The sequence below is a fragment of the Streptomyces sp. NRRL F-525 genome, from assembly GCF_000716605.1.
In the GTDB taxonomy this organism is placed as follows: domain Bacteria; phylum Actinomycetota; class Actinomycetes; order Streptomycetales; family Streptomycetaceae; genus Streptomyces.
The window spans coordinates 1-57,671 of the sequence record NZ_JNXE01000040.1 but is presented as its reverse complement, the minus strand read 5'-3'; the positions used below and the strand labels follow the sequence as shown (position 1 = coordinate 57,671).

Genomic DNA, 57,671 nt, shown 5'->3' with positions numbered 1-57,671 from the left:
GCTCAGCAGGACAGCACATCTGGGGAGTCGGGCGGCCTGCCCCGGCTCGGGGGCGCCACCCCCGGGCCGGATCCGTCCGACGAAACCACCACATGAGGTCCAGTCAGGGCCTCACCTCGCACACACAGGGAGCAACCGGAATGGGTTCGGTTCGCGTAGCCATCGTCGGCGTGGGCAACTGCGCCGCGTCACTGGTTCAGGGCGTCGAGTACTACAAGGACGCCGACCCGGCGGCCAAGGTGCCCGGCCTGATGCACGTCCAGTTCGGCGAGTACCACGTCGGTGACGTCGAGTTCGTCGCCGCGTTCGACGTCGACGCGAAGAAGGTCGGCCTCGACCTCTCCGACGCCATCGGTGCCAGTGAGAACAACACCATCAAGATCTGCGACGTCCCGAACAAGGGCGTCACGGTCCAGCGCGGTCACACCCTCGACGGCCTGGGCAAGTACTACCGCATGACGATCGAGGAGTCGGACGAGACCCCGGTCGACGTGGTCCAGATCCTCAAGGACAAGCAGGTCGACGTCCTGATCTGCTACCTGCCCGTCGGTTCCGAGGACGCGGCGAAGTTCTACGCCCAGTGCGCCATCGACGCCAAGGTCGCCTTCGTCAACGCCCTCCCGGTCTTCATCGCCGGCACCAAGGAGTGGGCCGACAAGTTCACCGAGGCTGGTGTCCCGATCGTCGGCGACGACATCAAGTCGCAGGTCGGCGCCACCATCACGCACCGTGTGATGGCGAAGCTGTTCGAGGACCGCGGTGTCCGTCTCGAGCGCACCATGCAGCTCAACGTCGGCGGCAACATGGACTTCAAGAACATGCTGGAGCGCGACCGCCTCGAGTCCAAGAAGATCTCGAAGACGCAGGCCGTCACCTCGCAGATCCCGGACCGCGACCTGGGCGAGAAGAACGTCCACATCGGCCCGTCGGACTACGTCCAGTGGCTCGACGACCGCAAGTGGGCCTACGTCCGCCTCGAGGGCCGCGCCTTCGGCGACGTCCCGCTGAACCTGGAGTACAAGCTCGAGGTCTGGGACTCCCCGAACTCCGCGGGTGTCATCATCGACGCCCTGCGCGCCGCGAAGATCGCCAAGGACCGCGGCATCGGCGGCCCGATCCTCTCCGCGTCGAGCTACTTCATGAAGTCCCCGCCGGTCCAGTACTTCGACGACGAGGCGTACGCCAACGTCGAGAAGTTCATCAAGGGCGAGGTCGAGCGCTAGGACCCGCCGGTTCGGTCGTCGAGGGTCCCCGGGCATTGCGCCCGGGGACCCTCCTCGTATGTGAGGCTGTGCCCATGGCCGTCGTCCGTGACCTGCGCATCCTCCTGCGCTTCCAGGGCTTCCGCCGCCTGCTCGCCGTACGCCTGCTCTCCCAGGGCGCGGACGGCGTCTACCAGGTCGCACTCGCCGCCTACGTCGTCTTCTCCCCGGAGAAACAGACCTCGGCCGCCGCGATCGCCTCCGCGATGGCCGTCCTGCTCCTCCCGTACTCCCTCATCGGCCCCTTCGCCGGCGTCCTCCTGGACCGCTGGCGCCGCCGCCAGGTCTTCCTCTACGGCAACCTGCTGCGCGCCCTGCTGGCCGCACTGACCGCCGTCCTGATGCTGAGTCACGTCCCGGACTGGCTCTTCTACGTCTCCGCCCTGTGCGTCACCGCCGTCAACCGCTTCGTCCTCGCTGGCCTGTCCGCCGCCCTTCCGCGCGTGGTCGACGACGAACGCCTGGTCGTCGCCAACTCCCTTTCCCCCACGGCCGGAACACTGGCGGCGACGCTGGGCGGCGGCCTCGCCTTCCTCGTCCGGCTGCTGGTCGCGGACACCGACGCCGCGGTGGTACTGCTGGGAGCGGCCCTCTACCTGTGCGCGGCCCTCACGTCCCTGCGCATGGCCCCCGAACTCCTCGGCCCCGACCGCGCGTTGACCCAGCCCCGACTGGCCACAGCACTCGCCGGCACCGCCCGGGACCTGACGGCGGCGGTACGCCATCTCGCCGCGCCTCAGCGCAGGGAAGCGGTCTGGGCTCTCGCCGCGATGACCCTGATGCGCTTCTGCTACGGCGCCCTGACCGTCCTGCTGCTGATGCTCTGCCGCTACGCCCTCTCCTCGACCCCGGACGACGGACTGCGCCTGCTGGGGCTGGCGTTGGGGGTGTCCGGCGCCGGCTTCTTCGTGGCGGCCGTGGTGACACCCTGGGCCGCCGGACGACTCGGACCCGGCCGCTGGATCGCCGTGTGCGCCGCGGGCGCCGCCCTCCTGGAACCGGCGCTCGGCCTCCCCTTCGCCACCGCCCCCATGCTGGCGGCGGCCTTCGTCCTGGGCCTGACCACACAAGGCGCGAAGATCGCCACGGACACGATCGTGCAGTTCTCGGTCGACGACGGCTTCCGCGGCCGCATCTTCTCCGTCTACGACGTCCTGTTCAACGTCGCCTTCGTCGGCGCCGCCGCGATGGCCGCCCTGATGCTTCCCCCTGACGGGCGCTCAGCGGTGCTGGTGCTCACCGTGGCCGTCGTCTACGGAGCAGTTGCTGTGACTATGGCCCACTTTGAGCGCCGGACAGTGTCACATCACTGATACGGAGCCGCTCCGGGCCGCGGCAGTGTCAGTGGGGGCAGGTAACTTACGGGCGTCTTATTTCGCATCATGCCGCACGCCAGACCAAGGGTCATGCCGTGCCATGCGTCCACGTTCCAGGGGGACCCCAGTGACTACTCCGCCGCCTCAGAGCCCGAACCCATACGCCCAGGGCCCGAATCCCTACGCCCAGGACCAGCAGCCCTACGGCCAGCCTCAGACTCCGGCACCGTACCCGCCGCAGGCCCAGGCGCAGGCGCCCTACCCGCCGCAGGCCCAGGCCCCGTACCCGCCTCAGGGCGGCTACCCGCAGCAGCCCGGCCAGCCCGGGTTCCCGCCCCAGGGCGGGGCCCCGTACGCTCCGGTCCCCCCGCAGCCGAAGCGTAAGTTCAGCCCCAAGATGATCCGCATCGGCGTCATCGTCCTGATCGCTGCCGGCGCGGCCATCTTCAGCTTCATATCGAGCCAGGACGACGCCGACACCGCCAAGGTCGGCGACTGCATGCACCGTGGCAGCACCAGCGACACCAACCCGGACCTGGAGGTCGTGAAGTGCAGCGACTCGAAGGCCCAGTACACGGTGCTTGCCAAGATCAGCGGCAAGTACTCCGAGTCGGAAGCCGACGCCAAGTGCGCCGCGGCCGCCAAGGACTTCCAGTACTCGTACACCGAGAGCGGTGACGGCAGTAACTTCCTGCTCTGCCTGAAGGACTACTCGAAGAAGTAGAGAAGACGCGACGAGGGGCGGCGTTTCACGTGAAACACCGCCCCCGATGCTGTCCGGGGTCATGTTTCACGTGAAACATGACCCCGTTCCACGGCCTCAGCCCTCCGCGGCCCACCACTCCTTGAGTGCGGCCACCGCCGCCTCATGCTCCATCGGCCCGTTCTCCAGCCTCAGTTCCAGCAGGAACTTGTACGCACGGCCGATGACCGGCCCGGGTGTGACGCCCAGGATCTCCATGATCTGGTTGCCGTCGAGGTCGGGACGGATCGAGTCCAGCTCCTCCTGCTCCTGCAGCTGGGCGATGCGTTCCTCCAGACCGTCGTACGCACGGGACAGCGCGGCGGCCCTGCGCTTGTTCCGTGTGGTGCAGTCCGAGCGGGTCAGCTTGTGGAGGCGGTCGAGAAGCGGGCCGGCGTCACGGACATAGCGGCGGACGGCCGAGTCGGTCCACTCGCCGGTGCCGTAGCCGTGGAAACGCAGGTGGAGTTCGACGAGTCGGGAGACGTCCTTCACCAGATCGTTGGAGTACTTGAGCGCCAGCATGCGCTTCTTGGTCATCTTCGCGCCGACCACCTCGTGGTGGTGGAACGAGACCCGACCGTCGTTCTCGAAGCGGCGGGTGCGCGGCTTGCCGATGTCGTGCAGCAGGGCGGCGAGGCGGAGGGTGAGGTCGGGACCGTTCTCCTCCAGTTCGATCGCCTGCTCCAGAACGATCAGCGTGTGTTCGTAGACGTCCTTGTGCCGGTGGTGCTCGTCGCTCTCCAGGCGGAGGGCGGGAAGCTCGGGCAGGACGTGGTCGGCGAGTCCGGTGTCGACCAGCAGGGCCAGCCCCTTGCGCGGGTGCGCGGAGAGGATCAGCTTGTTCAGCTCGTCCCGCACCCGCTCGGCCGAGACGATCTCGATCCGCCCGGACATCTCCGTCATCGCCGCGACGACCTCGGGAGCGACCTCGAAGTCGAGCTGCGCGGCGAAGCGAGCCGCCCGCATCATCCGCAGGGGGTCGTCGGAGAAGGACGCCTCGGGAGTGCCCGGGGTCCGCAGCACCCGGGCCGCGAGGTCGCCGAGACCGCCGTGTGGGTCGATGAACGCCTTCTCCGGGAGCGCGACAGCCATCGCGTTCACCGTGAAGTCACGGCGGACGAGGTCTTCCTCGATCGAGTCGCCGTACGACACCTCGGGCTTGCGCGAGGTGCGGTCGTACGCCTCGGACCGATACGTAGTGACCTCGATCTGGTAGCCGTCCTTCTGCGCCCCCACCGTGCCGAAGGCGATCCCGACCTCCCACACGGCGTCCGCCCACGGCCGGACGATCTTCAGTACGTCCTCGGGGCGAGCGTCCGTCGTGAAGTCCAGGTCGTTGCCGAGCCGCTCGAGCAGCGCGTCCCGGACCGAGCCGCCGACCAGGGCGAGAGAGAACCCGGCCTCCTGGAAACGGCGGGCGAGGTCGTCGGCGACGGGAGCCACCCGCAGCAGCTCGCTCACCGCGCGGTGCTGCACCTGGCTCAGGGCACTGGGGTTGTCTTCGTTGGCGTTCGGCACAACAGAAAAGGGTACGTGGCCCCGGCCGCCGCGAGCGCCTCCATTAAATGTGCACGGACACGTCCCCTGATACCCGTGCAAGCGCTGCTCTTGCGACGTACGAGAGCGCTCCCCTTTATATGGGCACATACAGGACGGTCCGCCGCTGTTCCCCGATCTTGTCGAGCAGTCCGCGGCACTTCCCCTCAGCGCGCATCGTTACCATGCGTGGACGCACATTGCGACGACCACTGACGATGACGAGGGACGGGCGAGCGCGTGGCCGAGGCGGCAGACTTCCAGGGGACGAGTCCCTCACCTGCCCGCCGGTGGCTGCGGCGCACCGGCGCACTGCTCGCCGGGGCGCCTCTGCTGGCCGGCCTCCTCCAGCTGTCCGCCGCCGCGCCCGCCGGTGCGGCCGAGCAGACGTCCGCGAAGGCCGCCTCCGGCTCGCAGACGGTCTCCATCTCCCTGGACACGCTCAGCCCCAGCATCCCCACGGACGGGGACACGCTGACCGTCTCCGGGACGGTGACCAACAACGGCAAACAGGCGGTCACCGACGCGCACGTCGGCCTGCGCCTGGGCCAGGCGCTGAGCACCCGTTCGGCGATCGACACCGTCGCCAAGCGCACCGACTTCATCCAGGGCGTCGACGGCTCGGAGGTCGGCGACAAGTACACCGAGCAGTTCTCCAAGCTCACTCCGGGCGTCGCCGAGCCCTTCACCCTCTCCGTGCCCGTCGACAAGCTGGACCTCGGTGACGACGGCGTCTACCCGCTCGGGGTCTCGCTCTCCGGCCAGACCTCGGCGCAGCCGTGGGAACAGGTGCTGGGCATCCAGCGGACGTTCCTGCCGTGGCAGCCCGACGAGGCGGACACGAAGACGAAGACGACGTATCTCTGGCCGCTCGTCTCCGGCATCCACATGACGGCGCAGACGGGTTCCAACGAGCAACAGACGCCGGTCTTCCGCAACGACGACCTCGCCAAGGAGATCGCCCCGGGCGGTCGCCTCGACCAGATGCTGTCGCTGGGCAAGGATCTCGACGTCACCTGGGTGATCGACCCGGACCTGCTGGCCTCTGTCGATGCGATGACCAGCAGTTACAAAATCCAGGGGGACGGCGACACCACGACGACGGGTACCCACCAGGCGGTCGCCAAGGCATGGCTCGCCGAGCTGCAGACGGCGGTCGCCGACAAGGAGGTCGTCGCCCTCCCCTTCGCCGACCCGGACCTGGCGTCCCTCGCCCACAACGGCACCAGCGTCACCGGCTCGCTGAGCCACCTCAAGGACGCCACGGACGTCGCCGCGAGCACCGTGGAGACGGTGCTGCACGTGACGCCGAACACGGACTTCGCGTGGCCGGTGAACGGCGCCGTGGACCCGTCGATCATCAAGGTCGCGACCTCGGCCGGCGCCGACAAGGTGATCGCCCGCAGCGACAGCCTCCAAGAGACCGGCGGCCTGTCGTACACGCCCTCCGCGGCCCGCCCCATCGGCGGCGGTACGACGGCGGTGGTCGCGGACGCACGGCTCTCGACTGCGTTCCAGGGCGACCTGACGAAGGCCGGGGACGCCACGCTCGCCGAGCAGCAGTTCCTCGCCCAGAGCCTGGCGCTGGACCTGCAGACGGACAAGCAGCGCAGCATCGTCGTCGCCCCGCAGCGGATGCCGACCGGGAGCCAGGCCCAGACGATGGCCGAGGCGCTGACGACCCTCCAGGGCAGCACCTGGACCGAGTCGCAGGATCTCGCCGCGGCGGCCAAGGCCAAGCCCGACCCGAGCGCCACGACGAAGATCCCGTCGTCCTCCTCGTACCCCTCCTCCCTGCGCAGGCAGGAGCTGCCGAAGGCGGCCTTCGAGCAGATCGCGGCGACCCAGGACAGGCTCGACAACTTCCGGGTGATCCTCACCGACGAGTCCCGGGTCGTGACCCCGTTCGGGCGGGCCATGAACCGTGAGATGTCCACGTCGTGGCGGGGACAGGCGGGCGAGGCCGCGAACTTCCGCCAGAGCGTGCTGAACTATCTCGACGACCTCACCAACCAGGTGAAGCTGATCGACAAGTCCGAGACCAAGCTCTCGGGCCGCAGCGCCACGATCCCCGTGACCGTGCAGAACAACCTGGTGCAGGGCGTCCAACACCTGGTGCTGCGCCTCACCTCGACGAGCCCCACGCGCCTGAAGATCGGCGGCAACGCCTACACGCAGCAGCGGGTCACGGTCAACGGCGGGCACAGCCAGTCCGTGAAGTTCACCACCTCGGCCAACGCCAACGGCAAGGTGACCGTGATCGCGCAGCTGTACACGGAGGACGGCCAGGAGTACGGCCAGGCCGTCAGCTTCGACGTGAAGGTCACCGAGGTCACGGCCACCGTCATGCTGGTCATCGGCGGCGGTGTCCTGCTGCTCGTCCTCGCCGGCTTCCGGATGTACACCCACCGCAAGCGCGCCGTCGCCCGCCAATCCGAAGAGGGTCCCGACGGACCCGACGACGGGGCGGCCGAAGAACCCGGCGGCCCGGAGAACCCCGAAGGCCCCCCGGACCGTCTCCAGGAGGAGTCCGGCGCTCCGTCCCGGGCAGACGACCCGGCGGAGCACCCGAGTGACCCGACACCGGACACCGCACCGGAAAGCGCCGACCCGTCCGGCACGGGTGAGAGAGTGGACCGTTGAGCGATGTCGTGGCCGGTGGGCCCGGGGACGATGAGGTGGGGTAACCATGAACGCGCCGTACGACGGTGACCGCGGTCAGGGCGCGGGCGGCTCGGGCTACCCCGAGAGCCCGCCGCCCGAACACGGCCAGGTGCCGCCGCAGCCCCCCGCGGACATGTACCTCCAGGACGCCTACGACCAGGACCCCTACCGGGCGCAGGACCTCTCCGCCCAGGACCCGGTCGCCGAGGCGCTCTACGACCGCGCCGCGCACCCCCCGCCACCTCCGGGCACGTACCAGCCGCAGCCCCCGCTCTACGCGCAGCCGCCCCAGTCCCCGTACGCCCCCGACCCCCGCGTCTGGGCCCAGACCCCGGCACCCGAGCCGGAGGGTCCGACCCAGTACCTGCCGTACGGCGACGACGCCCGCACGACCCAGTTCGTGGGCGTGGACGACCTCGTGACCGGGGCCGGCGAGGAGCACCACGAGCCGGACGCCTTCGCGCATCTCTTCCGCGACCAGGGTCAGGGCGGCGGACGTCCGCAGATGGATTCCCCGGCGGTACCCGGCCCGTCCCCGGCGCCGATGTCCGACGCCACGATGCAGCTCACTCCCACGGCACCGGCGCCCGCGGCCGCTCCCAAGAAGAGCGGGAAGGCCACCGGCCTGCTGAAGTCGAGCGCCGTGATGGCGGCGGGCACGATGGTCTCCCGCCTGACCGGCTTCGTCCGCTCGGCGCTGATCGTCTCGGCGCTGGGCGTCGGCATGCTCGGCGACACCTTCCAGGTCGCCTACCAGCTGCCCACGATGATCTACATCCTGACCGTGGGCGGCGGCCTGAACTCCGTCTTCGTGCCGCAGCTCGTGCGCGCCATGAAGGAGGACGAGGACGGCGGTGAGGCGTTCGCCAACCGGCTGCTGACCCTCGTCATGGTGGCCTTGGGCGCGCTCACCGCGGTGGCGGTCTTCGCGGCGCCCCTCCTGATCCGCCTGCTGTCCGACTCGGTGGCCAGCGACCCGGCGGCCAACGAGGTGGGTGTCACCTTCGTCCGCTACTTCCTGCCCTCGATCTTCTTCATGGGCGTCCACGTCGTGATGGGCCAGATCCTGAACGCGCGCGGCAAGTTCGGCGCGATGATGTGGACCCCGGTCCTCAACAACATCGTCATCATCGTGACGCTCGGCATGTTCATCTGGGTGTACGGCACCTCCGCGAACTCCGGCATGAAGGTCACGAACATCCCGCCGGAGGGCCAGCGGCTGCTCGGCATCGGTGTGCTGCTCGGCCTGGTCGTCCAGTCGCTCGCGATGATCCCGTATCTGCGGGAGACCGGGTTCCGTCTGCGGCTGCGCTTCGACTGGCGCGGCCACGGCCTCGGCAAGGCCGCGACACTCGCCAAGTGGACCGTCCTCTTCGTCCTCGCCAACCAGGCCGGCGCGATCGTCGTGTCCCAGCTGTCCACCGCTGCGGGCAAGGCCTCGCCCGTCGACGGCACCGGCTTCGCCGCCTACGCCAACGCACAGCTCATCTGGGGCCTGCCGCAGGCGATCATCACCGTCTCCCTGATGGCCGCCCTGCTGCCGCGCATCTCGCGCTCGGCGGCGGAGGACGACGGAGGCGCCGTCCGCGACGACATCTCCCAGGGGCTGCGCACGACCGCCGTGGCGATCGTGCCGATCGCCTTCGGCCTGCTCGCCCTCGGCATCCCGATGTGCACCCTGATCTTCGGCTCCTCGGGGACGAACTCGGCGACCAACATGGGCTTCATGCTGATGGCCTTCGCCCTCGGCCTGATCCCGTACTCGGTTCAGTACGTCGTCCTGCGTGCCTTCTACGCCTACGAGGACACCCGGACGCCCTTCTACAACACCGTCATCGTGGCCGCGGTCAACGCGGGCGCCTCGGCGGTCTGTTACTACGTCCTCCCGGCCCGCTGGGCCGTGGTGGGCATGGCGGCCTCGTACGGCCTCGCGTACGCGACCGGTGTCGGTGTCGCCTGGAACCGGCTGCGCAAGCGGCTGAACGGCGACCTGGACGGCGCTCGCGTCATGCGGACGTACGCTCGCCTCAGCATCGCCTCCGTGCCGGCCGCACTGCTCAGTGGTGCGGCTTGCTACGGGATCGGTCATACGCTCGGCCAGGGGGTCGTCGGCTCGTTCGCCGCCCTCGTGGTCGGCGGTGCCGTACTGCTCGGAATCTTCTACGTCGCGGCCCGCCGCATGCGCATCGAGGAGCTCAACTCCCTCGTGGGCATGGTGCGCGGGCGCTTGGGACGTTGAGGCGGGGGCACACGCACAACCATCGTCCGCCGCTGTGTGTCGTGCATAGCGGCAGACTGTGGGCACAATTGGTTTCGGCGTCGGACAGCGTGCAACGGATGGGGAGGCAGGAGCGACGGTGGCGGAACGGAGCACGGCTGCCGTCGACGTGGCAGACAACAGCGGCGACGAGCCGCTGACCGCCAAGGCGGACCAGGCCACGGCCGACGGGGTGGCCCAGAACCCGGAGCGGGACACGGAGAGCGACAAGGCACAGGGGAGCGGCGGGATCGAGGAAACCGAGAAGGCCTCGCCTCCCGAACTGCACAGCGGTCACAAGCTCGCCAGACGCTATCGCCTCGAAGAGTGCGTCACCCGTCTGGACGGCTTCAGCAGTTGGCGCGCGGTGGACGAGAAACTCCGCCGTGCCGTCGGCGTCCACATCCTGCCCGCGGACCATGCGCGGGCACGTTCCGTGCTGGCCGCGGCCCGTTCCTCGGCGCTGCTGGGCGATCCACGCTTCGTCCAGGTCCTGGACGCCGTGGAGGAGAACGACCTCGTCTACGTCGTCCACGAATGGCTGCCCGACGCCACGGAACTGACGGCGCTTCTGGCCCCCGGCCCGCTGGAGGTGCACGACGCCTACCAGATGGTCAGTCAGATCGCCTCGGCCATGGCCGCCGCGCACCGCGAGGGCCTCGCCCATCTGCGCCTGAACCCGAACGCGGTGCTGCGCACCTCGTCCGGCCAGTGGCGCATCCGCGGCCTTGCCGTCAACGCCGCGCTGCGCGGCATCAGTTCGGACACCCCGCAGCGCACGGACACGGAGGCGATCGGCGCCCTGCTGTACGCGGCGCTCACCCAGCGCTGGCCGTACGAGAGCGACGCCTACGGCCTGTCCGGGCTGCCCAAGGGCGTCGGTCTCATCGCCCCCGACCAGGTGCGCGCCGGTGTCCACCGCGGTCTGTCGGAGCTCGCCATGCGCGCGCTCGCCAACGACGGTGCTACGGCCTCCCGGCACGAGTCGGCGTGCACCACGCCGGAGGAACTGGTGAAGGCGATCGGCGAGATGCCCCGCATCCGCCCGCCGGAGCCCTCGTTCACCGCACCGCCCGAGTACCAGCGCACGACGTACCAGCAGGGCACGTACGGCCGTCCGTCGCCGCCCGGTGCCACCCAGGTTCTGCCGACCCCGCCGCCCCCGCTGCAGAGCCGCACCGGCAAGGCCCTCAAGTGGGCCGTGTCCGCGCTGCTGATCGCCGCACTGGGCCTGGGCAGCTGGCAGCTCGCGGACGCCCTCATGGACCAGGGCAACAAGTCCGAGGACACCAAGCAGACCCAGACGACGGACGGGAACGACAAGAGCGGCGACAAGACCAAGCCGGTCAAGACGTTCGCGATCCAGGGCGCCAAGGAGTTCGTGGCGAAGGGCGACGCCCAGCACCCGAACGACGTCGACAAGACCTACGACGGCGACAAGTCCACGTACTGGAGGACCTCCAGCTTCATAGGGGGCCCGGTGCTCGCGCCGTACAAGCCGGGCGTGGGCATCGTCTACGACCTCGGTTCGGTCCAGGACGTCTCCACGGCGACCATAGGGCTCTACTACGGCGGCGATCACACGACGGTGAAGCTCTACGCGACCAACTCGCTGTCGCCCTCCTCGCTTGACTCCATGACACAACTCGGCACCGTCACGACGACCGGTACCAGTGCCACGGTGAAGGTCACCAAACACGTGAGGAGCCGGTACGTTCTTGTCTGGCTCACCGCTCTGCCGCACGCGGACAGCGACCAGTACAGCGACGCCGGCTACAAGCAGGCCATCACCGACGTGAAGTTCACGGGCTGACGTCTCACCGGAGGGGGAGGGGGTCCGATGGCGGAAGGCGCCGGATACGACGGAACGAGCGATCAGGATCTGCTCGCCCGCCATGTCGAAGGCGACCCGGACGCCTTCGGTGAGCTCGTACGGCGGCACCGGGACCGGCTCTGGGCCGTGGCCCTGCGCACGCTGGGAGACCGCGAGGAGGCCGCTGACGCGGTCCAGGACGCCCTTGTCTCCGCCTACCGGGCCGCCCACACCTTCCGCGGCCAGTCGGCCGTCACGACCTGGCTGCACCGCATCACGGTGAACGCCTGTCTGGACCGCGCCCGCAAGGCGGCCTCCAGGAAGACGTCTCCGGTCGACGACACGGAGCGCCTGGAACAGCTCCTGGAACCGCACGAGTCGGCCTCGGCTCCCGCGGAGCGCAACGACCTGCACCGCCAACTGCTGGAAGCCCTGGGCACCCTCCCGCCCGACCAGCGCGCCGCCCTCGTCCTCGTGGACATGCAGGGCTACCCCGTCGCGGAGGCCGCCCGCATGCTCGATGTGCCGACCGGCACGGTGAAGAGCCGCTGCGCCCGCGGAAGAGCCAGACTGCTGCCGCTGCTCACCCATCTACGGCCGGAAAGAGCCGGTGACGGCAAGGAACCGGGCGCTGGACGGAACCGGGCGCAGGGGACATCCGTCCCACCGGCAGCGGGACCTCGCGACGGAGGTCCCAAGGATGCAGGGCCGAGCGATTCAGCTGCTGTGAAGGGCGGAGGTGGGCGAGCGTGACATCCACGACAGACACGGCCGGGCACCCGGACGTCGCGGAGATCTCCGACCTCACCGAGGGCCTTCTCCCGCCGTCCAGGGGAGCCGAGGTACGACGGCATCTGGACGAGTGCGAACTCTGTGCGGACGTCCACGACTCGCTAGAGGAGATCCGGGGTCTGCTGGGCAGCATGCCCGGCCCGCCGCGTATGCCCGCCGAGGTCGCGGGCCGTATCGACGCAGCCCTCGCGGCGGAGGCGCTGCTGGGCTCCACCGCCCCCGAGGCCCTGGCCGCGCCAACATTGGTGAGCGCGTCCCGAGCCACATCGGACGAGGACAGCGAGGCGCATGTTTCACGTGAAACATCGCTGACGTCGGACCGCCCGTCAGGACACGGACACGCAGCGACCGGTCCCGGACGCAAGGATCGTAAGGAACGCAAGGAGCGGACTCGCGGCGGACGTCGCGGGCGGATCGTCCTGGGAGCCGTGTTCACCGCGGCCGTACTGGGAGCCGGCTCTCTGTTCATCCAGTCGCTGGGCGACCACACGTCGTCCGACACCGCTCAGGGGAACGCGACCAGCTCTGCGGACACCTTCTCCAAGGGGAAGCTGGAGAGCGAGGTCTCGGGTCTCCTCTCCACCAAGTCGTCCACGAGTCAGGGCGCCAACAGTCAGAAGCCCTGGAACGTCGCGTCCGACCCCGGCGGCGCGGAGTCTTCCACCAAGACTCCCAAGACCCTGATCGAACCGTCCGGCTCCATCCCGGACTGCATCCGGCAGGGCGTCGACCGTGGCAACACCGATGTCCTCGCTTTCAAGAAGGGCACCTACAACGGGACCGCCGCCTATCTCGTGGTGCTCCCCGACGCTTCCGACAACAGCCGCGTCACGGCCTACGTCGTCGACGCGGCCTGCGTGAGCCGCCAGACATCCACTCCTGGCAAGGTCCTTCTGACCCGGTCGTTCCCGCATTCCTGACTCCGGACTTCTACGCTCCACCCACCGTGGCGATTCCCTGCCGCGTGCTGTCTCCGTGTGCCCGGACACAGCGGGAATGCTGGCCCCGTAGGATCCGTTGGGTGGTGTGGAGGCTCTGACAGGGGCTCCCGCCGGTCGTACTGACGCAGTCCAGAGACGAGGAACCAAGCCGTGAGCGACGTCCGAAACGTGATCATCATCGGCTCCGGGCCCGCCGGCTACACGGCGGCGCTCTACACCGCGCGCGCGTCGCTGAAGCCGCTGGTGTTCGAAGGTGCCGTCACCGCTGGTGGCGCGCTGATGAACACCACCGAGGTCGAGAACTTCCCGGGCTTCCAGGACGGCGTCATGGGCCCCGAGCTCATGGACAACATGCGCGCCCAGGCCGAGCGCTTCGGCGCTGAGCTGATCCCGGACGACGTGGTCTCCGTCGACCTGACCGGTGAGGTCAAGACCGTCACGGACACCTCGGGCACCGTGCACCGGGCGAAGGCCGTCATCGTCACCACCGGCTCTCAGCACCGCAAGCTGGGCCTGCGGAACGAGGACGCGCTGTCCGGCCGGGGTGTCTCCTGGTGTGCCACCTGTGACGGGTTCTTCTTCAAGGACCAGGACATCGCCGTCATCGGCGGCGGCGACACGGCGATGGAGGAGGCGACCTTCCTCTCCCGCTTCGCCAAGTCCGTGACGATCGTCCACCGCCGGGACAGCCTGCGCGCCTCCAAGGCGATGCAGGAGCGCGCCTTCGCCGACCCGAAGATCAAGTTCGTCTGGGACAGCGAGGTCGCCGAGATCGAGGGCGACCCCAAGCTCGCCGGCCTCAAGCTGCGCAACCTGAAGACCGGGGAACTCTCGGACCTGGCGGTGACGGGCCTGTTCATCGCGATCGGCCACGACCCCCGCACGGAGCTCTTCAAGGGCCAGCTCGACCTGGACGGGGAGGGCTACCTGAAGGTCGAGGCGCCCTCGACTCGCACCAACCTGACCGGTGTCTTCGGCGCCGGTGACGTCGTCGACCACACCTACCGCCAGGCGATCACCGCAGCCGGTACCGGCTGCTCCGCCGCTCTGGACACCGAGCACTTCCTTGCCGCCCTCGCGGACAAGGAGCAGGCGGAGCCCGCGAAGACCACCGTCTGACCCCCATCCTCCCCACCGCACGATCAAGTTAAGGAGCCCGCCGTGGCCGGCACTCTGAAGAATGTGACCGACGATTCCTTCGACGAGGACGTCCTCAAGAGCGACAAGCCCGTCCTGGTGGACTTCTGGGCTTCCTGGTGCGGCCCGTGCCGCCAGATCGCTCCGTCCCTCGAAGCCATCGCGGCCGAACACGGCGACCAGATCGAGATCGTCAAGCTCAACATCGACGAGAACCCGGCTACGGCCGCCCGGTACGGCGTCATGTCCATCCCGACCCTGAACGTCTACCAGGGCGGCGAGGTCGCCAAGACCATCGTCGGCGCCAAGCCGAAGGCCGCGATCCTTCGCGACCTCGACGAGTTCATCGCCGCGAAGTGATGTTTCACGTGAAACCGTGTTTCACGTGAAACATGAAGGGGCCGACTCTCCGGAGTCGGCCCCTTCGCTTTAGAGCGGTCGAAGCGCTGGTTCCTTCTGCACGGCTCCCAGCAACCGGTCGAGCGCCATCTCCACGTCTTCCTTCCAGGAGAGCGTCGTACGCAGCTCCAGCCTCAGCCGTGGATAGGTGGGATGCTGACGGACCGTCTTGAAGCCCACAGCGAGCAGATGATCGGCGGGCAGGACGCAGGCGGCCTCTTTCGCGCGGGCATCGCCGAAGGCCTCGATCGCTTTGAAGCCCCGCCGCAGCAGATCCTTGGCCACTGTCTGCACCATGACCCGTCCCAGTCCCTGCCCCTGGTAGCCCGGCATGATGAACGACGTCATCAGTTGCACGGCGTCCGGTGAGACGGGGCTCGTGGGAAACGCCGTCGAGCGGGGGACATAGGCAGGGGGTGCGTAGAGGACGAAGCCCACTGGCACGTCATCGACGTAGACGACGCGCCCGCAGGAGCCCCAGTCCAGGAGGACGGCGGAGATCCAGGCTTCCTTCTCCAGGGCCGCCGTGTCCGTCTTTACCGCGGCTTGCCCTCTGACGGGGTCCAGCTCCCAGAAGACGCACGACTGACAACGGTTGGGAATGTCCGGGAGGTTGTCCAGCGTGAGCGGTACGAGCCGACGCCCCATGAAGGCTGATCCTCGCTTCCTTCGCCCGCAGCGTCACGGGCGGCTGTCAGAGCGCTGCGTTCCCTGAGCAGACTGCCGACGAACCCGCCGACCGCCCCCAGGCCCAGACCCGCGCTCACCAGTCCGGTGCGGCTCACCGTTCGCATGGCCCCCGCCTCCCCTAAGAGGTGCTGCCAGGTGGATGCGCCATACCCCAACGCATCGTATCGATGATGCGATTGCATCGATACCGACAGAAAGCAAAGAGCGGGCCGCGTTCCGGTACACACCGGACACGGCCCGCTCTGCTGGTCGGACGGACAGAATCCCCGCCGTCGGCCGGACGGCTCAGGCCTCGTCCTCCGCGTCGTCATCCAGCAGACTCCGCTGCAGGACCGGCCCCTCACCCGGAGCCAGCGAACCGAGGATCCGCTCAAGGTCCTCCATCGAGGCAAACTCGACAGTGATCTTCCCCTTCTTCTGGCCCAGGTCGACCTTCACCCGGGTCTCGAAGCGATCCGAGAGGCGCGTGGCGAGATCGGACAGCGCCGGGGAGACCAGGGCGCCGGCCCGCGGCCCCTTGGAACGCTGAGCCGTCTGGGGCCGCGAACCCATCAGGGTCACGATCTCCTCGACGGCCCGCACCGAGAGCCCCTCTGCCACGATCCGGTGGGCCAGCCGGTCCTGCTCCTCCGAGTCGTCCACGGAGAGCAGCGCCCGGGCGTGGCCGGCGGAGAGGACTCCGGCGGCGACACGGCGCTGGACCGACGGCGAGAGCTTCAGCAGCCTCAGGGTGTTGGAGACCTGCGGACGCGAACGCCCGATGCGGTCCGCCAACTGGTCGTGCGTGCAGTTGAAGTCCTTGAGCAACTGGTCGTACGCAGCCGCCTCTTCGAGCGGGTTCAGCTGGGCGCGGTGCAGGTTCTCCAGGAGCGCGTCCAGGAGAAGCTTCTCGTCGTCCGTGGCCCGCACGATCGCCGGGATCGCCTCCAGGCCAGCCTCACGGCAGGCCCGCCAACGCCGCTCGCCCATGATGAGCTCGTAGCTCGTCGGGCCGACCTGCCGTACGACGACGGGCTGGAGAAGGCCGACCTCCTTGATGGAGGTGACGAGCTCTTGCAGCGCGTCCTCGTCGAAGACCTCACGCGGCTGGCGCGAGTTCGGCGTGATGGAGTCGAGGGGCAGCTCGGCGAAGTGGGCACCGATGGGAGGCGCGAACGTCTCCACAGCGCCGTTCGACGACGGCTCCTCCATGTCGTAGGAGACCGGCGGCAGCGTGGTGACCTTCGCCGCGGCCACTCCCCGGTCGCCGGTGATGACCGGAACAGCCGTCGGGGACGCGGAACCCATGGCAGCCGGAGCCACCGTCTTCTCCCCGGTCGGGGCTGCGGGGATCAGTGCGCCGAGCCCACGGCCCAAACCCCTCCGTCGCTCGCTCACTGGATGCCCTCCACCATGCTCTGGTCGCTCTGAGCGCCGATGTGCGCATGCGGTGCGTCGTAGCTGACGCCCACACCCTTCAGCGCGATTTCCCTTGCTGCCTCAAAGTAGGAGAGGGCACCGCTCGATCCGGGATCGTAGGTCAGTACCGTCTGCCCATAACTCGGCGCCTCGGAGATACGGACCGAGCGGGGAATGCTCGTCCGCAGCACCTCGTCGCCGAAGTGACTGCGCACCTCGTCCGCGACCTGGGACGCGAGACGCGTCCGGCCGTCGTACATGGTGAGCAGGATGGTCGACACATGCAGGTTGGGGTTGAGGTGCCCCCGAACCAGGTCGACGTTGCGCAGCAACTGTCCGAGGCCTTCCAGCGCGTAGTACTCGCACTGGATCGGGATGAGGACCTCCGCGCCGGCGACCAACGCGTTGACCGTCAGCAGGCCGAGCGAGGGCGGACAGTCGATGAGGATGTAGTCCAGCGGCTGCTCGTAGGCCTGGATCGCCCGCTGCAGTCTGCTCTCACGTGCCACCAGGGACACCAGCTCGATCTCCGCACCGGCGAGATCGATCGTGGCAGGGGCACAGAAGAGACCCTCGACATCGAGGACCGGCTGCACGACTTCGGAGAGAGGCCTGCTGTCGACCAACACGTCATAGATGGAAGGGACTTCCGCGTGGTGGTCGATCCCCAGTGCTGTGGACGCATTGCCCTGTGGGTCGAGGTCGACCACCAGAACACGGGCGCCGTGCAGTGCCAGCGAAGCGGCAAGATTGACGGTCGTCGTCGTCTTGCCCACCCCGCCCTTCTGGTTGGCGACGACCATGATGCGGGTCTGCTCAGGACGTGGCAGACCCTCGCCGGCACGGCCTAGGGCTTCCACCGCCAGTTGGGCAGCACGACCGATGGGAGTGTCGTCCATAGGGGGCGGTGTTTCACGTGAAACATCCTCCCCCATCGACTCGGTACGGGGACCGGGGACCGGATCGGTCATCGGTCCCGCGATGTTGGCGTCGGACCGCAAGGATTCACTCTCCTCGACTTCAGGCTCGCAATGAACAGAGCCTCCCATGTCTTCAGGGTCGTGAACCAGTGAGGCCTGTTGTTCTGTGGAGAATTCCACCTCTGTGGACAACTCCGTGCCCTCTCCGAGTGATCCGAGAGGCTTCCGGTCGCGGGGTTCGGCCGCAGCGCGGGTGCGGCCGATGATGCCGTGCAGCAGTGAGCGACGTTTCACGTGAAACACGATGCACAGCCGCCGAGGCCGAACTGTCGGCGACACTCCGGCATGCGTAGTTTTGGCAGCTTGTGTGGAGTAAGTCTCAACGACGCCGACGGGTACGCCCCGTGCGAGCCGCCTTGGCCCGCTTGGCCGCGAAACGAACCCCGCCGGGGCTCTCTCCGACCTCTACACGCACTACCGTGGACAGCGGATCGACGATGCCTTCGCCGACGTGCAGGATGGACGTCTCCACGGCTCCGAGCTTGCTGAGTACGGTCGCCGCGCTCTTGAGTTCCTCCTCCGCCGTGTCCCCCTTGAGGGCGAGCATCTCGCCGTAGGGACGCAGCAGCGGGATGCCCCAAGTGGCCAGGCGCTCCAGCGGAGCCACCGCCCGGGCCGTCACCACGTGGACCGGCTGCAGTGTGCCCATGACCTCCTCGGCACGCCCGCGCACGACGGTGACGTGGTCGAGGCCGAGGAGTTCCACGACCTCGGTGAGGAACGTCGTACGGCGGAGGAGCGGTTCGAGGAGGGTGATCTTGATGTCCTCGCGGACCAGGGCCAGGGGAATGCCCGGGAGGCCGGCGCCGGAGCCGACATCGCACACGGTCACACCGTCGGGCACGACCTCCGAGAGGACCGCGCAGTTCAGCAGGTGCCGCTCCCACAGGCGGGGCACCTCACGTGGGCCGATCAGGCCGCGCTGCACGCCCGCGTCGGCGAGCAGCTCGGCGTACCGGACCGCATCCTCGAAGCGATCGCCGAACACCTCGCGCGCCTGCTCGGGCGCGGGGGGAAGCTCCGCTGCCTCCGTCACGGGGGACCGTCCTTCCGTACCGCAAAAGCGCATTGGGCGCTGACCACCAGGACCACCAGAACTACAGGACTATCAGGCTGACAAAGTTCGGCCCCGTCTGCTCAACAGACGGGGCCGGTAAACGCGGGGACCGATCAGGCGGGAAGCACGACGACGAAGCGCTGCGGCTCCTCGCCCTCCGACTCGCTGCGCAGTCCCGCGGCCTTGACCGCGTCGTGCACGACCTTGCGCTCGAACGGGGTCATCGGGTTCAGCTTCACCGGCTCGCCGGTGTTCTTCACGTCGGCCGCGGCCTTGGCGCCCAGCTCGGAGAGCTCGGTGCGCTTCTTGGCGCGGTAGCCCGCGATGTCCAGCATCAGCCGGCTGCGGTCCCCGGTCTCCCGGTGCACGGCCAGGCGGGTGAGCTCCTGGAGTGCTTCCAGCACCTCACCGTCACGGCCGACGAGCTTCTGGAGGTCGCGGCCGCTGCTGTCGCTGATGATCGAGACAGCGGCGCGGTCGGCCTCGACATCCATGTCGATGTCGCCGTCGAGATCGGCGATGTCCAGCAGACCCTCGAGGTAGTCCGCCGCGATCTCGCCCTCCTGCTCCAGGCGGGACAGGGTGTCTGCACCCTCAGCAGCGGCGGAGGTGGTGCCTTCCGTCACGGGATGGACTCCTTCTTTACTTCTTGGACGGGGACTTGGGCCGCTGCGGACCCTTGCGCTGTCCGGACTGGGCCTTGCTGCGGGTACCGCCGGCGGGCTTCGGGGCGGGCTTCTTCGCGGCGGTGGCGGGCTTGGCGTCCTCGGGTTCGTCCGACTTGGTCAGCGAGGTCTTCGGCTCGTCGGCGTCATCGGCATCGTGTTCGGCGCTGTCGTCGGCCGCCTTCGCGGCGGCGGACTGGCGCTGGGCCTTGGTCTGCCGCTTGGGCTGCTGACGCCGTGGAGTGGCCGTGGTCGGCGTACCGTCCTCGGTCTCCACAGCCGTGCTCTCGCCCTTCACCACGGTGCCGTCGGGCTGGGCCACGAGGCCCACCTTGGTGAGGCTGTTGATGAACTTGCGCTCGAACTCGTTGCGGTCACGGCCCTTGGAGACGATCGCCTTGACGATGGCCTTCTCACCCCGGCTGCGCGTCTTCTCGTGGTGCGTGACGTGCTTGGTCAGGCGCTCCAGGTAAGCGGCCTGGGCCTTCGAACCCGGGGTCGGGTTGTTGTGAATGACGTACATCTGCTGGCCCATGGTCCACACGTTGGTGGTCAGCCAGTAGACGAGAACACCGACGGGGAAGTTGATGCCGAAGATGGCGAACATGACCGGGAAGACGTACATCAGCATCTTCTGCTGCTGCATGAACGGGGTCTTCACCGTGGTGTCGACGTTCTTCGTCATCAGCTGGCGCTGCGTGTAGAACTGCGACGCCGACATCATCACGATCATGACCGCGGTGACCACACGGACGTCGGTCAGCGTGGCGCCGAGCGCCTCGACCTTGCTGCTGCCGTCCGTGAACTTCGCGGCGAGCGGGGCACCGAAGATGTGCGCCTTACGCGCGCTGGCGAGCAGCGAGTCGTTGATGACGCCGATCGTCGTGCCCGTCGCGATGCCGTTGAGCACGTGGTACAGGGCGAAGAAGAACGGGGACTGCGCCAGGATGGGAAGGCACGAGGAGAGCGGGTTGGTACCCGACTCCTTGTACAGCTTCATCATCTCTTCGGACTGACGCTGCTTGTCGTTCTTGTAGCGTTCCTGGATCTTCTTCATCTCGGGCTGCAGGGTCTGCATGGCCCGGGTCGCCTTGATCTGCTTCACGAAGAGCGGGATCAGACAGATGCGGATCAGGATCACCAGGGACACGATGGACAGGCCCCAGGCCCAGCCCGTGTCGGGACCGAAAACCTTCCCGTACACCGAGTGGAACTGGACGATGACCCAAGAAACGGGTGTCGTGATGAAGCTGAAAAGACTGGCAATCGTGTCCACTAATCATGCTCCTTGGGCATGGGACGGTGTCTCTGCGGCCGGGCTCGAAGGACTCAGCCCTTCAGTGGCCGTTTCGGCGGCGGAGGTCCCGCCCTTGCGTGCGCGCCATGCGCCCCGCAGCATCTCGTGCCACCGCGGGCGCTTGCGCGGTGGGACATGGTCCACACCGCCGAGCGACCACGGATTGCAGCGCAGGATGCGCCAGGCCGTGAGCGCTGTGCCCTTGATCGCGCCGTGCCGGTCTATGGCCGTGTAGCCGTAGTGGGAGCACGACGGGTAGTACTTGCAGACCGGCCCGAGCAAGGGACTGATCGTCCACTGGTACAGCTTGATCAGCGCCAGTAGTGGGTACTTCATCGCGCGCCCCCTCCCAGCAGCCGCTGAACGGCGGCATCCAGGTCTTGGGCCAGCTGTGCATGGTCGGCGTCGCCCGCTCCGGGCAGCGCTCGTACGACTACCAGGCTACCGGGGGGAAACAGGGCGACTCGCTCGCGCATCAGATGGCGAAGTCTGCGCTTCACCTTGTTGCGCACCACGGCGCCGCCCACCGCCTTGCTGACGACGAAACCCGCACGCGTCGGGGGAGCGCTCTCCCCTGGCGCGTGCGGGTCCGTGGCACCGCTACGAAAGTGGACGACGAGAAGCGGGCGGCCGGCCCGGCGACCCCGTCGTACCGCGGTCGCGAAGTCTTCGCGCCGCCTCAGCCGATGCTCGGTAGGCAGCACGACGTCATGACCTGATCGGGATCAGGCGGACAGGCTGGCGCGACCCTTGCCACGACGGTTCGCGAGAATCGCGCGACCGGCACGGGTACGCATCCGCAGGCGGAAGCCGTGGGTCTTGGCCCGGCGACGGTTGTTCGGCTGGAAGGTGCGCTTGCTCACGAGGGGGCTCCAGAAATAAATCGGTGGTGGCGGGTGCCGTCCTGGCTGTCACCGTGCGCCCACGAGTAGCTCGCAGTAACGCCCGAGTGCACCGCTTCCCGATCACCTCGAAGCGATCTGTGCCCATCGGAGGCAGGCGGCAGCAGCCATCGACAACTCGACCTGGTCACGGTACGCGGGGCTACGCCATCCGGTCAAACCAGCGGTCACGAGGAGACACTATCCACAGGCTGGGGACAACAACTTGAACCGCACCCGTCGCCCTGACTACCGTGGCTGGACTCCGATTCGTTCCTTTGTCCCCCGCCCCACACCTTTTTCCCGAGCGCCCCACCCGATGTACATCCCGTCCCGTCCGCGAACCACACGTTCGTGGGACCCGTGAGAGAGCGTGCCCTGTGGCTGACGTACCTGCCGATCTTGCCGCAGTGTGGCCACGAGTGCTGGAGCAACTTCTCGGTGAGGGGCGTGGGCAGGGTGTCGAGACCAAGGACGAGCACTGGATCCGGCGCTGCCAACCCCTGGCACTCGTCGCCGACACCGCCTTGCTCGCCGTACCGAACGAATTTGCGAAAGGCGTGCTCGAAGGCCGCCTCGCCCCGATCGTCAGCGAGACGCTGAGCCGCGAGTGCGGCCGCCCGATCCGCATCGCGATCACCGTCGACGACTCCGCCGGCGAGCCCCCCGGCCCGCCGGCACCCCCCGCCCAGCCCCAGCGGCGCTACGAGGAACCCGAGCAGAGCCGGGACCCCTACGAGGGCGGCTACGGCCGTCACCGCGCCGAGCCGCTCCCGGGCGGCCCCGGCGACCAGCTGCCCACCGCCCGCCCCGCCTACCCGTCGGAGTACCAGCGCCCCGAGCCGGGCGCCTGGCCGCGTCCGTCGCAGGACGACTACGGCTGGCAGCAGCAGCGGCTCGGCTTCCCGGAGCGGGACCCGTACGCGTCGCCGCCGCAGGATCAGTACGGGCCCCCCTCCCAGGACCAGTACGGTCCGCCGTCCCAGGACCGGGACCGGGACCGGGACCAGTACGGGGCGCCGGCGAAGGACAAGTACGGCCCGGCCCAGGACTCGTACCAGTCGCAGCAGGACCAGTACGCGCCGCCGGCGCAGGAGTACCGCCCGCAGCCGATGGAGCGTCCGTCGTACGAGCAGCAGCGCGCGGAGTACGAACAGTCGCGGGCCGAGTACGAGAAGTCCCGGGAGCAGTACAACCAGCGTGACGCGCGCCGCGACCTGTCCGACTCGCACTCGGCGTCCAACTCCGGTCATGTGCACCGCAGCGGACCGGGACCGCTGGGCTCGAAGCCCGCGCCGGCGGCCGGTCCGGGTGAGCCGACCGCGCGCCTCAACCCGAAGTACCTTTTCGACACGTTCGTCATCGGTGCCTCGAACCGGTTCGCGCACGCGGCGGCGGTCGCCGTCGCCGAGGCGCCCGCGAAGGCGTACAACCCCCTTTTCATCTATGGGGAGTCGGGGCTCGGCAAGACGCACCTGCTGCACGCGATCGGGCACTACGCGCGGAGCCTGTACCCCGGCACGCGCGTGCGGTACGTCAGCTCCGAGGAGTTCACCAACGAGTTCATCAACTCGATCCGCGACGGCAAGGGCGACAGCTTCCGCAAGCGGTACCGCGAGATGGACATCCTTCTTGTCGACGACATCCAGTTCCTCGCGGACAAGGAGTCGACGCAGGAGGAGTTCTTCCACACGTTCAACACGCTCCACAACGCGAACAAGCAGATCGTGCTCTCCAGCGACCGGCCGCCCAAGCAGCTGGTCACGCTGGAGGACCGGCTGCGGAACCGTTTCGAGTGGGGACTGATCACCGACGTCCAGCCGCCCGAGCTGGAGACGCGTATCGCCATCCTTCGTAAGAAGGCTGTGCAGGAGCAGCTCAACGCCCCGCCGGAGGTCCTGGAGTTCATCGCCTCCCGCATCTCGCGCAACATCCGCGAGCTGGAGGGGGCGCTGATCCGGGTGACGGCGTTCGCGTCGCTCAACCGGCAGCCGGTCGACCTCGGTCTCACCGAGATCGTCCTGAAGGACCTGATCCCGGGCGGCGAGGACTCCACACCGGAGATCACCGCGACGGCGATCATGGGAGCGACCGCCGACTACTTCGGCATCACGGTCGAGGACCTGTGCGGCAGTTCGCGCGGCCGCCAGCTGGTCACGGCCCGGCAGATCGCCATGTACGTCTGCCGCGAACTGACCGACCTCTCCCTCCCGAAGATCGGCGCGCAGTTCGGCGGCCGCGACCACACCACGGTCATGCACGCCGACCGCAAGATCCGCGCCCTGATGGCCGAGCGCCGCTCGATCTACAACCAGGTCACCGAACTGACCAACCGCATCAAGAACGGCTGACAGCCGCGGAGTTACGGCACCAGAGCTACGGCACCGAGGGCGCCCCGGGATCTTTCCCGGGGCGCCTTTTGCCGTGCCGGGAGGCGGTCGGGACGGCGCCCTGAGACGACGCCGGGAGGCGCTTCGGCGGGCGCCGGAAGAGGGCGGAAAGAGGTGGACGGCAGCGCCGCAGGGGCGCCGGAGGCACGCCGAGAAAAGCATCCCGGAGGAGGCGGGCGGAGGTGTCAGTGGCGTCCGGTGACGATCCACGGACGTTTCCGGACCCGATTCGGAGCCTCTTCGAAGCCGTTCCCCAGGGTTCCGGAGCCGCCCTGAAGCCCCTCCGAAGCGGTCCGCAGCCGATTCTCAGCCCGCCCGAAGCACGTTCGGAGCGCATCCAGAGCCGATCCGGCAGCCGTTCGCCGTCGTTTCAAACCCACGGACCAAGCCCCCGCTGTTCGAATACCCGCCGGGTTACGGCCGTCCTCCACAGATTCGGTGACTTTCTTCCGTCCACATCCTGGGGACTGTGAAGTTGTCCAGATCGTGTCCACAGGCGCCGCGGGTGAGGGACGATCAGACCAGGTCAGGTGCTTGTGGATTCGTGGACAAAAGATATCCACAGGCTGTGGACGGATCCTTGATCCCCAGCCTGTGGATCAAGTTGTCCACCGACAACCCACAGGCTGGGGCCGGTTGTCCCCAGCGATCACCAGCTTCTCCACACCGCTGTCCACTGTTCGGCAACGCAACGCGCCACCTCACCGTGTCGAGTGAAAGGCGTCACACGAAGGTGCCGGGTTGGGCTGTGGGAAAGGCGGGTAAAGCTGGGGACGGCGCTGGGGAGAAGTGGCCCTCGGCTGTGCATGGGGTGTGCAGAACTTTCCGTTCTCCACAGAAACCCGAGGTTGTCCACCGGCGTCGCCCACAGGGTCGGTGGACAAAATTCCCGCCCTGACCTGCGAAAACGGGGTTATCCACGGTATCCACAGCCCCTACTACTACTAGCAACTAGAGAGAGCTAGGAATCCGTTTCGAAGTGGGGCCTGTGCACAACTTGCCCTTCGTCGTCCGACAGCCGCTCGTCACGACTTGACCCCGACGGGCACCTACTGTCAGTGCTGTGCGTCAGACTGTTCCCCGATGTCCTTCCCCTCACAGGGACCGACGACACCGAGACAGATGACGAAGCCAGGCAGGCCGAGAAGCGCCGGCAACAGCAGGAGGCGGCAACAGTGAAGATCCGGGTGGAACGCGACGTACTCGCGGAGGCAGTGGCCTGGGCGGCACGCAGCCTCCCGGCCCGTCCGCCGGCGCCGGTCCTCGCCGGCCTCCTGCTGAAGTCGGAGGAGGGGCAGCTGAGCCTGTCCAGCTTCGACTACGAGGTCTCCGCGCGCGTGTCGGTCGACGCCGAGGTCGAGGAGGAGGGCACGGTCCTCGTCTCCGGCCGGCTGCTCGCCGACATCTGCCGCGCCCTCCCCAACCGGCCGGTCGAGATTTCCACAGACGGTGTACGGGCGACGGTGGTCTGCGGCTCCTCCCGCTTCACCCTGCACACACTGCCTGTGGAGGAGTACCCGGCGCTGCCCCAGATGCCGGGCGCGACCGGCACCGTCCCCGGCGAGGTGTTCGCCTCGGCGGCCGCCCAGGTGGCCATCGCCGCCGGCCGTGACGACACGCTGCCCGTCCTCACCGGTGTGCGCATCGAGATCGAGGGCGACACGGTGACGCTGGCGTCCACCGACCGCTACCGCTTCGCGGTCCGCGAGTTCCTGTGGAAGCCGGAGAACCCGGAGGCGTCCGCGGTCGCCCTGGTGCCCGCCAAGACGCTCCTGGACACCGCCAAGGCCCTCACGAGCGGCGACAGCGTCATCCTGGCGCTGTCCGGCTCCGGTGCGGGCGAGGGCCTCATCGGCTTCGAGGGTGCCGGTCGCCGTACGACGACCCGCCTCCTGGAGGGCGACCTCCCGAAGTACCGCTCGCTGTTCCCGACGGAGTTCAACTCCATCGCCGTGATCGAGACCGCCCCCTTCGTGGAGGCCGTCAAGCGCGTGGCCCTGGTCGCCGAGCGCAACACCCCGGTGCGGCTGAGCTTCGAGCAGGGCGTGCTGATCCTGGAGGCCGGTTCCAGCGACGACGCACAGGCTGTGGAGCGCGTCGACGCGAACCTCGAGGGTGACGACGTGTCGATCGCCTTCAACCCGACGTTCCTGCTGGACGGCCTGAGCGCGATCGACTCCCCGGTCGCCCAGCTCTCCTTCACGACCTCCACCAAGCCGGCCCTGCTCAGCGGCAAGCCGGCCCTGGACGCCGAGGCGGACGAGGCCTACAAGTACCTGATCATGCCGGTCCGCCTGAGCGGCTGATCCATACCGACGCGAACACCGCAGGTCGGGGCATACGGCTCGGTACTTCTGAGCGCGTATGCCCACAGGTGTGCATGACCGTCCGGGTTTAGGCTCGGACACAGGTACGCAAGTGCCTTCATGCCACGTCGCACCTTAAGGAACAACTGATGGAGCTCGGTCTCGTCGGCCTCGGCAAGATGGGCGGCAACATGCGCGAGCGCATCCGCCGCGCAGGCCACACCGTCATCGGATACGACCGCAACCCGGACCTCGCCGATGTCCACAGCCTGGGAGAGCTTGTGGGCAAGCTCAAGGGCCCGCGCGTGGTGTGGGTGATGGTCCCGGCCGGCGCCCCGACCCAGGCGACCGTCGACGAGCTGGCCGATCTCCTGGAGCCCGGCGACGTCGTCGTGGACGGCGGCAACTCCCGCTGGACGGACGACGAGAAGCACGCCGAGGAGCTGGGTGCCAAGGGCATCGGCTTCGTCGACGCGGGCGTCTCAGGCGGCGTCTGGGGCCTCCAGAACGGCTACGCCCTGATGGTCGGCGGCGACGCCGAGGACATCGCCAAGGTCCAGCCCGTCTTCGACGCGCTCAAGCCCGAGGGCGAGTTCGGCTTCGTCCACGCCGGCAAGGTCGGCGCGGGCCACTTCTCGAAGATGGTCCACAACGGCATCGAGTACGCCATGATGCAGGCCTACGCCGAGGGCTGGGAGCTGCTGGAGAAGGTCGACTCGGTGACGGACGTCCGCGAGGTCTTCCGCTCCTGGCAGGAGGGCACGGTCATCCGCTCCTGGCTGCTCGACCTGGCCGTCAATGCCCTTGACGGCGACGAGCACTTGGACAAGCTCAAGGGCTACGCCGAGGACTCCGGCGAGGGCCGCTGGACCGTCGAGGCGGCCATCGACAACGCCGTGCCGCTGCCCGCGATCACGGCCTCCCTCTTCGCGCGGTTCGCGTCGCGCCAGGAGGACTCGCCGCAGATGAAGATGATCGCGGCGCTGCGCAACCAGTTCGGCGGCCACGCGGTCGAGACGAAGTAGTCCACAACGACGAGGTAATCCACAGATCGGCAGATCCACAGGCCGCGGCCCGTGGATCCACAACCTGGGGGAGGTCGGCGAACGACCATGCACGTCACGCATCTGTCGCTGGCCGACTTCCGCTCGTACGCCGGGGTCGACGTCCCGCTCGACCCCGGCGTCACCGCGTTCGTGGGGCCCAACGGGCAGGGCAAGACCAACCTCGTCGAGGCCATCGGCTACCTCGCCACCTTGGGCAGTCACCGCGTCTCCTCCGACGCCCCCCTCGTCCGCATGGGCGCCGAGCGCGCGATCATCCGGGCGCAGGTCAGACAGGGCGAGCGGCAGCAGCTGGTCGAGCTGGAGCTGAACCCCGGCCGCGCCAACCGCGCCCGCATCAACCGGTCCTCGCAGGTCAGGCCCCGTGACGTGCTGGGCATCGTACGGACCGTGCTGTTCGCGCCCGAGGATCTCGCCCTGGTGAAGGGGGATCCCGGGGAGCGGCGGCGGTTCCTGGACGAGCTGATCACCGCGCGGTCGCCGCGCATGGCCGGGGTCCGTTCCGACTACGAGCGGGTGCTCAAGCAGCGCAACACCCTGCTGAAGTCGGCCGCGTTGGCGCGGCGGCACGGCGGGCGGTCGATGGACCTGTCCACGCTCGACGTGTGGGATCAGCATCTCGCGCGCGTGGGCGCCGAGTTGCTCGCCCAGCGGCTCGATCTGATCGCCGCGGTCCAGCCCCTCGCCGACAAGGCGTACGAGCAACTCGCCCCCGGGGGCGGCCCGGTGGCCCTGGAGTACAAGCCGTCGGCGCCCGGTGAGGCACACACGCGTGAAGACCTCTACGAGCAGTTGATGGCGGCGATCGCGGAGGCGCGCAAGCAGGAGATCGAGCGGGGCGTCACCCTAGTAGGACCCCATCGGGACGATTTGGTTCTCAAACTCGGTCAGCTGCCCGCCAAGGGATACGCCTCGCACGGGGAGTCCTGGTCGTACGCGCTGGCGTTGCGGCTCGCGTCGTACGACCTGCTCCGGGGTGAGGGCAACGAGCCGGTGCTCGTCCTTGACGATGTGTTCGCCGAGCTGGACACGCGGCGGCGGGAGCGGCTGGCCGAGCTGGTGGCGCCCGGTGAGCAGGTGCTGGTGACGGCGGCGGTCGACGACGACGTACCGCATGTCCTGGCGGGGACGCGGTACAGCGTGGCGGAGGGGGCGGTGGAGCGCGTATGACGACCGATCAGCCCGCGGCCGGGGATCCCGCGCCCAAGAAGGCCGCCGAGCCCTCCGGCGTCGACCTCGCGCGCGTGGCGTTGCGCGCCGCGAAGGAACAGGCACGCGCGCGTGGGGACGCGGCGCAGCAGAAGAAGCAGGCGCGGCGCGGCGGCCTGCGCTCCGGCGCGCGCGCCGACGGCCGCGACCCGATGGCCCTCGGTGCTGCGATCAACCGGCTGCTGAACGAGCGCGGCTGGGAGACGCCGGCCGCGGTGGGCGGTGTGATGGGCCGCTGGCCGCAGATCGTCGGCGAGGACCTGGCCAATCACTGCGTCCCGGAGAAGTACGACGAGGACGAGCGGGTCCTGGTCGTGCGCTGCGACTCGACGGCCTGGGCGACGAACCTGCGCTTGCTCGCCCCGCAGCTGGTGGCCCGGCTGAACGAGGACCTGGGGCACGGCACGGTGAAGCTCCTCAAGGTGAACGGCCCCGGTGGGCCGCCCCGCCGCTACGGTCCCCTGCGCGCTCCTGGCAGCACGGGTCCCGGCGACACCTATGGGTGACTGACATCACAGCGTGGGCTCCGGCGGGTGAACGGACGCGGTTGCGAATACCGACCTGACCCTTGAGTAGCAAAGGGTTGACACCCGGAAGCGCTGAGTGCCTCCGTGAGCCTCTTTGAGCCCCGTTCCGCATATGGGGAGTCGGGAGAGACCGGTTGAGGGCGGCACATGAGGACTCAGGTACCGGCAAACCCCCATCCATGTCGGCGCTACCGGTAGACTGGAAGCAATCCCGCCCCACTTGTGGGACACACACCGAGCAACGCTGACTAAGGCTTACCAACGCAACACGCCGCAGCCGCTCCGGCCAACCGCCGGGTGCCTGGCTTGTGCTGTGCCAGAAAGGGCGCTTCGTGGCCGATTCCGGCAACCCCAACGAGAACATCCCGTCCACCGACGCCGGCGCCAACGGCGGGGCTCACACCTCGAACGGCGAGGTCACCGCCTCGTACGACGCCAGCGCCATCACCGTCCTCGAGGGTCTGGACGCGGTCCGCAAGCGACCCGGTATGTACATCGGCTCGACCGGCGAGCGCGGCCTGCACCACCTCGTGCAGGAAGTCGTCGACAACTCCGTCGACGAGGCGCTGGCCGGGCACGCGGACACGATCGACGTCACGATCCTTCACGACGGCGGCGTCCGCGTCATCGACAACGGCCGAGGCATCCCGGTGGGCATCGTCCCGTCCGAGGGCAAGCCGGCCGTCGAGGTCGTGCTGACGGTGCTGCACGCGGGCGGCAAGTTCGGGGGCGGCGGTTACGCGGTCTCCGGCGGTCTGCACGGCGTGGGCGTGTCCGTGGTGAACGCGCTGTCCAGCAAGGTCGCCGTCGAGGTCAGGACCGACGGTTACCGCTGGACGCAGGACTACAAGCTGGGCGTGCCGACCGCCCCGCTCGCGCAGCACGAGGCCACGGATGAGACCGGCACCTCGGTCACCTTCTGGGCCGACCCGGACATCTTCGAGACCACCGAGTACTCCTTCGAGACGCTGTCGCGGCGCTTCCAGGAGATGGCGTTCCTCAACAAGGGTTTGACGATCAAACTCACTGACGAGCGCGAGCTGGCGAAGGCCACGGCCGGTGCCGACGAGGCGGGTGCGGACGAGAAGGACGACGTCAAGACCGTCACGTACCACTACGAGGGCGGCATCGTCGACTACGTGACGTACCTCAACTCCCGCAAGGGGGACGTGGTGCACCCGACCGTCATCGACCTGGAGGCGGAGGACAAGGACAAGAGCCTGTCCCTCGAGGTCGCGATGCAGTGGAACAGCGGTTACAGCGAGGGCGTGTACTCCTTCGCCAACATCATCCACACGCATGAGGGCGGCACGCACGAAGAGGGCTTCCGGGCCGCGCTGACGTCGCTGATCAACAAGTACGCGCGCGACAAGAAGCTGCTCCGCGAGAAGGACGACAACCTCACGGGCGACGACATCCGCGAGGGTCTGACCGCGATCATCTCGGTGAAGCTGGCCGAGCCGCAGTTCGAGGGCCAGACGAAGACCAAGCTCGGCAACACCGAAGCGAAGACCTTCGTACAGAAGGCGGTCTACGAGCACCTCAACGACTGGCTCGACCGCAACCCGAACGAGGCCTCGGACATCATCCGCAAGGGCATCCAGGCGGCCACCGCGCGCGTGGCGGCCCGCAAGGCCCGTGACCTCACCCGTCGCAAGGGTCTGCTGGAGACGGCTTCGCTGCCGGGCAAGCTGTCCGACTGCCAGTCGAACGACCCCACCAAGTGCGAGATCTTCATCGTCGAGGGTGACTCCGCCGGCGGCTCGGCCAAGTCCGGCCGGAACCCGCAGTACCAGGCGATCCTCCCGATCCGAGGAAAGATCCTCAACGTCGAGAAGGCCAGGATCGACAAGATCCTGCAGAACCAGGAGATCCAGGCACTGATCTCCGCCTTCGGCACCGGAGTCCACGAGGACTTCGACATCGCCAGGCTGCGCTATCACAAGATCATCCTGATGGCGGACGCCGACGTCGACGGTCAGCACATCTCCACCCTGCTGCTGACCTTCCTGTTCCGCTTCATGCGGCCGCTGGTCGAGGCCGGGCACGTGTTCCTGTCGCGTCCCCCGCTGTACAAGATCAAGTGGGGCCGTGACGACTTCGAGTACGCGTACTCGGACCGCGAGCGCGACGCCCTGATCGAGCTGGGCCGGCAGAGCGGCAAGCGCATCAAGGAAGACTCGATCCAGCGCTTCAAGGGTCTCGGCGAGATGAACGCCGAGGAGCTGCGCATCACCACGATGGACCAGGAGCACCGCGTGCTCGGCCAGGTCACCCTGGACGACGCCGCGCAGGCCGACGACCTGTTCTCGGTCCTCATGGGCGAGGACGTCGAGGCACGCCGCCAGTTCATCCAGCGCAACGCCAAGGACGTCCGCTTCCTCGACATCTGAGTCGGTCTCAGCTGACCGCATCAGGAAGGATCTTCACCAGCAATGGCCGACGAGAACACTCCCAGTACGCCTGAAGAGGGCGTCATCGCCCAGCGCGTCGAGCCCGTAGGGCTCGAGACGGAGATGCAGCGCTCGTACCTCGACTACGCGATGTCCGTCATCGTGTCGCGAGCCCTGCCCGACGTCCGTGACGGCCTCAAGCCCGTCCACCGCCGCGTCCTGTACGCCATGTACGACGGCGGCTACCGGCCCGAGAAGGGCTTCTACAAGTGCGCCCGTGTCGTCGGCGACGTCATGGGCAACTACCACCCGCACGGCGACTCCTCGATCTACGACGCGCTGGTCCGCCTCGCGCAGCCGTGGTCGATGCGGATGCCGCTGGTGGACTCGAACGGCAACTTCGGCTCCCCGGGCAACGACCCCGCCGCCGCCATGCGCTACACCGAGTGCAAGCTGGCGCCGCTGTCCATGGAGATGGTCCGTGACATCGACGAGGAAACTGTCGACTTCACGGACAACTACGACGGCCGCTCCCAGGAGCCGACCGTCCTGCCGGCCCGCTTCCCGAACCTGCTGATCAACGGCTCGGCGGGCATCGCGGTCGGTATGGCCACCAACATCCCGCCGCACAACCTCCGCGAGGTCGCGGCGGGCGCCCAGTGGTGCCTGGAGAACCCCGAGGCCTCGCACGAGGAGCTGCTGGACGCGCTGATCGAGCGCATCAAGGGCCCCGACTTCCCGACCGGCGCCCTCGTCGTCGGCCGTAAGGGCATCGAAGAGGCGTACCGCACCGGGCGCGGCTCGATCACCATGCGCGCGGTCGTCGAGGTCGAGGAGATCCAGAACCGCCAGTGCCTGGTGGTCACCGAACTCCCCTACCAGACCAACCCCGACAACCTCGCGCAGAAGATCGCCGACCTGGTGAAGGACGGCAAGGTCGGCGGCATCGCGGACGTCCGCGACGAGACGTCGTCCCGTACCGGCCAGCGCCTCGTCATCGTCCTGAAGAGGGACGCGGTCGCCAAGGTCGTACTGAACAACCTCTACAAGCACACCGATCTGCAGTCGAACTTCAGCGCCAACATGCTGGCCCTGGTCGACGGTGTGCCGAGGACCCTCTCCCTGGACGCGTTCATCCGGCACTGGGTGGCGCACCAGATCGAGGTCATCGTCCGCCGGACGAAGTTCCGGCTGCGCAAGGCCGAGGAGCGGGCGCACATCCTGCGCGGCCTCCTGAAGGCCCTGGACGCCATCGACGAGGTCATCGCGCTGATCCGGCGCAGCGACACCGTCGACATCGCGCGCACGGGCCTGATGGAGCTCCTGACGATCGACGAGATCCAGGCGAACGCCATCCTGGAGATGCAGCTCCGCCGACTGGCCGCCCTGGAGCGCCAGAAGATCATCCAGGAGCACGACGAACTCCAGGCGAAGATCACCGAGTACAACGCGATCCTGGCCTCCCCGGTCCGCCAGCGCGGCATCGTCAGCGAGGAACTCGCCGCGATCGTCGAGAAGTTCGGCGACGACCGCAAGACGATGCTGGTGCCCTTCGACGGCGACATGTCCATGGAGGACCTGATCGCCGAAGAGGACATCGTCGTCACCATCTCGCGCGGCGGCTACGTCAAGCGCACCAAGGCCGACGACTACCGCTCCCAGAAGCGCGGCGGCAAGGGCGTCCGCGGCACGAAGCTCAAGGAAGACGACATCGTCGACCACTTCTTCGTGTCGACGACCCACCACTGGCTGCTGTTCTTCACCAACAAGGGCCGCGTCTACCGCGCGAAGGCGTACGAACTCCCCGACGCCGGGCGCGACGCGCGCGGGCAGCACGTCGCGAACCTGCTCGCCTTCCAGCCGGACGAGGCGATCGCGGAGATCCTCGCGATCCGTGACTACGAAGCGGCGCCCTACCTGGTCCTCGCCACCAAGGGAGGCTTGGTGAAGAAGACGCCTCTGAAGGATTACGATTCGCCCCGCTCCGGCGGTGTCATCGCGATCAACCTCCGTGAGACGGAGGACGGTTCCGACGACGAACTGATCGGTGCCGAACTCGTCTCGTCCGAGGACGATCTGCTGCTGATCAGCAAGAAGGCACAGTCGATCCGGTTCACCGCCACGGACGACGCGCTGCGCCCCATGGGGCGTGCCACCTCCGGTGTCAAGGGCATGAGTTTCCGCGAGGGCGACCAACTTCTCTCGATGAATGTTGTTCGACCCGGTACGTTCGTGTTCACTGCCACAGACGGCGGGTACGCGAAGCGCACCGCCGTCGACGAGTACCGCGTCCAGGGTCGCGGCGGCCTGGGTATCAAGGCCGCCAAGATCGTCGAGGACCGCGGTTCTCTCGTCGGCGCGCTGGTGGTCGAGGAGACCGACGAGATCCTCGCCATCACGCTGTCCGGCGGTGTGATTCGTACGCGAGTCAACGAGGTCAGGGAGACGGGCCGTGACACCATGGGCGTCCAACTGATCAACCTGGGCAAGCGCGATGCCGTCGTCGGTATCGCTCGTAACGCCGAGGCGGGACCCGAGGCGGAGGAAGTCGTCGGCGACGAAGCCGTCGACGAGACCACCGAGGGTGTCGCGACCACCGGCACGGACGAGGGTGACGCACCCTCGGACGAGTAGCACGAGGAGAGAGTCATCGTGAGCGGAGCCACGGGCGCCGGATCGACCGGTACGGACACGGACGGCGGCGGCCGTGGCTCCGCCGCGAACGCGACAGATCCGCACACGACCCAACTGCGGGCGATCGACGTGAAGAAGACGGACGCGCACTCGCCCGACTCGCATGGATCCCAGGGGGGAACTGTGACGGACACCCGAGGTCCGCAGACCCAGCAGCAGTCGGCTGGGGCGGGCCCGGCCGCGCCGGGCGCCAAGGCTCCGGCCCAGGGCCAGGCGCCCGCCCAGCCCACCGCGCAGCCGGCGGGGTCCCCGCTGCCGGGTTCGCCCCTTCCGGGCGAGCGTCAGCCGCAGCAGGCCGCGGGGCCGTACCACCCGCCGCAGGCCTACCCGACCCAGTCGCCCGCCGCCCAGAGCGGTGCTGTACGGCGTCCGCGCACGGGCGCGCGTACGGCCCCGCGTACCCGTAAGGCGCGGCTGCGGGTGGCCAAGGCCGACCCGTGGTCGGTGATGAAGGTCAGCTTCCTGCTCTCCATCGCGCTGGGCATCTGCACGGTCGTGGCGTCCGCGGTGCTGTGGATGGTCATGGACGCGATGGGGGTCTTCTCGACGGTCGGCGGCACGATCTCGGAGGCGACCGGCTCGAACGAGTCGAACGGCTTCGACCTGCAGTCCTTCCTGTCCCTCCCGCACGTCCTGACGTTCTCGGGGATCATCGCGGTCATCGACGTCGTCCTGGCCACGGCCCTCGCGACGCTCGGCGCGTTCATCTACAACCTCTCCGCCGGCTTCGTCGGCGGCATCGAGCTGACGCTCGCCGAGGACGAGTGAGCGGGCGGACGACAGGCGCACGAGAAGCCGGGTGAACGCGGGTTGAAACCCCTCTCGACGGTCCTGTGACTATCGATTTTGGGACTGCCCATGTCGTGCGCTAATCTTCAGGAGTCAGCGCGCGGGACACACTCCGCAGAGCGCGGCGGGGCTATAGCTCAGTTGGTTAGAGCGCATCCCTGATAAGGATGAGGCCACAGGTTCAAATCCTGTTAGCCCCACTAGTTCGAAGACCCCCAACCGGTTGCGGTTGGGGGTTTTTGGCGTCCACGGGCAGCACGATCAGGCCCAGCGTAATTTCGGTTGCCGTGCCCTCCTGGTGGCCGGTGATACTCGCCCATGAGCAGATTCGCCGAGGTCGTCGTGTTGGCCAGCGACGCGGAAAACATCATGAAACCGCTGACCGAGCGGGACGAAAGCCGCCCGTGGACGGGGCAGTTCACCGACATCGGCCACGGCATGTTCGGCGGCTGGGCCATCCAGTTCGTGCGGCGGAGCCGATGGGTCGGGCTCCTGGAGCACCTTGAGTCTCTGCCCTGGCCTTCGCCGCACACCGTTCAGGTCCTGATCCACGATGAGGAGGACGACTGCTTCGGCCTGTGGATGATCCATGACGGCCGGCTTGTGGAAGTGCCGCTGCCGCGCACCCGGCGGGACTTCTGGACCAATCACTACACAGGGGTGGTCGATCCGGACTGCCCCGGGATTCTGGTCCGCACGGACGGGCCGTTCGGTGGGGCCGGGGAAGGATGAGCCGCAGGCACGCCAGAAGACCCCCGGCCACTGTGGGCCAGGGGTTTTCGGGGTCCTCTGTGTTGTCTCTGAAGCTTTGTACGCAAGTTCGCCGCTGTGTCAGAGAGGGCGGACGGTCGGGCAAGTCGGGCGGGTTGAGCAAGTCAGGTAAGGCCAGGGAGACTCGCGGGCCAGATTGTCGGCGCGCAGGTCGGTGCTGGAGGGGCCTGAGGCAGTACTGGTCGGGCCTGAGGTAGTGCTGAAGGGGCCCGGGGTGGTGCTGGAGGGACTCGGGTCAGCGCTGGAGCGGGGCCGCCGGCTCGGCCTGGGCCGGTTCGGCCGCGTCAGCGGTCTCCGTCATCTCGTCCGTGTCCGTCGGAGGGCGGTGGCGGCAGCTCGGGGACTTGCCGTGGGCCTCGGCGCGGATGCGCTGCTTCATCGTGGGGGGCAGTGACCTGGTGAAGGACCAGGGGGAGATCGCCGGTGCCGTCGTCTCGGCGACCGCGCTGGTGCTCGCCGCCTCGGTCCGCTGAGTCGCGGCGGCGACCGTCGCGGTGACCGTGATGAGTCCGAGCGCCGTGCACAGTGCCAGGAAGCCGGTGACGAAGGCGTTCCACAACTTCATGACCTTGATCTGGGCCATGGCCCCTCACTTTCAGGTTGGGCGATTTGCGTACTTTCCTCATGATGTGTATGGGGGCCGCGAAGTGGTGGACCGACGCCCATGGCGCGTCGATGTTCTGATGAACACCACTCGGATGGGTGCAAGAGGCCGGAAAAGGGCCGAAGATACGCGAAAGACGGGCGAAGTAACCGTCCGTGGGGATGTGATCACCCTCAGATCGGAGCGGCCGCGTCCGCTCCTACTGCGCTGTACCGGGCGGGAGTTGACCCCGGACGCAGGTCACTGATCGGTCTCGGTCGGTGTGTATAGTCGGGCGACAGAGGTCCCCTACGTCAAGGAAAGACGAGGTCGCGCGGTGAAGAAGCTTCTCCTGGTCGCACTGGCCGCCATCGGCGGGCTCCTCGTGTACCGCCAGATCCAGGCGGATCGCGCCGAGCAGGACCTGTGGACGGAGGCGACCGACTCCGTGCCCACGGGTTCCTGAGTACCGAGAACCAGTTCTGATCAAGCCCCGGCCGCCTGGCGGTCGGGGCTTTGTGTTGCGCCCCCGCCCTGGTGCGGGTACGGCCGCCACGACCCCGGCGTTTCGGACACTCGTCCGCATTGCCGGGATGCCACGCGCGCGTGCGGGGCAGGATGGGCCACGTCCGGAGCAACGACGAGGGGTGGCGCGTGATGGGGCGGCGTACGGCGTGGTGGCGGACGACGGGGGCACAGGGCGGCCGTACGCCCGTCGCCGGGGCCGTACGACGTGTCGTGGTCCTCGCCGCCGTCCTGTGCGCGACGGCCGCCCTCACGGACCGGCCCGCCATGGCGGCCGGGTCGTCCAGTTCCTACGGCTACGACAAGGGCGACCGGGTCGTCGACGGAGCGACCGGTACCGCTGACGCCAAAGAGCTGGAGCCCGGTGCGACGTACAGGAGTTCCCTCTCGAAGGGGGCTCGTGTCTATTACGGCCTTGATCTCGACGCCACGTCGAACGTCTATGTCTCCGTGACCGCCGTGCCTCCGGCGGGCACCACCGTCGCCGCCACCGACGGCATCAAGGTGTCGATGCGGAACGCCAAGGACACCGGCTGCACGTACCGGAGCGCCACCTTCGGGGCAGGCCGGAGTCCCCATCCGGTGGCCGCCTGGGCGGTGCGGGAGGCGGGCAAGGCGCTGTGCAAGGGGAGCGGCAGGTACTACGTGCTCGTCGAGCGCGTCGACGCGTCGGACTCCTCGTCGGACACCTGGGGGCTGGAACTCACCGCGGTGTCGGAACCCTCGCTCGCCCAGGCCGGCGCGACCGACGCGCCCCAGACCTGGGACTCCGCGTCGCCCGAGGCCGTCACGGGGGAGGCCCGGCGCCGTGCGGGCGGTTCGGGCTTCGCCGGGGCGGTCGCCGTCGGGCAGGGCGCGTGGCGGGACGACATCGGACCCGGCCGGACCCTCTTCTACAAGGTCCCGGTGGACTGGGGCCAACAGCTGTCCGTCACGGCCGAGTTGGGCGCTTCTGACGGCGGCAGCGGCTATGTGAACCGTGCTCTGGACCTGGCGCTCTACAACCCCGTGCGCGCCTCCGTCGACGAGGCCGGCCTCGGCTACCGGGGCAGCGAGAGGTCCGTGGCACTGGAGCCCCTGCCGCCCGTCGAGTACCGCAACCGCTACTCCGTGGTCGACCACGAGAACGGGATGCGCTTCGCCGGGTCGTACTACCTCGTCGTGCACCTCGACGCGCAACTGGCCGACGATTTCGGCCAGGGACCGTTCCCGGTGACCCTGCGCGTGCGCGTCGCCGGTACGGCGCACGGCGGTCCCGGGTACGCGGGGCGGCCCGACCCCCGGAACATCTTCGACGTCACCACACAGGACCGCGCTGCGGCCGTGACGGGGAGCGCCGGGGGAGGCGGCGACGCCGCGATGAAGGTGCTCGCGGTGGCCGGGATCGGCGCGGGCACCGCGCTGCTGGCCACGCTCGGCGTGTGGACGGTGTCGGCCCGGCGCCGGGACCGGGCCTCGACGGCGGCCCTGTAACCGCCCCGCCTCGCCCTCTCCACGATTCAGATCTGAGTCAGCGCCCAGAACCCCACCGCATAGCAGGCCAGCGCGAGCAGCAGCACCGGGATCGCCACCTTCGCGGGCGGCCCGGGCCGCCGCCGGGCCCGCCTGCCGCGGTGCTGCGGAACCGGCGGCGCCGACGGTGGAACCTGCGGGACCTGAGCGGTGTATGAAGCAGTAGAGGGATCAGCACGCGGCTGGGGGGAGGACAGGACATGCGTGAGGTCGTGAGGGGAGGAGTGCTGGGGGGAGGAGTACATGGGCGGCTGGTACTGGCCGCCCTGATGGGCCTCGGCTGTCTGATGCGCCTGGTCCGCGTGGTCGGCCTGGCCCGCCTGGTGTCCGTACGGCGCCTGCGGGGGCGGCAGATGGAAGCTGCCGGTGTCCGACATCGGGAACGGGGACGGAGTCGGAGTCAGGGGCGGGGAAGCCGGCGGGGCCGGAGTCGGGGTGGGAGCTGGGCCGGCAGTCGGGGCCGGGGTCGGCCGGGAGACGATGCCGTGCCGCGGATCCACGGGTACGGAGTCGGTGCCGGGCCAGGCCGAGTCGGGACCCGAGCCGCTGACACTGCCGATACCGGTGTCCAGGTCGTTCTCGGGTTCGGGGGACCCGCCCGACGAGGGAGTCGTCGTCGACCCCGTGTCCACCCCGGAAGCCCGCTTCAGCGGACCCTCGGGCGCGAACTCCGAAGGCAGCGGCCCGATTTGGTCGAAGATCTCGATCAGCTCGTCGTCGGGCCCGGGCTCGGGCAGCAGCTCCGCGGCCGCGGCGAGCGCCTTGCGTGCCCCTGTGGCGGTGCGGAAGCGGGCCTGCGGATCGGGCTGCAGCAGCATCGCCACGACCTGCCACAGCGCCTCGGGGATGCCCTTGGGCGCCCCCGGAGTCCCATGCTCCGCGAAGTACTGCACCAGCGCCTTGGAGTCCGGCTTGGCCCCCTCCAGCAGATACAGCGCCACCAGTCCTACGGCGAACAGGTCGGCGGGGAAGTCCGGTTCGGCGCCCATCATCTGCTCGGGCGCGAGGTAACCCGGCGTCCCCACCACGAGGTTGGTCTCCGTCAGGCGTGCCTCGCCCAGCCGCATCGCGATGCCGAAGTCGGACAGACGCAGACGGGGGCGGGCCGTGCCGGTGGCTTCGAGGAGCAGGTTGGCGGGCTTGATGTCCCGGTGCACGACACCTTCCGCGTGCACCGCGGCGAGACCGGAGAGGAGCTGGTCGAGCAGCGTGCAGACGAACGCGGGGGGCAGGGGACCGTAGTCCCCGATGAGATGGACGAGCGAGCCGCCGGCCACCAGGTCCATGGTGAACAGGACCTTGTCGTCGTCGGCGGCCCAGCTGGCAGGCGCGAGCACATGGGGGTGGTCGATCCGCAGCGCCTGTTCCCGGACGAAGCGCAGCAGGGAGTGCGCGTCGCTCTGCTGCAGGACCTTGGCGGCCACATAGCGGCGCCGCCGGTGGTCCCAGGCGCGCCAGACCGCGCCGACACCGCCGCGCCCGATCGGGTCGACCAGTTCGTACCGGCCGGCGAAGACCTCACCCATGGCTGTGCGTCGCTCCTCCCCCTTCGGCTACCTCCGTTGCTTCCCCCGAGACGAGCGATACGACTCCCCCTCGTGGCAGTTCCTCATGGCACTCCCACTCCCTCGCGGCTGTTCCGCACGTGCTCCCGGTGAGCGGCACGACCCCCTCGTGCTTTTCACCGGCCGCGTGCCCGGCTGCCGAACCCCCGATCGGCGGCCGGGCCGTAAGGCTCAGCTCTGGTGGGACTGGTAGTGCGCGACCGCGTCGGAGGTGCGGCCGGCGCCGTACACCCGGAGGAACTCTGCCAGTTCGGGGTGGGTCGGGGCGAGGGTGTCCGCCGCGTCGATGATGTCGCCCGCGGCGGCCACCGAGCGCAGCAGCGACTGGATCTCGCGGACGACCCGCTTGACCGTGGGCGCTCCCGAACTGCTCGTCGTGGTCGTGGTGTTGCTGAGCACCGAGCCCCCCTGGGACTTCTTGATCTCGTCCATGCGCTCGGTCGCCTCGGCCGCGCTCACGCTGCCGTCCGCGACCTGTCCCGCCAGGTCCTGCAGCAACTGCACCCGCTGGACCACCGCGGGATTGCCGATCTTCGCCCGCTGACCGCTCATCAGCTGGGACAACATCGGCGCGGACAGTCCCAACACCCCCGCGAGACGAGCCTGGTTGAGCCCAAGATCGTCGATGAGCTTACGGAAGAGCGCCCCCAAAGGCTCCCCGTACCAATTCCGCTGCAGCTCCCGCGCTCTGGCGGTGGCTTCCTGCTGTGCGGCGTCCATTGCGTCTCCCCATCGCTTCCCCAAAACCGCGGTTCGCTCTAGCGAACCACGCCGAGCATCTTACGGAGAGTGGTCGTTCACCGGGACCCCCAAATTTTTGCGAGATACCCGGGGTGACCCGGTACGCTGGTCTCCGAAGCTCGCCGGTGTGTGGTTCTGCCGGTCGGACGCTTCTCTAGCGGGGCCTTAGCTCAGTTGGTAGAGCGCTGTCTTTGCATGGCAGATGTCAGGGGTTCGACTCCCCTAGGCTCCACATCCCGCACCGGCCGGTCGCCCTCAGTGGCGTCCGGCCGGTGTTTCTTTGTGCCCTAGAGGTGACGTGCGTCACGTAAAGGGCGACTCTTCGTTGCAGTTGTTTGCGCAAATATCGGCGCCGGGTGGAGTCTGCAGGGCGTCGTGCCGGCCGTCGGCGCGATGTGGGGATGATGTGCCCGCGTGTGCGGGAGGTGTGTGAGCTGGTGTGAATGCGGACGCGTAATCGAGGGTGTGCGGTCCGTTAAGGGAGTCTGTGTGCTGCTTGTACACCTGGGGCGTTGCAAACGTCATCGCGGCAACTTGCGTAAATCAAGAAGTCGGGGGGTTCGTCGAGGCCGGTGATGGGCCGCGACTGTTCCACGTGAAACCCCGGGACTGTTCCACGTGAAACATCGCTGCGGGGCAGGAGACCCTCAAGTCTCCTGCCCCGCAGCGATGTTGAAAGTGCGTCGGACGTCAGCGGTGTTCGTCGTTCTCGACGGCTTCGTCCTCGGCCTGCTTGGCCTCGACCTCGGGGTCGAGCACGGCCTCGGGGCTGCCGTCCACCGAAGTGAGGTGTCCCGTCTCGGGCACCTCGGTCGCGGCGGGCGGCTCGACCAGCCAGTCGGGGTTGGCCTGCTTGTCCCACCACTTCCAGGCGGCGAAAGCACCGCCCGCCAGGATGCCCAGAACGGCCAGCCCCTTCGCGAGCCGGCCGGCCCTCGCCCGCCGCTCGTGCTTGCGGACCAGCTTCTGGATCTCCTTGGGCGAGACCTGTCCGCGCAGCGCGGCGAACGCGGCCGCACCGCGGGCGGCGGCCTCGTCCTTGACCGGGCCCGCGGCGGCGACCGCCTGCTCGATCCTCGGCCGTGAGTACTCGGCGGCCTGCTGGGCAGCCTTGCGGGTACGGACGGCGGCTTCCTGGGCGGCCTGGTCGACCTTCGGCGGTACATGAGTGCGGGCCTGCTCAAGGCGCGGCACGACATGGGCGCCGTACTGGACGCGGGCCTGGTCTGCGGCCAGCGACACCTTGGGCGCGAGTCGTACGCGTGCCTCATGGGCGTAGTACGAGGCCCTGTCCTTGGCCGTGTCGGCGTAGGGCGCCACCACTTCCGCGGCGTGCAGCACGCTGTCCTTCGCCGATCCGGTCGCGGAGCGCACGCTGTCGATGCGGGTCACGAGTTCCTCCTCCTCGGTGGCGTACGGTTCTTCGTCTATCCACCCAATTACGGATCATGCCTGTCAGAGAGCGACGAGGCATGTGAGGGCGGGCATCCGGGTCACGATCACGTGCAATAACGGATGAATACGCGGGAACGGGGGGTTGTCGTCGACAATGCCACGGATCCCGGTGCCGTGCCCCTGTCCCGGACCCACTCGGCCGGATTTCCGCAAGCGGATCCTGTGGAAATGCCCCGAGAGAAGGCCGTCGGGCGACGGGGTGCAGCGAGCGTGCGAGGATCTGGGAGTCACAGGAAGACAACGGAAGGCAGACCGTGGCCGAGCAGCTCTACGCCACCCTCAGGACCAGCCTCGGCGACATCGAAGTCCGGCTGCTGCCGAACCACGCGCCCAAGACGGTCAAGAACTTCGTCGAACTCGCCACGGGTGAGCGGGAGTGGACCAACCCCACCACCGGTGAGAAGGCCGCGGCCAAGCTCTACGACGGTACGGTCTTCCACCGGGTGATCAAGGGCTTCATGATTCAGGGCGGGGACCCGCTGGGCAACGGCACGGGCGGCCCGGGCTACCAGTTCGAGGACGAGTTCCACCCGGACCTGCGTTTCGACAAGCCCTATCTGCTGGCCATGGCCAACGCCGGGCCGGGCACCAACGGCTCGCAGTTCTTCGTCACCGTCTCCCCGACGGCCTGGCTGACCCGCAAGCACACCATCTTCGGTGAGGTCACCGACGCGGCGAGCCAGAAAGTCGTGGACACCATCGCGGCCGCCGACACCAACCCGCGCACCGACCGTCCGGTGAAGGACGTCATCATCGAGTCGGTCGTCGTCGAGACCCGCTAGGGCCGGACAGGTCCCAGGGCTGTACGGGCCCCGGGTCCCAGGGTTGACACCAGTACTTACCGCCGGGAACCAAACGCCCCGTTCATCCGTAAGGATGGGCGGGGCGGTGCATTGCGTACGAAGGATTGAGGGGACCCCATGGACCAGGCGCCAGGCAGCCCGACGGGCCCGGAGGAGCAGCGGCCCCCGGACGGCCAGAGTCTGCCGGTCTGTTATCGCCACCCGGACCGGGAGACCGGCGTCCGCTGCACCCGTTGCGAGAAGCCGATCTGCCCCGAGTGCATGGTCAGCGCGTCCGTCGGTTTCCAGTGCCCCGAGTGCGTCCGCGGCGGCTCCGGTACCGGGCACGCCCCGACCGCGGCCCAGCCCCGGACGATCGCCGGTGGCACGGTGGTGGCGGATCCCCGGCTCGTCACCAAGATCCTGATCGGTCTCTGCGTCGCCGCGTATCTGGTCCAGCGGGTGGTGGGCGACCGCTTCACCGAGCATTTCGAACTTCTCGGCCAGGCCTACGTCCCGCTCTTCGGCTCCGTCGAGGGCGTCGCCGAGGGCCAGCCGTACCGGCTGCTGACCGCGATGTTCCTGCACGCCAGCCCGATCCACATCATCTTCAACATGATGAGCCTGTGGTGGATCGGCGGGCCCCTGGAGGCGGCCCTCGGCCGCGCCCGCTATCTCGCCCTGTACTTCGTCTCGGGCCTCGCGGGCAGCGCGCTCACCTACCTCCTCGCCGCCCCGAACTCGCCCTCGCTCGGTGCCTCCGGTGCCATCTTCGGGCTCTTCGGCGCTACCGCGGTCCTGATGCGCCGGCTCCGGTACGACATGCGGCCGGTCATCGCCCTGCTGGTGATCAACCTGATCTTCACCTTCGGCTGGGGCAACATCGCCTGGCAGGCCCACATCGGTGGCCTCGTCGCCGGTGTGATCACCGGGTACGCGATGGTGCACGCCCCGCGGGAGCGCCGGGCTCTGATCCAGTACGGCACCTGTGCGGTCGTACTGGTCGTCGCCGTGGTGTTGACGCTGATCAGGACGGCTCAGCTCAGCTGATATCAAACCGTTGTCCACAGTGCGTGGCGGATCTTGTGCATACCGTGGAGAACAGCTGTGCCCCCTGTCACTGACCCGTGTTTATGCAGGTCAGGCAGGGGGCGAACAGGCTTGCGGTTGCCGGTGTGTCAGTCACACCAGCGTCAACACCCGGTGGGTTATCCACAGATCGTCGTTCTTTTTCCCCAGGCCTGCTGTGGATACTTCTCTGGCCTGTGGATAACTCAGCGGAAAGTCGTGGGCAGAGCTGCGTTCACCGGGTGGTGGCCGCAGCTTCGACCGCTGCTCGCGCCGCTACTTCCACTGCGTGGAGACGCCGAACCCGGCGGCGATGAAGCCGAAGCCCACCACGATGTTCCAGTTGTCCAGGCTGTCGATGGGCATGGAGCCGTCGGTGACGTAGAAGACGACGATCCATGCCAGCCCGATGACGAACATGGCCAGCATGACCGGAGCGACCCAGGCACGGCTGTTCAACTTGATGGCGGTCGCCGCTTTCGCCGGCGGCGGCGTGTAGTCGGCCTTCTTGCGGATACGTGACTTCGGCACGAGGGTCTCTCCTGTCGATGCGCTGCGTGGCCGCGCAGGGAACTGGGGCGGGCTCCGGGGCAGCGTACAAGGGGACACTGAGTGCTCCCCCGGGCGTCCGTTAGCGTAGTGCTTCCGCGGCGCCGAAGGAGATAAGGGTACGTTGAGCAATTCTGCCGACTCCCCCGGGACGGGTACCAGTCCCGCCCGTATCCGCCGTTTCCGTCCCGTGCGGATTCTCACGGTGGCCGTCTTCGCCCTCGCGGGGCTCATCTTCTTCACCAGTTTCAACACGGCCAAGGGCACCAACATCCGCACGGACGCCTCTTTGCTGAAGCTGTCCGACCTGATCCAGAACCGCAGCCAGAAGAACGGCCGGCTGAACGACGCCAACGGAGTCCTGCGCGACGAGGTCGACTCCCTCCGCAAGGAGGACGACACCAGCACCGGGGCCGACGACAAGAAGCTCACGGCCCTGGAGAAGACCGCGGGCGCGCAGCAGCTCAAGGGCAAGGCCCTCACCGTCACCCTCAACGACGCCCCGCCCAACGCTACCGCCAAGCTCCCCGGCTACCCCGAGCCGCAGCCCGACTACCTGGTCATCCACCAGCAGGACCTCCAGGCCGTCGTGAACGCCCTCTGGCAGGGCGGCGCCAAGGGCATCAAGGTCATGGACCAGCGGCTGATCGCGACCAGCGCCGTGCGCTGCGTGGGCAACACCCTGATCCTCCAGGGCCGGGTCTACTCACCGCCGTACAAGATCACGGCCGTCGGGGACCCGGGGAAGCTGCAGGCGGCGCTGACGGCGTCCAAGGCGATCCAGAACTACAAGGTGTACGTCGACGTCTACGGGCTCGGCTGGAAAGTGACCGACGACGGGACGGTGACTCTTCCCGGGTACTCGGGCACAGTGGATCTGCACTACGCGAAGCCAGTGGAGTAAGCGGCCGTACGGGAGCTGCCGGTGCGCGTGATCGTCAGGAGCGTCAGCGAACTCTGCATCACCGTGGGCACCCTGATCGTCCTCTTCGTGGTCTACGTGCTGTTCTGGACCGGCGTGAAGGCCGACCGCACGATGAGCGACCAGGTCGAGCAGTTACAGAACCAGTGGTCGCTGCAGACCGCGCACCCGAAGGCGTCCCCCGCGCCCGCCGCCTCGGCCGCTCCGGCGAGACCGGTCGCGTACAAGGACGGCAAGCCTTTCGCGATCATGTACATCCCGCGGCTTGGTTTCACGTGGAACAAGCCGGTCCTCGAGGACACCTCCGTGAACACCCTGAAGAAGGGGCTCGGGCACTACGCCGGCACCGCGCAGTTGGGGCAGGTCGGGAACTTCGCGGTGGCGGGGCACAGGCGGACGTACGGCAACCCCTTCGTGAACTTTCCGGAGCTGCGGGTGGGCGACGCGGTGGTGCTGACGGACGGGACCACCTGGTTCACGTATCGGATCGACAAAGGGCCTTACAAAACAGTGCCCACCGACATTGAGGTGATCGATCCTGTGCCACGTAAGTCCGGGTACACGGCCTCGGGCCGCTATCTCACGCTGACCACGTGCGATCCGGAGTGGGGGCACAGCCACCGGCTGATCGTCTGGGCCCATCTCGACTCCACACAGCCTGTGGAGGCCGGGAGACCAGCCGCGCTGCGCCGTTAGTCTGGTGACGTACGGCGTGAGTCTGGTGCCGTGGCGCGACGGAAGGGACGGCATGTACGGCTGGATCTGGCGGCATCTGCCGGGCAACGTGTGGGTCAAGGCGCTCATCTCGCTCGTCCTTGCCCTGGCCGTGGTCTACATCCTGTTCCAGTACGTCTTCCCGTGGGCCGAACCGCTGCTGCCCTTCAACGATGTGACGGTGGACAACCAGTGAGCGCACGGATTCTCGTCGTCGACAACTACGACAGCTTCGTCTTCAACCTGGTCCAGTACCTGTACCAGCTGGGCGCCGAGTGCGAGGTGCTGCGCAACGACGAGGTGTCGACGGCGCACGCCCAGGACGGCTTCGACGGCGTCCTCCTCTCGCCCGGCCCCGGCACCCCCGAGGAGGCCGGCGTCTGCATCGAGATGGTGCGGCACTGCGCCTCGACCGGGGTCCCCGTCTTCGGCGTCTGCCTCGGCATGCAGTCGATGCAGGTGGCCTACGGCGGTGTAGTGGACCGCGCCCCCGAACTGCTGCACGGCAAGACCTCGCTCGTCGAGCACGAGGGCAAGGGCGTCTTCGCCGGACTGCCCTCGCCCTTCACGGCGACCCGCTACCACTCGCTGGCGGCCGAGCCGGGCACGGTCCCGGCCGAACTGGAAGTCACCGCGAGAACGCACGACGGCATCATCATGGGCCTGCGCCACCGCGAACTGCCCGTCGAGGGCGTCCAGTTCCACCCGGAGTCGGTGCTCACCGAGCACGGCCACCGGATGCTGGCCAACTGGCTGGTGGAGTGCGGCGACCAGGGGGCCGTGGCGAGGTCGGTGGGGCTCGCCCCGGTGGTGGGCAGGGCCACGGCGTGACCGCGCTGCGCCCCGAGCGCGAGTCCGAGGCCGCGTACGGGGAGCAGGCGTACGCGGAGCAGGGCGGCGGGTTCGACCAGTGGCACGGCGCGCGGGCGCAGGGTGCGCCCGGGGTGCCGTACGGTCCGATCGACGAAGAGACCGTCGCGCTGCGGCTTTCGGACCTCCCGCAGGAGGGGGCGGGCCACGGCCGGTCCATATCGGCGTCTGACGCCCCATCCGCCTCCTCCGCCACAGGAACCCCCACGGGCGGGCGTGCGGCCCGCAGAAAGGCCGCCAAGGGGCGGCACGGGCGTCATGGGGGCGCCGGGGCGGCGGAGGAGACCGCCGAGGCCTCCACGGCGTCGGAATCGGCAGCGGCTCCGTCCGGCTCCGGCGCGCCCCTCTCGCGGGTCGAGGCGCGGCGGCGGCAGCGGGCGAACAAGCCGGGTGCCGCGGTCGTCGCGAGCCGGGCGATCGGCGAGGTGTTCATCACCACCGGCGTGCTGATGCTGCTGTTCGTCACCTATCAGCTGTGGTGGACGAACGTACGGGCGCACGCGCAGGCCGGCAGCGAGGCGAGCCAGCTGCAGAACGACTGGGCGAGCGGGAAGCGCGCGCCGGGAGAGTTCTCGCCGGGGCAGGGCTTCGCCATCCTGCACATCCCCAAGCTGGACGTCGTGGCGCCGATCGCCGAGGGCGTCAGCAACAAGAAGGTGCTCGACAAGGGGATGGTCGGGCACTACAGCGAGGGCGCCCTCAAGACCGCGATGCCGGACGCGAAGACCGGCAACTTCGCCCTCGCCGCGCACCGCAACACCCATGGCGAACCGTTCCGGTACATCAACCAGCTCAAGCCGGGCGACGAGGTCGTGGTGGAGACCCAGGACACCTACTACGTCTACAAGATGACGAAGACGCTGCCCGTGACGTCGCCGAGCAACACCAGTGTCATCGACCCCATCCCCAAGGGCTCGGGCTTCACCACGCCCGGCCGCTACATCACGCTGACGACCTGTACGCCGGAGTTCACCAGCAAGTACCGGCTGATCGTCTGGGGCAAGATGGTCGAGGTACGGCCGCGCAGCAAGGGCAAGCCGGATGCGCTCATCGAGTAAGGGCAGATGAACGTGGCAGCGACCACCGACGACACCGAAGAGCAGACCGACACGCCCGCGCCCCCACCGGACCGCCCCCGCGGCTCCGGCCCGGTCGCGACGGCGGTCAGCGTCTTCGGTGAACTCCTCATCACGGCGGGCCTGATCCTCGGCCTGTTCGTCGTCTACTCCCTGTGGTGGACGAACGTCGTCGCCGACCGCACGGCCGACAAACAGGGCGACAAGGTCCGCAACAACTGGTCCAAGGACAAGGACACCGGCCCCGGGGCCCTCGACACCAAGGACGGCATCGGCTTCCTGCACGTGCCCGCCATGAAGAACGGCGAGGTGCTGGTCGAGAAGGGCACCGAGACGAGCGTTCTGAACGACGGCGTCGCCGGCTACTACACGGACCCCATCAAGGCCGCCCTCCCGACCACCGGCAAGAACGGCAACTTCACCCTCGCCGCCCACCGCGACGGCCACGGCGCCAAGTTCCACAACATCGACAAGCTCAAGAAGGGCGACCCGATCGTCTTCGAGACGAAGGACAAGTGGTACGTCTACAAGGTCTACGACATCCTTCCCGAGACCTCGAAGTACAACGTCAAGACCCTCGCCCAGATCCCCGCGGAGTCCGGCAAGAAGAAGCCCGGCCACTACATCACGCTGACGACCTGCACGCCGGTGTACACGTCCCGGTACCGGTACGTGGTGTGGGGCGAACTGGTCCGCGTCGACAAGGTGGACAGCGCGCGGACACCGCCGAAGGAACTGCGCTGAGACCGCTGCCGGTTCGCTGACACGACGGAGCCCCGGCACCCTTCTCAGGGTGCCGGGGCTCCGTCATGCCGTGCCGGTGCCGCTATCCGGAGTTGCCCCCGAAGAAGCCGCCGCCACCGTTGTTGTTGCCGTTGCCGGTGCCCACGCTGGTCAGGGTGATCTGCGTGTTGCCGGGGTCGTTCACCTGGTTGCCCGAGCCCGGGTCCTGCTGGGTCACGATCGCGTTGTCGCCCTGATCGCTGTTGTCGGCGAACTGGATGTTGGTGAAGCCGTTCTGCTGCAGGATCTGCTTGGCGTTCGCCACCGTCTGGCCGACCACGTTCGGGACCTGGGTCTGGGAGACCTTGCCGATCTGGATGTTGACCGACGAGTTCTTGTCGACCTGCGTCCCGGCCGTGGGCGAGGTCGCGACGACCTTGCCGTTCAGGTTCGTGTCGGTGGTCGCCACCTCGGTGCAGTTGCCGACGAGGTTGTTCTGCTGCATCTGCGCCTTGGCGTCGTCACAGCTCTTGGCGCTGACGTCCGGGACCGTGGACTTCTCCTCGGCCTTGGCGACGGTCAGGGTGATCGTGGTGCCCTTCTGGACCTCGGTGCCGAGGACGGGGTCCTGCTCCAGGACCGTGCCGGGGTCCTCGCCGGACACCTTCTCCTTCTTCTCCACCTTGAACTGGTACTTGTCGCCCGTGAGCGTCGAGGAGGCGTCGTCGAAGCTCTGGCCCACGACACTCGGTACGACGACCTTCGGCGCCCCGGTCGAGACGACCAGGTTGATGGTGTCGCCCTTGTTGACGTTGGTGTTCGCCTTCGGGTCCTGTGAGCAGACGCTGCCCTTCGGCGCGTTCTCGCAGGCCTTGCGGGTGGGTTCCGCCAGCTTCAGGCCGGAGTTGACGGCCATGGTCTGCGCGGTGGCGTAGGTCTGGCCGACGAAGTTCGGAGCCCCGAACGGCTTGTCCGCGCCCCCGCTGCCGCTGAACGCCCACTTCCCGATCAGGATCGCGCCCACCAGCACCAGGACCGCCGCCACGACCAGCAGGATCGTCGAGGTGTTCGACTTCTTCTTCTGCTGGCGGCGCCGGTCGGGGCGGTCGTCGTAGCCGAAGCCGCCGTCGTCCGGGTTCATGGGGGGCAGCATCGTCGTGGCGCCGGCGTCGGAGCGCAGGGCCGTCGTCGCGTGGTCGTCGCCGTAGCCGCCGTAGCCGACCGAACCCATCGCCGCCGTCGCCGCGACCGGCTGGCCGTCGAGGCAGGCCTCGATGTCCATGCGCATCTCGTCGGCGGACTGGTAGCGGTAGTTGGGGTCCTTGGTGAGCGCCTTCAGGACGATGGCGTCCATCTCCGGCGTGATCTCCGCGTCGAAGACGCTCGGCGGCTGCGGCTCCTCGCGTACGTGCTGGTACGCCACCGCCACCGGGGAGTCGCCCACGAAGGGCGGCCGTACCGTCAGCAGCTCGTAGAGGAGGCAGCCCGTCGAGTAGAGGTCCGAGCGGGCGTCGACCTGCTCGCCCTTCGCCTGCTCCGGGGAGAGGTACTGGGCGGTGCCGATCACCGCGGACGTCTGCGTCATCGTCATGCCGGAGTCGCCCATCGCGCGGGCGATGCCGAAGTCCATCACCTTGACCTGGCCGGTGCGCGTCAGCATGACGTTGGCCGGCTTGATGTCGCGGTGGACGATGCCGTTGCGGTGCGAGTACTCCAGCGCCTGGAGGATGCCGATGGTCATCTCCATGGCCCGCTCCGGCAGCAGCTTGCGACCGCTGTGGAGCAGCTCACGGAGCGTGGAGCCGTCGACGTACTCCATGACGATGTACGGGATCGAGACCCCGTCGACGTAGTCCTCGCCCGTGTCGTAGACCGCGACGATCGCGGGATGGTTGAGCGAGGCGGCCGACTGGGCCTCCCGGCGGAACCGGGCCTGGAAGGAAGGGTCGCGCGCAAGGTCGACGCGCAGCGTCTTCACCGCCACCGTGCGGCCGAGGCGTGTGTCATGGGCGAGGTAGACCTCCGCCATGCCACCACGGCCGAGCACCTGGCCCAGCTCGTACCGGCCGCCGAGGCGACGCGGCTCTTCCATAGTTCCCTACCAGCCCTCTCCGTCGGTCCCGACCCGCACGGATGTGCGGTCGGAGGCTAGCCGTCCGGGCCTACCGTACCCGGCTGGCTTTGTGTGACCTGGCCAAGCCCGTCACCCGATACAGGACCGGTATCGCAACGTGCACCGATGTGAAGGGGACGTGAGCGGAGTCACTTCTTGCTGTCGATGACGGCCTCCATCACGCTCTTCGCGATCGGGGCCGCGAGGCCGCCGCCGGAGATGTCGTCACGGTTGGCCTTGTCGTCCTCGATGACCACGGCCACGGCGACCGGCGAGCTGCCGTCGGCGTTCTTGGCGTAGGAGAGGAACCAGGCGTACGGGTTCTCGCTGTTGTTCTCGCCGTGCTGGGCGGTACCGGTCTTGCCGCCGACGGTCACGCCCGGGATCTTGGCGCTGGTGCCGGTGCCCTTCTCGACGACCGTCTCCATCATCGACTGCAGGATCTGCGCGTTCTTCGACGACAGCGGCTGGCTGAGCTCTTCCGGCTCGGTCTGCGCGATGGTGTCGACGCCCGACGACTGGAGCTTGTCGACCATGTACGGCTTCATCAGCTTGCCGTCGTTGGCGACCGCGGAGGCGACCATGGCCATCTGCAGCGGGGTCGCGGCGGTGTTGTACTGGCCGATCGAGGAGAGCGCGGTCTGCGACTGGTTCATGTTGTCGGAGAAGACCGAGGAGCTGGAGCGGATCGGCGTGAACTGCTCGGTGTCGAAGCCGAACTTCTTCGCCTCGGCCAGCATCTTGGCGTTGCCGAGGTCGGCGCCGACCTTGCCGAAGACGGTGTTGCAGGAGTACTGCAGCGCGACGCGCAGGGTCGCGTTCCTGCAGGGGATGTTGCCCTCGTTCTTCAGCTGGGTCGTGGTGCCCGGCATGACCCACGGCAGCGGCGAGTTCGTGGCCTCGTCGGCCGAGGAGTACAGGTTGTTCTCCAGCGCCGCGGACGCGGTGACGACCTTGAAGGTGGAGCCCGGCGGGTAGGTCTCGCGCAGCGCCCGGTTCAGCATCGGGTCGTCCGGGTCGTACTTCTTCTGGAGCTTCTGCCAGGCCTTGGCGTCCGTGGTGGTGGAGTTGCCCGCGAACGTCGAGGGGTCGTACGACGGGTAGGACGCCAGCGCCAGGATCTTGCCGGTGGACGGGTCGAGGGCGACGACCGCGCCCTTGCCGCCCTGCTTCTGCAGCCCGCTCCACGCGGCCTTCTGCGCGGCCTCGTTGAGGGTGGTGACGACATTGCCGCCGGACTTCGTCTTGCCCGTGATCATGTCGAGGGTGTTGCGGAAGAAGAGCCGGTCGTCGGTGCCGGAGAGGATGCCGTCCTCGATGGACTCCAGCTGGTTGGCGCCGAAGGCCTGCGAGGCGTATCCCGTGACCGGCGCCCACATCGCGCCGTTCTTGTACGTGCGCTTGTACTTCAGGTCGTTCAGGCCGCTGGTGCTGGTCTCCGTGGAGCCGGTGATCGGGCTGCCGTCGACGATGATGTCGCCGCGCGGGGTGGAGTAGCGCGCGATGGTGACACGGCGGTTGTTCGGGTCGTCCTTGAGGCTGTCGGCCTTGACGTACTGGAGCCAGTTGTCGCGCAGCAACAGCGTCAGGACCAGGAGGCCGCAGAAGAGCGCGATCCGGCGCAGGGGCTTGTTCATGACGGGCGGACCACCTGGGTCATCTCGGCGTCGGGGCTGGGGGCCGGCGCGGGGGCCGGGCGGCGGGCGGTGTCGCTGATGCGGATCAGGATGCCGATCAGCGCCCAGTTGGCGATGACGGAGGAACCGCCGTACGCCACGAAGGGCATCGTCATACCGGTCAGCGGGATCAGGCCCATCACGCCGCCCGCGACGACGAAGACCTGCAGGGCCATGCCACCGGAGAGGCCGACGGCCAGGAGCTTGCCGAAGGGGTCGCGCGCGGCGAGGGCGGTGCGGACACCGCGCTCCACGATCAGGCCGTAGATGAGCAGGATCGCCATGATGCCGGCGAGGCCCAGTTCCTCGCCGAAGGTGGCGAGGATGAAGTCGGAGTTGGCGGCGAACCGGATGAGGTCGGAGTGACCCTGGCCGAGACCGGTGCCCAGCGTGCCGCCGGAGCCGAAGGCCCACAGGGCCTCCATCGACTGCGCGGAGTGGCCGAGGACGGTCTTGCTGAGCGTGTACTCCTTCATCGGGTTGAGCCAGGCCTGGACGCGCTGCTGGACGTGCGACTCGAAGCTGGCCACGCCGACGGCGCCGGCCGCGGACATCAGCAGACCGAAGACGATCCAGCTGGTCCGCTCGGTGGCGACGTACAGCATGATGATGAACATGCCGAAGAACAGCAGCGAGGTTCCGAGGTCGGTCTCGAAGACCAGGATCAGGATCGAGATGAACCAGACGACCAGGATCGGGCCGAGGTCGCGGCCGCGCGGCAGGTAGAGGCCCATGAAGCGGCGGCTGGCCAGCGCGAGCGCGTCGCGCTTCACCATCAGGTAGCCGGCGAAGAAGATCGCGAGCACGATCTTCGCGAACTCACCGGGCTGGATGGAGAATCCGCCGACCGAGATCCAGATCTTCGCGCCGTAGATGTTGGCGCCGAGGCCCGGCACCAGCGGCAGCAGCAGCAGGACGAGCGCGCCGACCATGGAGATGTACGTGTAGCGCTGCAGGGCGCGGTGGTCCTTGAGGAAGATCAGGACGACGGCGAACAGTCCGATGCCCATCGCGGTGTACAGCAGCTGCCGGGGCGCCGCGTTGCCCGCCTGGTTGATGGACTGCAGCAGCTTCGACTGGTCGAGCCGCCAGATGATGACGAGTCCCATGCCGTTCAGCAGCGTCGCCAGCGGCAGGAGCAGCGGGTCCGCGTACGGCGCGAACTTGCGTACGGCCAGGTGCGCGACGCCGGCCAGCAGGCCGAGGCCCAGGCCGTAGCTCAGCAGCCCGGACGGCACCTGGTCGTTGATGGCCAGGCCCACGTTGGCGTAGGCGAAGACCGGGATGGCGACGGCGAAGATCAGGAGCGCCAGCTCGGTGTTGCGCCGGCTCGGTGCGCCGATGGAGCCGATCGTGGACGTGTGGTGCGACGGCGTGTTGGTAGAACTGCTCATCGTGTGACGGGGCCTCTCACGGCTTGCCTATTACTTGCTGCACTGCGAGACGACCTGCTGCTCTTCCTCCGAAAGGCTGGGACCGGGGCTGGGAGTCGCAGACGGGGTCGGGGACGGGGACGTCGAAGTCGTGGTCGAAGGAGACGGCTTCGGCGTGGCCTTGGACGTGAGCGAGGTGCTGGTGGTTCCCGTGGTGTTACCGGGCTTGCTGGCGGCACTCTCCCGCTCGGACTCCTTCTTGCACGCGGAGGCCTGCACGGCGAGGTCGTCGATCTTCTTCTGGGCGTCCTGGAGACCGCCCTCGGCGATCGTCGCCTTGACCTGCTTCTGCTGGTAGGGCGGGAGGTACTTGAGTTCGATGTCGGGGTGGTCCTTCTCCACCTTCGACAGCGAGACCCAGGCGAGATCCTGGCTGATGCCCCGGTACAGGGCGACGTGTTCGCCGTTGGCGCCGACGAAGTACTGCGTCTGCGTCCAGCGCCAGCCGCCGTAGAGGCCGCCGCCGATGACCGCGAGCGCGAGCACGGTGTAGAAGGATCTCTTGAACCACTTGCGGCCCTTGGAGGGCTTCACGAAGTCGTCGTCGGTGTAGTCGCCGAAGCTGCCCTCGGGGACGTAGCCGGTGGTGTCGCCGGAGCCGGGCGGGCCGAACTCGCCGCCCCCGCCGTTCTGCCCGGGCACCTGGCGGCCGAGGCCGGAGGCGCGGCCCGCCGGGGTCTGCATGATGGTGTTGTCGTGCTGGTGGAGCTGGTTCTCGGCGACCGCGCCGACGATGACCGGGGTGTCCGACAGCTGCGCGGCGAGGGTGTCGCCGGTGTCGAGGTCCAGGACGTCGGCGATGATCACCGTGATGTTGTCGGGGCCGCCGCCGCGCAGGGCGAGCTGGATCAGCTCCTGCACGGTCTCCTGGGGGCCCTGGTAGCTGGCGAGGGTGTCTTCCATCGTCTGGTGGGAGACGACGCCCGACAGCCCGTCGGAACAGATCAAGTACCGGTCGCCGGCGCGGACTTCACGGATCGACAGGTCCGGCTCGACGTGGTCGCCACTGCCGAGCGCGCGCATGAGCAGGGCGCGCTGCGGGTGGGTGGTGGCCTCTTCCTCGGTGATCCGGCCCTCGTCGACCAGCCGCTGCACCCAGGTGTGGTCCTGGGTGATCTGGGTCAGCACGCCGTCGCGCAGCAGGTACGCGCGCGAGTCGCCGACATGGACGAGGCCGAGCCGCTGCCCGGTCCACAGCAGGGCGGTGAGCGTGGTGCCCATGCCCTCCAGCTGGGGATCCTCCTCGACCATCATCCGCAGCTGGTCGTTGGCCCGCTGCACGGCGGTGCCGAGCGAGGTGAGGATGTCGGAGCCCGGCACGTCGTCGTCGAGCGAGACGATGGTCGAGATCACCTCGGAGGAGGCGACCTCACCGGCGGCCTGGCCGCCCATCCCGTCGGCGATCGCGAGGAGACGTGGACCGGCGTAGCCGGAGTCCTCGTTGCCCTCGCGGATCATGCCTTTGTGCGATCCGGCGGCGAAGCGCAGTGACAGACTCATGCGCACCTCGCCCGTCGGCTCCGGGTACATCCGCACGGTGCCCACCCTCCGGTCGGGAGCGCGCCGGGGTCCGCCAGGCGGTCCGCCGCTGCGTGCTCGCTCCGCTCGCTCATTTTCGTACTACTTCCGCAGCTCGATGACGGTCTTGCCGATGCGGATCGGCGCGCCCAGCGGAATCGGTGTGGGGGTCGTCAGCCGGGACCGGTCCAGGTACGTGCCGTTCGTGGATCCGAGGTCCTCGACGATCCACTGGCCGTCGCGGTCCGGGTAGATCCTGGCATGACGGCTGGACGCGTAGTCGTCGTCCAGCACGATCGTCGAATCGTGCGCCCGGCCCAGGGTGATGGTCTGGCCCTGGAGGGCGACGGTGGTGCCGGTGAGGATTCCCTCACTGACGACGAGTTTGGTGGGGGCGTTACGGCCCCGCCGGCCGCCCCCGCTCGGCTGCTGCTGGCGCTGCTGCGGAGGCGCCGCCTGCCGGGCGGCCTGCTGCTGCGGTCGTCCGGCTTCCCGTCGCGAGCCGCGCTGTGTGACACGCGTTCCGAACAGGTCGCTGCGGATGACCTGCACGGCCACGATCACGAACAGCCACAGTACGGCCAGGAAACCCAGCCGCATGACCGTGAGGGTCAGCTCTGACATTGCCCCCGCTTCACCCTTCGGCTTGCCGGTAAATGATGGTGGTGCTGCCCACGACGATCCGCGAGCCGTCGCGGAGCGTAGCGCGGGTGGTGTGCTGCCCGTCCACCACGATGCCGTTGGTGGACCCGAGATCCTGGATCGTCGAGGGCGTTCCGGTCCGGATCTCACAGTGCCGGCGGGATACGCCGGGGTCGTCGATCCGCACGTCGGCTTCGGTGCTGCGGCCCATCACCAACGTCGCGCGGGAGATCTGATGGCGGGCGCCGTTGATCTCCACCCAGTACCGCATCCGTGCGCCGGCCGCCGGGGCGGCGGGCGCGGGCTGGAGGTACGGCGCCGAGCCGCGGCCGCCGGGCGGCGGTGCGGCCGGCATGGGCGGCGGGGCGCTCGCGGGCGCGGCGGCGGGCGGATAGCCGTACCCGCCGGCCCGGCCCGCCGCCGGCGGTGCCGCCGGAGCGGGGGTGCCGGGAGCCTGCTGGTTGGTGGAGGAGGCGAGCGTACGGCTGCGTACCCGGTACAGACCGGTGTCGAGGTCGTCCGCCTTCTCCAGGTGGACCTTGATGGGTCCCATGAAGGTGTAGCGCTGCTGCTTGGCGTAGTCGCGCACCATGCCGGCGAGCTCGTCACCGAGCTGGCCGGAGTAGGGGCTGAGCCGCTCGAAGTCCGGCGTGCTCAGCTCCACGATGAAGTCGTTGGGTACGACGGTCCGGTCGCGGTTCCAGATCGTCGCGTTGTTGTCGCACTCCCGCTGGAGCGCGCCGGCGATCTCGACGGGCTGGACCTCGGACTTGAACACCTTGGCGAAGGTGCCGTTGACCAGACCTTCGAGGCGTTGCTCGAACTTCTTCAGGACTCCCATGGGGCACCTCCTCCGTCGTTGCCGCACTGGCTGTCGTACCGACCGCCGTGCCGGCTGCCGTGGTGTCTGTCGCGGTGTCTGTAGTGGTGATTGTCGTGCTGACTGCCTTGGTACTGCTTACTGATCGTATCCACGCGCCGGTAAATCGGCTGGTTCCCCCTTGTCGGCCCGGTCGAACTCCTTCTGCCACTACTCCCTGGCAGTACTCCCGTCAGTACTCCTGCCCAGGATCGTAGAGGGGGCCGCAGACAAGTGTCCCGCACCTGACTGTGGACCTTGGCCGCCTCCTGGGGAGATGGCGGTTACCGGTACGAGGTTGATACGTGAACCGGTCCACGTTGATACGTGTGTTGATACGTGGCGGGGGGTGGGGGGCGTTCGGAGGGGGAG

51 protein-coding genes and 2 tRNA genes (1 of these 53 running past the window's edge) are annotated in these 57,671 nt (G+C 68.4%); 32 read left to right on the top strand and 21 right to left on the bottom strand.

All coding sequences use genetic code 11. The features are described from left to right. The 4 genes from OO69_RS39405 to OO69_RS39390 form a co-directional block, all read left to right on the top strand. Window positions 1-96 carry the final stretch of a PadR family transcriptional regulator gene (locus tag OO69_RS39405; RefSeq protein ID WP_033285749.1) on the top strand. Its footprint begins 591 nt before the window's first position, so the window shows 96 of its 687 coding nt (coding positions 592-687); its start codon lies off the left edge, out of view; its stop codon occupies window positions 94-96. 44 nt (window positions 97-140) lie between these two features. After that, window positions 141-1,223, top strand: a complete 1,083-nt coding sequence (locus OO69_RS39400) for an inositol-3-phosphate synthase (RefSeq protein WP_019055136.1) — start codon at window positions 141-143, stop codon at window positions 1,221-1,223. A 74-nt stretch (window positions 1,224-1,297) separates the two neighbouring features. After that, window positions 1,298-2,575 carry an MFS transporter gene (locus OO69_RS39395; protein WP_033285748.1) on the top strand — a complete coding sequence of 426 codons (1,278 nt, stop codon included), beginning with the start codon at window positions 1,298-1,300 and terminating at the stop codon, window positions 2,573-2,575. Between the two features lie 130 nt (window positions 2,576-2,705). Continuing rightward, the gene (locus OO69_RS39390; protein ID WP_033285747.1) at window positions 2,706-3,302 is read left to right on the top strand and encodes an LppU/SCO3897 family protein; all 597 of its coding nucleotides are present in this window, start codon (window positions 2,706-2,708) and stop codon (window positions 3,300-3,302) included. Window positions 3,303-3,398: 96 nt separating this feature from the next. Here the strand turns inward: OO69_RS39390 and OO69_RS39385 are convergent, their stop codons facing one another. After that, on the bottom strand, window positions 3,399-4,841 hold the full coding sequence (locus tag OO69_RS39385; RefSeq protein WP_033285746.1) for a CCA tRNA nucleotidyltransferase: 1,443 nt from the start codon (window positions 4,839-4,841) through the stop codon (window positions 3,399-3,401). A 258-nt stretch (window positions 4,842-5,099) separates the two neighbouring features. On the opposite strand from OO69_RS39385, the gene OO69_RS39380 reads away from it, so the two are divergent. From OO69_RS39380 to trxA, 7 genes are all read left to right on the top strand, one after another. After that, the gene (locus OO69_RS39380; protein ID WP_033285745.1) at window positions 5,100-7,502 is read left to right on the top strand and encodes a DUF6049 family protein; all 2,403 of its coding nucleotides are present in this window, start codon (window positions 5,100-5,102) and stop codon (window positions 7,500-7,502) included. 46 nt (window positions 7,503-7,548) lie between these two features. Beyond that, window positions 7,549-9,762: a murein biosynthesis integral membrane protein MurJ gene (gene murJ, locus OO69_RS39375; protein WP_033285744.1), complete on the top strand. Its 2,214-nt coding sequence runs from the start codon at window positions 7,549-7,551 to the stop codon at window positions 9,760-9,762. 118 nt (window positions 9,763-9,880) lie between these two features. Further along, the gene (locus tag OO69_RS39370; protein WP_033285743.1) at window positions 9,881-11,593 is read left to right on the top strand and encodes a protein kinase family protein; all 1,713 of its coding nucleotides are present in this window, start codon (window positions 9,881-9,883) and stop codon (window positions 11,591-11,593) included. Between the two features lie 27 nt (window positions 11,594-11,620). Continuing rightward, a complete protein-coding gene (gene sigM / locus OO69_RS39365) occupies window positions 11,621-12,346 on the top strand; it encodes an RNA polymerase sigma factor SigM (RefSeq protein WP_033285742.1) in 726 nt (241 codons plus the stop codon). Next, window positions 12,343-13,305, top strand: coding sequence for a membrane protein (locus tag OO69_RS39360; RefSeq protein WP_033285741.1), 963 nt, complete (start codon window positions 12,343-12,345; stop codon window positions 13,303-13,305). The genes sigM and OO69_RS39360 overlap by 4 nt, the downstream gene beginning before the upstream one ends. 171 nt (window positions 13,306-13,476) lie before the next feature. After that, complete coding sequence (trxB, locus tag OO69_RS39355) at window positions 13,477-14,445, top strand: thioredoxin-disulfide reductase (RefSeq protein ID WP_033285740.1); 969 nt, start codon at window positions 13,477-13,479, stop codon at window positions 14,443-14,445. A gap of 42 nt (window positions 14,446-14,487) precedes the next feature. Beyond that, window positions 14,488-14,823 (top strand): thioredoxin, encoded by a 336-nt coding sequence (trxA, locus tag OO69_RS39350; protein ID WP_033285739.1) that lies wholly within the window; start codon window positions 14,488-14,490, stop codon window positions 14,821-14,823. Window positions 14,824-14,892: 69 nt separating this feature from the next. Here trxA and OO69_RS39345 read toward each other — a convergent pair whose 3' ends face one another. The 9 genes from OO69_RS39345 to rpmH form a co-directional block, all read right to left on the bottom strand. After that, a complete protein-coding gene (locus OO69_RS39345; protein ID WP_033285738.1) occupies window positions 14,893-15,510 on the bottom strand; it encodes a GNAT family N-acetyltransferase in 618 nt (205 codons plus the stop codon). 327 nt (window positions 15,511-15,837) lie between these two features. Continuing rightward, window positions 15,838-16,929, bottom strand: coding sequence for a ParB/RepB/Spo0J family partition protein (locus OO69_RS39340; RefSeq protein ID WP_033285737.1), 1,092 nt, complete (start codon window positions 16,927-16,929; stop codon window positions 15,838-15,840). Beyond that, on the bottom strand, window positions 16,926-17,999 hold the full coding sequence (locus OO69_RS39335; protein WP_078652772.1) for a ParA family protein: 1,074 nt from the start codon (window positions 17,997-17,999) through the stop codon (window positions 16,926-16,928). The genes OO69_RS39340 and OO69_RS39335 overlap by 4 nt, the downstream gene beginning before the upstream one ends. Window positions 18,000-18,249: 250 nt before the next feature. After that, complete coding sequence (gene rsmG / locus OO69_RS39330; protein WP_033285735.1) at window positions 18,250-18,966, bottom strand: 16S rRNA (guanine(527)-N(7))-methyltransferase RsmG; 717 nt, start codon at window positions 18,964-18,966, stop codon at window positions 18,250-18,252. Window positions 18,967-19,100: 134 nt separating this feature from the next. Then, a complete protein-coding gene (locus OO69_RS39325) occupies window positions 19,101-19,613 on the bottom strand; it encodes a protein jag (RefSeq protein WP_019055151.1) in 513 nt (170 codons plus the stop codon). A gap of 16 nt (window positions 19,614-19,629) precedes the next feature. Then, window positions 19,630-20,928 carry a membrane protein insertase YidC gene (gene yidC / locus OO69_RS39320; RefSeq protein WP_033285734.1) on the bottom strand — a complete coding sequence of 433 codons (1,299 nt, stop codon included), beginning with the start codon at window positions 20,926-20,928 and terminating at the stop codon, window positions 19,630-19,632. 3 nt (window positions 20,929-20,931) lie between these two features. Beyond that, window positions 20,932-21,285 (bottom strand): membrane protein insertion efficiency factor YidD, encoded by a 354-nt coding sequence (gene yidD / locus OO69_RS39315; protein WP_033285733.1) that lies wholly within the window; start codon window positions 21,283-21,285, stop codon window positions 20,932-20,934. After that, on the bottom strand, window positions 21,282-21,653 hold the full coding sequence (gene rnpA, locus OO69_RS50835) for a ribonuclease P protein component (protein ID WP_078532680.1): 372 nt from the start codon (window positions 21,651-21,653) through the stop codon (window positions 21,282-21,284). The genes yidD and rnpA overlap by 4 nt, the downstream gene beginning before the upstream one ends. A 21-nt stretch (window positions 21,654-21,674) precedes the next feature. Continuing rightward, the gene (rpmH, locus tag OO69_RS39305) at window positions 21,675-21,812 is read right to left on the bottom strand and encodes a 50S ribosomal protein L34 (RefSeq protein WP_006381191.1); all 138 of its coding nucleotides are present in this window, start codon (window positions 21,810-21,812) and stop codon (window positions 21,675-21,677) included. Window positions 21,813-22,210: 398 nt separating this feature from the next. Here rpmH and dnaA point away from each other — a divergent pair, with 398 nt between their 5' ends. The 10 genes from dnaA (at window position 22,211) to OO69_RS39255 (ending at window position 35,934) form a co-directional block, all read left to right on the top strand. Beyond that, complete coding sequence (gene dnaA / locus OO69_RS39300; protein ID WP_078652771.1) at window positions 22,211-24,181, top strand: chromosomal replication initiator protein DnaA; 1,971 nt, start codon at window positions 22,211-22,213, stop codon at window positions 24,179-24,181. A gap of 1,214 nt (window positions 24,182-25,395) precedes the next feature. Then, window positions 25,396-26,526: a DNA polymerase III subunit beta gene (gene dnaN, locus OO69_RS39295; protein WP_019073352.1), complete on the top strand. Its 1,131-nt coding sequence runs from the start codon at window positions 25,396-25,398 to the stop codon at window positions 26,524-26,526. Between the two features lie 149 nt (window positions 26,527-26,675). Beyond that, window positions 26,676-27,551 (top strand): phosphogluconate dehydrogenase (NAD(+)-dependent, decarboxylating), encoded by an 876-nt coding sequence (gnd, locus tag OO69_RS39290; RefSeq protein ID WP_033285730.1) that lies wholly within the window; start codon window positions 26,676-26,678, stop codon window positions 27,549-27,551. 87 nt (window positions 27,552-27,638) lie between these two features. Then, complete coding sequence (gene recF / locus OO69_RS39285) at window positions 27,639-28,760, top strand: DNA replication/repair protein RecF (RefSeq protein WP_033285729.1); 1,122 nt, start codon at window positions 27,639-27,641, stop codon at window positions 28,758-28,760. Continuing rightward, entirely contained in the window at window positions 28,757-29,305 is a 549-nt protein-coding gene (locus tag OO69_RS39280) for a DUF721 domain-containing protein (RefSeq protein ID WP_033285728.1), read from the top strand. The genes recF and OO69_RS39280 overlap by 4 nt, the downstream gene beginning before the upstream one ends. A gap of 353 nt (window positions 29,306-29,658) precedes the next feature. Further along, window positions 29,659-31,719 (top strand): DNA topoisomerase (ATP-hydrolyzing) subunit B, encoded by a 2,061-nt coding sequence (gene gyrB / locus OO69_RS39275; RefSeq protein WP_199811118.1) that lies wholly within the window; start codon window positions 29,659-29,661, stop codon window positions 31,717-31,719. A 42-nt stretch (window positions 31,720-31,761) separates the two neighbouring features. Continuing rightward, window positions 31,762-34,353: a DNA gyrase subunit A gene (gene gyrA, locus OO69_RS39270; protein ID WP_033285726.1), complete on the top strand. Its 2,592-nt coding sequence runs from the start codon at window positions 31,762-31,764 to the stop codon at window positions 34,351-34,353. A gap of 18 nt (window positions 34,354-34,371) precedes the next feature. Further along, window positions 34,372-35,181 carry a DUF3566 domain-containing protein gene (locus OO69_RS39265; protein WP_033285725.1) on the top strand — a complete coding sequence of 270 codons (810 nt, stop codon included), beginning with the start codon at window positions 34,372-34,374 and terminating at the stop codon, window positions 35,179-35,181. Window positions 35,182-35,328: 147 nt separating this feature from the next. Then, window positions 35,329-35,402 (top strand) — tRNA-Ile (locus tag OO69_RS39260). 118 nt (window positions 35,403-35,520) lie between these two features. After that, the gene (locus tag OO69_RS39255) at window positions 35,521-35,934 is read left to right on the top strand and encodes a hypothetical protein (protein WP_033285724.1); all 414 of its coding nucleotides are present in this window, start codon (window positions 35,521-35,523) and stop codon (window positions 35,932-35,934) included. Window positions 35,935-36,208: 274 nt separating this feature from the next. Here the strand turns inward: OO69_RS39255 and OO69_RS39250 are convergent, their stop codons facing one another. Then, the gene (locus OO69_RS39250; RefSeq protein WP_033285723.1) at window positions 36,209-36,556 is read right to left on the bottom strand and encodes a DUF6344 domain-containing protein; all 348 of its coding nucleotides are present in this window, start codon (window positions 36,554-36,556) and stop codon (window positions 36,209-36,211) included. 337 nt (window positions 36,557-36,893) lie between these two features. Between OO69_RS39250 and OO69_RS53245 the strand changes: the two genes are divergently transcribed. Beyond that, window positions 36,894-37,022, top strand: coding sequence for a DLW-39 family protein (locus OO69_RS53245; protein ID WP_003999697.1), 129 nt, complete (start codon window positions 36,894-36,896; stop codon window positions 37,020-37,022). 152 nt (window positions 37,023-37,174) lie between these two features. Beyond that, window positions 37,175-38,554, top strand: coding sequence for a hypothetical protein (locus OO69_RS39245; protein WP_078652770.1), 1,380 nt, complete (start codon window positions 37,175-37,177; stop codon window positions 38,552-38,554). A 26-nt stretch (window positions 38,555-38,580) separates the two neighbouring features. On the opposite strand, the gene OO69_RS39240 is transcribed toward OO69_RS39245, so the two are convergent. Then, window positions 38,581-40,119 (bottom strand): serine/threonine-protein kinase, encoded by a 1,539-nt coding sequence (locus OO69_RS39240; protein WP_033285722.1) that lies wholly within the window; start codon window positions 40,117-40,119, stop codon window positions 38,581-38,583. Window positions 40,120-40,329: 210 nt separating this feature from the next. Continuing rightward, window positions 40,330-40,878: a helix-turn-helix domain-containing protein gene (locus OO69_RS39235; protein WP_019055167.1), complete on the bottom strand. Its 549-nt coding sequence runs from the start codon at window positions 40,876-40,878 to the stop codon at window positions 40,330-40,332. A gap of 180 nt (window positions 40,879-41,058) precedes the next feature. Between OO69_RS39235 and OO69_RS39230 the strand changes: the two genes are divergently transcribed. Beyond that, window positions 41,059-41,131: transfer RNA gene (locus OO69_RS39230), tRNA-Ala, on the top strand. A 458-nt stretch (window positions 41,132-41,589) separates the two neighbouring features. Here the strand turns inward: OO69_RS39230 and OO69_RS39225 are convergent. Beyond that, on the bottom strand, window positions 41,590-42,291 hold the full coding sequence (locus OO69_RS39225) for a DUF5324 family protein (RefSeq protein WP_033285721.1): 702 nt from the start codon (window positions 42,289-42,291) through the stop codon (window positions 41,590-41,592). Window positions 42,292-42,608: 317 nt separating this feature from the next. On the opposite strand from OO69_RS39225, the gene OO69_RS39220 reads away from it, so the two are divergent. Next, on the top strand, window positions 42,609-43,136 hold the full coding sequence (locus OO69_RS39220; protein WP_033285720.1) for a peptidylprolyl isomerase: 528 nt from the start codon (window positions 42,609-42,611) through the stop codon (window positions 43,134-43,136). A gap of 138 nt (window positions 43,137-43,274) precedes the next feature. Beyond that, window positions 43,275-44,186 (top strand): rhomboid family intramembrane serine protease, encoded by a 912-nt coding sequence (locus OO69_RS39215; RefSeq protein ID WP_033285719.1) that lies wholly within the window; start codon window positions 43,275-43,277, stop codon window positions 44,184-44,186. Between the two features lie 294 nt (window positions 44,187-44,480). Here the strand turns inward: OO69_RS39215 and crgA are convergent, their stop codons facing one another. Next, on the bottom strand, window positions 44,481-44,735 hold the full coding sequence (gene crgA, locus OO69_RS39210) for a cell division protein CrgA (RefSeq protein WP_033285718.1): 255 nt from the start codon (window positions 44,733-44,735) through the stop codon (window positions 44,481-44,483). A gap of 142 nt (window positions 44,736-44,877) precedes the next feature. On the opposite strand from crgA, the gene OO69_RS39205 reads away from it, so the two are divergent. The 6 genes from OO69_RS39205 to OO69_RS39180 are packed head-to-tail and all read left to right on the top strand — an operon-like array spanning window position 44,878 to window position 49,079. Next, entirely contained in the window at window positions 44,878-45,657 is a 780-nt protein-coding gene (locus OO69_RS39205) for a DUF881 domain-containing protein (protein ID WP_078652769.1), read from the top strand. Between the two features lie 21 nt (window positions 45,658-45,678). Beyond that, window positions 45,679-46,371, top strand: a complete 693-nt coding sequence (locus OO69_RS39200) for a class E sortase (RefSeq protein WP_033285716.1) — start codon at window positions 45,679-45,681, stop codon at window positions 46,369-46,371. 16 nt (window positions 46,372-46,387) lie between these two features. After that, entirely contained in the window at window positions 46,388-46,585 is a 198-nt protein-coding gene (locus OO69_RS39195) for a hypothetical protein (RefSeq protein ID WP_026150117.1), read from the top strand. Continuing rightward, on the top strand, window positions 46,582-47,220 hold the full coding sequence (locus OO69_RS39190; RefSeq protein WP_019055175.1) for an aminodeoxychorismate/anthranilate synthase component II: 639 nt from the start codon (window positions 46,582-46,584) through the stop codon (window positions 47,218-47,220). Before OO69_RS39195 ends, OO69_RS39190 begins: the two co-directional genes overlap by 4 nt. Beyond that, window positions 47,217-48,317 (top strand): class E sortase, encoded by a 1,101-nt coding sequence (locus OO69_RS39185; RefSeq protein ID WP_033285715.1) that lies wholly within the window; start codon window positions 47,217-47,219, stop codon window positions 48,315-48,317. The genes OO69_RS39190 and OO69_RS39185 overlap by 4 nt, the downstream gene beginning before the upstream one ends. 6 nt (window positions 48,318-48,323) lie before the next feature. Beyond that, window positions 48,324-49,079: a class E sortase gene (locus OO69_RS39180; RefSeq protein ID WP_199811117.1), complete on the top strand. Its 756-nt coding sequence runs from the start codon at window positions 48,324-48,326 to the stop codon at window positions 49,077-49,079. An 82-nt stretch (window positions 49,080-49,161) separates the two neighbouring features. On the opposite strand, the gene pknB is transcribed toward OO69_RS39180, so the two are convergent. From pknB to OO69_RS39150, 6 genes are all read right to left on the bottom strand, one after another. Further along, window positions 49,162-51,150, bottom strand: a complete 1,989-nt coding sequence (gene pknB / locus OO69_RS39175) for a Stk1 family PASTA domain-containing Ser/Thr kinase (protein WP_033285714.1) — start codon at window positions 51,148-51,150, stop codon at window positions 49,162-49,164. 170 nt (window positions 51,151-51,320) lie between these two features. Next, a complete protein-coding gene (locus tag OO69_RS39170; protein WP_033285713.1) occupies window positions 51,321-52,808 on the bottom strand; it encodes a peptidoglycan D,D-transpeptidase FtsI family protein in 1,488 nt (495 codons plus the stop codon). After that, window positions 52,805-54,241 carry an FtsW/RodA/SpoVE family cell cycle protein gene (locus OO69_RS39165; RefSeq protein ID WP_033285712.1) on the bottom strand — a complete coding sequence of 479 codons (1,437 nt, stop codon included), beginning with the start codon at window positions 54,239-54,241 and terminating at the stop codon, window positions 52,805-52,807. Before OO69_RS39165 ends, OO69_RS39170 begins: the two co-directional genes overlap by 4 nt. Window positions 54,242-54,271: 30 nt before the next feature. Next, entirely contained in the window at window positions 54,272-55,810 is a 1,539-nt protein-coding gene (locus OO69_RS39160) for a Stp1/IreP family PP2C-type Ser/Thr phosphatase (protein ID WP_199811120.1), read from the bottom strand. A gap of 90 nt (window positions 55,811-55,900) precedes the next feature. Then, window positions 55,901-56,422: an FHA domain-containing protein FhaB/FipA gene (locus OO69_RS39155; RefSeq protein WP_019055182.1), complete on the bottom strand. Its 522-nt coding sequence runs from the start codon at window positions 56,420-56,422 to the stop codon at window positions 55,901-55,903. A gap of 10 nt (window positions 56,423-56,432) precedes the next feature. After that, complete coding sequence (locus OO69_RS39150; protein ID WP_033285710.1) at window positions 56,433-57,281, bottom strand: FhaA domain-containing protein; 849 nt, start codon at window positions 57,279-57,281, stop codon at window positions 56,433-56,435. Window positions 57,282-57,671 lie beyond the last annotated feature (390 nt).

What these genes read in the sequence shown, in the direction of transcription:
- OO69_RS39400 (WP_019055136.1), top strand. Translation starts at nt 141, where the DNA reads ATGGGTTCGGTTCGCGTAGCCATCGTCGGCGTGGGCAACTGCGCCGCG.
- OO69_RS39395 (WP_033285748.1), top strand. Translation starts at nt 1,298, where the DNA reads ATGGCCGTCGTCCGTGACCTGCGCATCCTCCTGCGCTTCCAGGGCTTC.
- murJ (WP_033285744.1), top strand. Translation starts at nt 7,549, where the DNA reads ATGAACGCGCCGTACGACGGTGACCGCGGTCAGGGCGCGGGCGGCTCG.
- sigM (WP_033285742.1), top strand. Translation starts at nt 11,621, where the DNA reads ATGGCGGAAGGCGCCGGATACGACGGAACGAGCGATCAGGATCTGCTC.
- OO69_RS39345 (WP_033285738.1), bottom strand. Translation starts at nt 15,510, where the DNA reads ATGGGGCGTCGGCTCGTACCGCTCACGCTGGACAACCTCCCGGACATT.
- OO69_RS39335 (WP_078652772.1), bottom strand. Translation starts at nt 17,999, where the DNA reads ATGGGAGGCTCTGTTCATTGCGAGCCTGAAGTCGAGGAGAGTGAATCC.
- yidD (WP_033285733.1), bottom strand. Translation starts at nt 21,285, where the DNA reads ATGAAGTACCCACTACTGGCGCTGATCAAGCTGTACCAGTGGACGATC.
- gnd (WP_033285730.1), top strand. Translation starts at nt 26,676, where the DNA reads ATGGAGCTCGGTCTCGTCGGCCTCGGCAAGATGGGCGGCAACATGCGC.
- recF (WP_033285729.1), top strand. Translation starts at nt 27,639, where the DNA reads ATGCACGTCACGCATCTGTCGCTGGCCGACTTCCGCTCGTACGCCGGG.
- OO69_RS39280 (WP_033285728.1), top strand. Translation starts at nt 28,757, where the DNA reads ATGACGACCGATCAGCCCGCGGCCGGGGATCCCGCGCCCAAGAAGGCC.
- gyrA (WP_033285726.1), top strand. Translation starts at nt 31,762, where the DNA reads ATGGCCGACGAGAACACTCCCAGTACGCCTGAAGAGGGCGTCATCGCC.
- OO69_RS39255 (WP_033285724.1), top strand. Translation starts at nt 35,521, where the DNA reads ATGAGCAGATTCGCCGAGGTCGTCGTGTTGGCCAGCGACGCGGAAAAC.
- OO69_RS39250 (WP_033285723.1), bottom strand. Translation starts at nt 36,556, where the DNA reads ATGGCCCAGATCAAGGTCATGAAGTTGTGGAACGCCTTCGTCACCGGC.
- OO69_RS39245 (WP_078652770.1), top strand. Translation starts at nt 37,175, where the DNA reads ATGGGCCACGTCCGGAGCAACGACGAGGGGTGGCGCGTGATGGGGCGG.
- OO69_RS39240 (WP_033285722.1), bottom strand. Translation starts at nt 40,119, where the DNA reads ATGGGTGAGGTCTTCGCCGGCCGGTACGAACTGGTCGACCCGATCGGG.
- OO69_RS39235 (WP_019055167.1), bottom strand. Translation starts at nt 40,878, where the DNA reads ATGGACGCCGCACAGCAGGAAGCCACCGCCAGAGCGCGGGAGCTGCAG.
- OO69_RS39215 (WP_033285719.1), top strand. Translation starts at nt 43,275, where the DNA reads ATGGACCAGGCGCCAGGCAGCCCGACGGGCCCGGAGGAGCAGCGGCCC.
- OO69_RS39180 (WP_199811117.1), top strand. Translation starts at nt 48,324, where the DNA reads ATGAACGTGGCAGCGACCACCGACGACACCGAAGAGCAGACCGACACG.
- pknB (WP_033285714.1), bottom strand. Translation starts at nt 51,150, where the DNA reads ATGGAAGAGCCGCGTCGCCTCGGCGGCCGGTACGAGCTGGGCCAGGTG.
- OO69_RS39170 (WP_033285713.1), bottom strand. Translation starts at nt 52,808, where the DNA reads ATGAACAAGCCCCTGCGCCGGATCGCGCTCTTCTGCGGCCTCCTGGTC.
- OO69_RS39165 (WP_033285712.1), bottom strand. Translation starts at nt 54,241, where the DNA reads ATGAGCAGTTCTACCAACACGCCGTCGCACCACACGTCCACGATCGGC.
- OO69_RS39160 (WP_199811120.1), bottom strand. Translation starts at nt 55,810, where the DNA reads ATGTACCCGGAGCCGACGGGCGAGGTGCGCATGAGTCTGTCACTGCGC.
- OO69_RS39155 (WP_019055182.1), bottom strand. Translation starts at nt 56,422, where the DNA reads ATGTCAGAGCTGACCCTCACGGTCATGCGGCTGGGTTTCCTGGCCGTA.
- OO69_RS39150 (WP_033285710.1), bottom strand. Translation starts at nt 57,281, where the DNA reads ATGGGAGTCCTGAAGAAGTTCGAGCAACGCCTCGAAGGTCTGGTCAAC.